This is a genomic window from Blautia sp. MSK.18.38 (assembly GCF_024460535.1).
In the GTDB taxonomy this organism is placed as follows: Bacteria; Bacillota; Clostridia; order Lachnospirales; family Lachnospiraceae; genus Blautia_A; species Blautia_A fusiformis.
Genome location: NZ_JANFYP010000014.1, coordinates 1 through 57,671 on the forward strand (window position 1 = coordinate 1; position 57,671 = coordinate 57,671).

Sequence of the window (57,671 nt, forward strand, 5' to 3'; positions counted from 1 at the left end):
GGGATATTGAGGACGGTATCGACAGCACAGGCAAGAAAATGACGCTTTGCCAACTTTATGCCAAACAGAACGCACAAAGGGCAAATGTGAAGAAAAGCACACAGAAACAACGGGAACAACTCATGCGGTTATTGAAAGAGGACAAGTTAGGTGCTAGGAGTATTGATACAATCAAGCCCTCTGACGCTAAAGAATGGGCGTTACGCATGAAAGACAAAGGCTTTTCCTACAATACCATTAACAACCATAAACGCTCGTTAAAAGCGTCATTCTATATCGCCATACAAGACGATTGCGTAAGGAAAAATCCCTTTGATTTCAAGTTAAGTGAAGTCCTAGAAAATGATACCAAAGAGAAAGTCGCATTGACAGAGGAACAGGAACAAGCCTTACTCTCATTTATCAAGACAGACAATGTGTATCACAAGCATTATGATGATGTGCTGATACTGTTAAAGACTGGACTTCGTATCTCGGAACTGTGCGGACTGACAGTAGCTGATATTGATTTCAAGAATGAAGTTGTAATTATCGACCACCAGTTACTAAAGAGCAAGGAACAGGGCTATTATATTGAAACGCCTAAGACGAAAAGCGGAATAAGACAAGTGCCATTAAGTAGAGAAACAATACAGGCATTTCAACGGGTTATGAAGAAACGCCCAAAGGCAGAACCATTTGTGATAGACGGACAGAGCAATTTCTTATTTGTCAATCATAAAGGCAAGCCCAAAGTTGCGATTGATTACAACGCCTTATTTGTCCGTATGGTAAAGAAATATAACAAGCACCACAAGGACAATCCCTTGCCACATATCACACCGCATACGCTACGCCATACATTCTGCACAAGACTGGCAAGCAAGAACATGAACCCAAAAGATTTACAGTATATCATGGGACATTCAAACATTAGTATCACAATGAACTGGTACGCTCATGCGTCCATAGATACCGCAAAATCAGAGGTTCAGCGTCTAATCGCATAGAAGTATTTACCACGATTTTAACCACGATTGACAGGGAAAATATAAGAAAATAGACCTAGATATGCAAGGTTTACCACAAAAGCAAAATGCCCGTAGAGCCGATAAAATAAGGCTTTGCGGACATTTAGGAAGATATAAAAAGATAGTCAAAAAGACATATATAATTTCTTATACATATCCGTTAAATTTTTCCTCCGCACGGATCAGGGATTTGATTCTTCCCTTGAAGGTAAACGCCAGAAACGGATATTCCCCTGCCATATATTTATAAAATTCCCGGATCTTCTGAGACTGGGCAGTGAGGAAATCATTATGCTCCAGAAGCTCCTGGATCTGGATCAAAAAATTACAGTGTACCAGATCGATCTCATTATGTTTTTTCTTCGCCTCTGTCCTAAGATCCCGAATGTATTTCTTCAGTATCCGGAGAAGAGTATCTCCGGAATACAGATAATCGTTTAATGTTATCATTTGTGTTTCTCTTTTCTATTTTAGTCTTTTCAAGATCACATATTTACAACAACTGCTGGATGATCTGTGCTCCTGTCTTTTATTTATTTCAGTTTTTCATGGAAAAACTCTGCGATCCGGTTCCATACCTCATCCTGGAAAAACTGGATATCTGCATGGTCTGCACCATCCAGTGTCAGCAAAGTAACATCACAGTCTTTTTTCTCCAGAAGTCCGTATAAAGTTTCCGACTGAACATAAGGAACGACCTGATCGCAGTTGCCATGGATGATCAGAAATGGCGGTGCATCCTTCGTAACCTTGGAAACCGGACTGCTCTGGTATGCCTTTTCTTTATTTAACATGGAATTAAATCCAAGCAGAAGGGATTCTGCGGAAGAAGCACATTTTTCTGCAGATTCACACGGAAATGCGGAAAGATCCGTAGGCGGATACCATGGGCAGGCAGCCTGTACCTTACTGGATTCTTCCAGATACTCTCCCACATCCAGAGCCGGATCATTGTCCAGCGCAGCCATACAGGTAAGATATCCTCCGGCAGACTCTCCCATAACTCCTATCTGCTCTTTGTTGATGCGGAACCGGTCTGCATGGGCTTTCAGATAACGGATAGCTGCCTTTACATCCTGCAGCGGCATGGGATACGGGCCCTGATTAGAAGTACGATACTCCACACTTGCCACTACAAAGCCACTGGATGCCAATCTGCTCAGATAAAGATTATGTGCGGATTTATCCATCATCAGCCATGCGCCTCCGCAGATCCAGAGGATGCAGGGATAGATTTTTCCATCTTTTGTTTCCGGGTAGATTATATCCAGTTTCAGATCCCGCCTGCAATGTCCGAACCAGGAATCCACCTGTGCGTAAGTAATATCATTTACTGTAATATACTGAGGCTTCTCTGCCGAAAGCTTCAGTGTCTTTTTTTCTGCTTTTATCATAATCTATCTACCTCTTTTCTTCTGATCATTTTAGTTTGTCTTTGAAATATTTTTCTTCTATTTTATCACAATACTGCTTTTTCTGCTTTTATTTTTCGGAGAAAAAGCACTCTTTTTCTGCAAAGAAATATCTGCATTCTCATTTACAGACATGCCTTACCGCAGGATCTCGTCAATGGTGGAAACGGTACTGAAAGATCCTTTATTCCTTGAAATGATCTCTTTTACTTTCTGCAGTTCAAAATAATTTACATAGCAGATCAGGGTCTTGTTCTCTCCTGCGATCACGCCGGAAGAGTTAATGATGGTACAGGTTTTATTCAGTTCCTCTTTAATATCACAGATGATCGCATCAGGATCCTTTGTGATGATCGTCACCTGTTTCAGTGCCTCAAAATGATCTGTGAAATGATCGATGATGGAAGTCGCCACAATGTATACCAGAAGACTTAAAAGTGCGGAATCTCTATCAAGAAGTACAAACACAGCTCCATATACACACGCATTAAATGCGATCAATATGTAGGAAATACTGTAGTCCTTTCCGGAATGATTGTAGATCTTTTTTACAATGATATTGGCAAAGATCTCAGAACCGTCAATACAGCCACCGTTTCGAAGGATCAGAGACAGTCCCACACCAAGGATCGCACCTCCAAAGACTACTGCAATAAAATGCTCTGTATTCAGCTCAAAAGGGATTTTTTCAAAGTAGGAAAGACCTATTGTGTAGACAACAAAGCCCACGAACGTTTTTGCAAAGAAATACTTACCGATAAGAATGACACCCCAGCTATGAGAAACGGCAGAAACACAAGCAGCACACATAACGACAGGTTATACCCTGTCAGCTTGCTTATGATAATGGCGATTCCGGCAGTTCCGTAATCGATGGCATCATTGGGAAGCAAAATACAGGCAACAGAAAAACTGGCCAGGATCGCTCCCACAATGATCATCAGATAGGAAAACAGGGTTTTGATCTTTTTGTTCATAAAGTCCTCCTCTTTGTAAGTAAAATTGTTTGTCAACAATAGCAAAAAGCTGTTATAATAGATTTTCTCTATTACAACAGCTTTGTTTTCCTACTTTTGGAATGGATTTATTATATTATAAGTTTTTTTCTCTGTCAACGCCCTCCGACAATTTCACAGCTTTTCTTTATCAGTAAACCTGTATCCTGCTTTCTCAGATCTGATACCAGCGGATCTCATTAGCTTCCAGATGAAGATCAAAGCTCTTTCCATCCCCTGTGTAAACCGTAGTGTCCTGTGGCTCATAGGTGTTGTTTACCACACAATACTTTTTATTTTTCACATAAGCATGTACTTCCACATTATAATTGGAAGAAAACCAACGGTGAAGCTCACCTTCCGCTGCCGCTGACCAGAGTACGGCTCTGTAAAGAATACGGCTGTTGCAAAAGCTGTACGGAAGTCCGCTGATGTAAACACCTCTGCCTTTTCCGAAGGTTTTTACTGCCATCTGGACTTCCTGATCTTTCTGGATAAGGATCTTCGTATCCGGAAGTGCGAAGATATTCTTTTTCCCCTCACCGAAATCTACGGTTCCGTCTGTATCCTTCAGGATAAAATGATCTTTATGCTCTTCCCAGTTGTATTTATCTGTATTAAGATTAAATCCTCTTTCTTCCTCTACACCAAGGATGTCATCCAGCTGGAAGAATTTTCCCTGCCACTGATGAGCTGCCGGTTCACCGACGCCAATAAATCCGCCGCCATTATAGACAAATTTCCGCACAGCTGTAAGAATCTTCGGATCTGCCCAGTTCTCACCACCGGACTGTGCAGTATCCGCATCACCTACATTGATGATCACATCAAAATCATTCAGCAGATCTTTATCCTGACGGATATCATCAAAGCTGATAAAGGACACATCAAAAGGCGCACCACTTAATGCCTCGATAATTCCGAAATAGGAATAATTCTGCTTGTAATAGATGGCATGATGTACCATATGGTTGCCCCAGGAGCGCATTTTTCCCCAGCAATTTAAAACTGCCACACGTTTTACGCAGTACGGTGTGGTTCCCTGGATATTGTCGTAGAGCACACGGAATTCCTGGCAGACTTCCTTGATATACTGTACAAAATCCGGAAATTCCAGAGCCAGTTTCAGATAACCGCCGTATCCAATTCTCTGGATCGGACTTCGAAGGATAGCTCTTCTTGCAGTCACCCAGTTTACTTTTGCCTCTTTTACAGGATCCCCGCCCTCATGGAAGGTGTCCGGGAAAAAGTACGGCAGAAATCTTCCCTCTGTATATTTTACATGTTTAATATCACTGAACAAACGTAAGGTCGCTCCGTTTCCGACGCTTCCCACTACCGCATCCAGCCCGATGGAAGCAAACTCATCCATAAAGGGCTCCATACCGATCCAGTGATCGCCCATGAACATCATGGCCTCTTTTCCGTATTCATGGACAATGTCTACCATTTCCTTTGCAAGCTTCGCCACTTCCCGTCTCTGGAAAGCCTGGAAATCTTTAAATTCTTTCGACGGGATCCGATAAGTGTTGTTCATATATCCCTGATCAATGATAAACTCCGGGCGGAACTTATATCCCACTTCCTGCTCAAACTGTTCCAGGATATAGGGACTCACCGAAGCAGAATATCCGAACCAGTCTACATATTTTTCCCGTGCCATCTCATCAAAGATCAGTGTGAACTGGTGAAAAAAGGTAGTAAATCGTACTACATTCACATAATCATGGGAATCCAGAAATCTGCGGAGGCGATCCATGGAATGTGCACGTGTTGCGGGCTGACGCACATCAAAAGTGATCTGAGGCTCTACATCCTTCCAGTCATTGACAACTGCATTGTACATATGTACCGGATCCCACATGATATATGCAAGAAAGCTTACCGTATACTCATGAAACTCTTTCGCCGGCCTGATCACAACATTTCCGTTTTCTTCATCGTATGACCATTCCTCTGTACTGACAGCTTCCCCTGTAGTCCGGTCAATGACTTCCCACCATCTTCTGATATCATCTCTTGTATTCACAGCCAGCATATCCGGATACAGATGATCCATCAGATGGATCTCCAGAGTATCCGACACTGCCGTGTGAAAAGATGTCATGATATACATCTGCTGGATTTCTTCCGGATGGGCCTTTGCCCAGGCATTGTCCTTTCTGGTGGTATAATAGGTTGCATAAATCTTTGCGCCGGTTTTCTTCAGTTCTGCTGGAAATTCCGTTCCGTCACAGTCACGGATGGCATCTGCACCCCACTCATCCAGCATTTTCAGTGTCTCCGGAATCACATCCAGATCTGTCGGAATAGTCACTCTTCCTTTTGTTTCGCTCATCGCTTTACCTCCATTGTAAAAATCCCTGTTTTTTTATTTCTGATATTTTTTCACGATCGTCTGCATAGTATCCCATTTCTGTTCCATATCTGCCACCAGCTTAAACTGTGTGCGGCAGCGGTCCAGATTATGTTCTTCCCGGTCGATCTTAAAATAATGATCTCCTTCCAGATAATCGGTAAGAAAGCGAATGCCGCATTCATAAGTCATCACCTTAGCTCCCATGGGAAGCATCTCGATCTCTTTTGCACTGAGCTTATCTCCACAGCTTTCCAGAAAGCCTTTTACATAGATTTCATAGAGCTCCATATCACAGGAAACTTTGCTTAAATCTTTCTCATCCTCCAATGCAGTGCTGGCCCCGAAACGAATGGAATCTCCAAAATCATTCATAGCAAGTCCCGGCATAACCGTGTCCAGGTCCACTACACAGATTCCCCTTCCTGTTTCCAGGTCGATCATAACGTTATTCAGCTTCGTATCGTTGTGTGTTACCCGAAGGGGCACCTCACCTTTTGCCAGAAGCTCACCGAATACATTTGCCAGATACTCATGCTGAAACGCAAATGCGATCTCTGCTTTTACGGATGCGGCACGATGACAGCTGTCCTTCTCTATGGCATTTTTCAAAGTCTGAAAACGTTTCTTTGTATCATGGAAATCCTTTATCGTTTCATGCAGAGTCTCTGCCGGGTAATCTGCTAGCATTTCCTGGAATTTTCCAAATGCAACTGCACTTTCATAAAAATCCTCCGGTTTTTCTGCCAGATCATAGCTTACTGCATCGGTAATAAAAATATAAGCTCTCCAGCATTCTCCGTTTTCATCTGTCAGGAATGCCTTCCCGTCCTTTGTCGGAATCAGGTTCAGAACCTCCCGTTCCGGATCTCCTCCCTTCTGAAGAACTTTCTTTTTCAGATGCCCGGTGACTCCGGCAATGTTCTCCATCAGTTCTTCCGGTTTCTGAAAGATCTCCCGATTGATCTTCTGAAGGATCACCTTAATGGACCCCATCTCTCCGATCCGATATCTAAGCATATAGGTTTCGTTGATATGCCCGCTTCCGCAGGGGCCGCAGGAAACCAGTTCTCCGGTAAATGCAAACTGATCCGCTATTCTTTTTATCTCTTCTTTTGGTGTACCTGCCATTTTACCTTCTCTTTCCCAGACAGCAGTAAAAAGCATACCGTCCGAAAACAAATATGCTTTATACTTTTTGCTGTGTTTTTTACTGTGATTATTTTTTCCGCTTTAAAATCCTGGTGGCAAGCGGAGCAATATTTTCATCTGTTGATCCGTAGAGAACTTCGTAATCCCCCGAGACAGAAACTGTTTCTGTCTTTTCTCCGAAGTTCTGGATAAACAGATATTCCGTATCCTCATTTTCTCTGGTTGTCACAGAAATACCTTCCGGTATAAATGTAAGCGGCATCTTCACGCCTGCTTCCTCTGCTGCCCTTCCCAGAAAATCCTCATAAAAGGCTGCTTCCATATCTGCCGCTACATAGTAAACATGGCCTTTTCCATATTTCTTGTGAGTCAGTACCGGATACCCCTGATAGAAATCCCTTCCATAACGCAGCAGTACTTCCGCATCGGAAACCTCTGCAAGCTCGCAGAGATTTTTACAGGTATAGCTTTCTGTAAGTCTGAGATGATTTCCTGTTTCCGGGATACCTACGTTTTCTTCCCAGTCATAAAGTGCATCGATCTCTTCCGTACGGATACCAGCTGCTTCCATCAGTCCGTGAGGGGTTCCCTCCAGATAACATTTATCTGTTTCATCTACAAGTCCGGACCAGTAGGAAATTACCAAAGTACCACCGTTTTTTGCAAAAGCGCGAAGCTTTTCGGCATATCCATGATAAAACATGTAGGCCATCGGTGCCGTTACCAAACGGTACCGGGACAGATCATGTTCCATATTGATGACATCTGTATTATAGCCTTTTCTTCGGAGAGCACGATACTGTTTCAGTACAGTTTCCTGATAATGCATATCCTCGTTTCGAGGTCCCTGCGCATCCTTCAGCGCCCAGTCATTTTCCCGGTCATAGAGAACAGCCACCGGAGACTTCGTCACGCTTCCAGCAGTTTCCCGGATCTGCTCCAACGCTTCTCCTACCTCTGTCACTTCGCGGAAAATACGGGTATCATCCCCACCGTAGTGATCGATCACCGCACCATGGAATTTCTCAGAGGCTCCCTGGCTCTGACGAAGCTGGAAATACAGAACACTGTCTGAACCATGAGCAACTGCCTGCAGAGAGGCAGCCAGATGTATTCCTGGTTTTTTCAGCTTGTTGATAGGCTTCCAGTTGGTCGCAGAGGGACAGGATTCCATCAGAAGAAACGGTGCTTTCTTGATGCTTCGCATAAGATCATGCTGCATGGCTCCGTCCAACGCTGTGGTATAATTGTCTTTTTTATGCCAGCTTGGATAATTATCCCAGGATGCAATATCCATAACATCCTTAAATTTTTTATAGTCCAGTCCGTTGTAGTCATACATCAGATTGGCGGTTGCCGGAAGCTCGGAACCACCTGCACGGATCGCAGAAATCTCATGCTTCATAAAATCCACAGTCCTGTCTGTAACAAAACGTTTCCAGTCCAAGGTAAGTGCATGAAGAGCATTTTCCCCCTTTGGCGAAGGACTTTCGATCTGATCAAAGCTGTTATAGGTATGGCTCCAGAACGTTGTGCACCAGCTGGAATTTAAATTTTCGATGGTCCCGTATTTTTCTTTCAGCCATTCCCGGAATTTTTCCCGGCACAGAGGACAGTGGCATTCTCCGCCATATTCATTGGAAATATGCCACAAAAGCACTGCGGGATGTTTTCCGAAACGTTCAGAAAGCTTCTTATTAATATTGTAGACTTTTTCCCTGTATACTGGAGAAGTATAACAGTGATTATGTCTTCCACCGAAAAATCTTCTTGTGCGATCCGGATCCATGCGAAGAACTTCTTCATATTTATCTGCCATCCATTTCGGTCTTGCTCCGGATGGTGTGGAAAGTATCGTATAAATTCCTTCTTTATACAGATTATCGATCACTTCTTCCAGCCAGTCAAAGTTATATTTCCCCTCTTCCGGCTCCAGCACTGCCCAGGAAAACATTCCCATGGAAACGGTATTGATATGGGCTTTTTTGAAATATTCGATATCTTTTTTCAGAATATCCGGTCTGTCCAGCCACTGCTCAGGGTTGTAATCGCCGCCGTGCAGATAATGGCCGTATCTGATCTGCTCTGCCATTTTTTTATCTCCTTATGATTTATTCGCATCAAGCGGACAAAGTCATCCGCTCCGCTACGAAGCTTTATACCAGGCAACTGATCCACAGTTGATCTGGTATAAAAAGAATGCTGCGTGATCCAGTTAAAGCATATTATACAATATACCTAAAGATTTCAGCAGCATCCTTTTTGTTTTAAAATTATTTTACAGCTCCAGTAATACCCTCTGCGAACTGTTTCTGTAATACGAAGAATACGATCATGGTCGGAATGGAACAGAATAATACGCCGCACATCAGCATGCCGTAATCCGTTACATATCCTGTGATCAGATTGGCGATCAACATCGGCATGGTCATCGCCTTATTATCTGTCATGATTACCTTCGGCCACAGATAGGAATTCCATGCATTCATAAATGTGATAACTGCTGCCGCCGCATAAGTAGATTTCATAGTCGGGATAAACATCTGGAAAAAGATCCTTACCTCGCTTAATCCGTCAATCCGTGCTGCCTCAATGATATCGATAGGAAATGCTCTGGCATTCTGACGGAACATCATGATCATAAATGGTGTGGAAATGATCGGAAGGATAAAACCTACCGCTGTATTTAAGAGTCCGGCTTTTGAAAACATCTTAAATAAAGGAACCATCGTTGCAACCTGCGGAACCATCATTGCAAGAAGCAGGGTGGAAAACAGTCTGTCTTTCCATCTGTCATGATATACCTCAAAGCCATAACCTGCGATAGAACAGATCAGAAGGCAGATCACTGTAGTAAGAACTGCATAAAACAGAGAGTTTCCAAGAGCTCTCCACAGCGGCTGCTGTGCAGTCAGGTTTTTAAAGTTCTGCATAAAATATGTACCCGGAAGGATACGGCCTCTGGATACATCTGTGGATGTATTGGTTGCCGCAGAGATCATCCAGTACAGTGGAAATACAGAGATAAATGATACGATGATCAGAAAAATATATGTAGGGATCAATCTTCTCTGAATTGCGGATTTATTCTTTTTCTCAGTCACGTGTATCACCTACTTTCAAATTGATAAAGGCCAGGATCGCTACCATGATAAATATGATAAATGACATTGCTGCCGCATATCCGAAGTTTGGCACGTTGATGAAGCATGTATTATAAACATAATGGGACATTGTGATGGTTGAGTTCGCCGGGCCACCTTTTGTCAGGTTGACAGACTCATCAAACAACTGCAGTGTACCATTGATCGACATAATAAATGTCATGATAATTGTCGGTTTCAGAAGTGGTACGGTAATTTTCCAGAAGGTCTTCCAGCCATTGGCACCATCGATCTTTGCTGCCTCGTATACAGAATATTCAATATTCTGAAGACCTGCCAGATAGAACACCATGTTATATCCTGTCCATCTCCAGATCAGTGCGATGATGATCACGATCTTTGCACTTGTGGAGTTACCCAGGAAGTTATAGCCAGTTGTTAAAATTCCAAGTTTGATCAGGATGCTGTTGATCAGACCGTCTGTTGCAAACATAGAACGGAAGATCAGAGAATAAGATACAAGAGATGTTGCACATGGAAGAAATACACATGTACGGAAAAAGCCTTTAAATTTCAGATCCTTGTTATTCAGAAGCTGTGCGAGCAGGATCGCAAGGATCAGCATGATCGGCACCTGGATAATAAGATACAGAAATGTATTGACAATGGACTGCTGGAATACCTTATCCATCATAATACGTTTATAGTTACTGAAGATCGGATCCGCAAACCTCATGTTTGCTCCGGCACCTGTCTGTAAAGAAATGATAAATGCGCGGATCATCGGATAAAAACTCATGACAGCGATCATAATGGTTGCCGGTGCCAGAAAGATCCAGCCGGCCGCTCTTTGTTTCGCTACCAGAGACATGCCACTTTTTTTGGAATTCACAGGAACTCCTCCTTTCAAACATCTAAACCTTTACATAAGACAAGGGACTGCATGCAGTCCCCTGCCCTGTATTTCATTAATATTTCAGCTTTACTCTGTCATCTTGAATGCCAGTGTATCCTGTGCTTCCTGAAGTGCAGATTCTTTATCTGCGCCGTTTACAATATTAACAACAGCTGTGTTGATGCACTCTCTTGCCTCATAGTGGTACGGAGTTTTTGTAAATTCCGGAATGTGTGAAGAGTACTCTACAATTGTTGAGAAGATCGGCTGGTTATTGAAGAACTCGCTTGGCTCATTGTAAACCTCAGACTCACCAGCCGGCAGGTAGCAGGAAATTGCACCTGTTTCCGGAAGGATTGCATCATAGAAGTCTGTGCTGGAACCAAATGTGCTTGCAAGGAAGTCCTCAGCAAGCTCTACATTCTTGCAGTTGGATGTAATGTACCAGGAAGATCCGCCATTGTTTGCATAGTTTGTAGCTGTATCAACGCCGTCAACTTTCGGCATTGTTGTGATCTGCCACAGACCCTTCTGATCCTCTGTTCCCATCAGTGTAGCTGTGATCCAGTTACCGTTAACGATACCGGCAGCCTCTCCGCCTGTGATCGTGGAGATGTACTCATCCCAGTTATTTACTAATTTAACAACATTGTTCTTTACAAGATCCACATAAAGATCTACGCATTTCTCTGCTACATCGTTGCCAACGATATAAGCCTCTCCGTCATCATTTACGAAGTTTGCTCCACAGGACTGGATCATCATCATCAGAGTATCGCCACCTGTTGCTTCACTTGTAAGGAGATATTTACCTGTTTTTTCGTGAACGTCTTTTCCGATCTCCATGAATTTGCTCCATGTGATATCTGTAAGATCATCAATGGTATATCCTGCTTCTTCCAGGATATCTGTACGATAGCAGGCAATTGTTGCACCGTTATCAAACGGAACTCCGTAATGTGTGTCATCTACCATGGAGTAGGACTGTTTCAGTTTTCCGAAATCATCCCAGTTGATATCCATATCCTTCAGATCTGTAAAAGCATCCGGATAACTCTTCAGATATTTCTGATAGCTGTTGTCCTGCATCAGAACGATGTCCGGAAGTGTGCTGTAATCTCCGGCGTTTGCTGCTGTTGTAAGTTTGGTCTGGCAGTCATCAGAAGATGTCTCAACTACATCAACCTTGAATCCTTCGTGATCCTTTGCATACTGCTCACCTGCAATATTCATAGCCTTGATGTTGAAGTTCTGATCCCATGCCCATACAGTCAGGGTGTTATCGTCATCACCTTTTGCATATACTGCTGTAGTAGTTGCAGCAAAAGACATTGCCATGATACCTGTCATTAATACTGCGAGTAATTTTTTCTTCATTTACTTTTCCTCCTTTATTAAGCATTTCCCGTTTGCTTATGAATAGATTATAGCATCCGCATTTCCTCTATAGTTTGCAGAATTGCTCATATAATGTGCAATTTCAACCATTTTATTAATTGTGCACTATTATCCAGCTATATTTTTACAAAAAATATGCACTTTGAGGATTTTCTCTTTTTACGTTCATCAAAATTTCAAAAAAAGCCTTCTTTTTTGACATTATGCGAACATTTTTTGTCAAAAAAGAAGGCTTTTGTTTCTATTTCATAAAATTTCATATTGTTTTTTATATATATTTCACAAACATTTCTGTATATTATGCAAAATAAACCCTTTCAGGAAACTGCGTTTTCATCGTATGCAGCATTTCCTCTGTCAGATCCAGAAGAAGTTTTATTTTACGTCCATCTTCCTGAATGATCATGGTATAGTAAGGCACATCATCTTCATAAGAGGTATAATCGTATTTTTTCAGTTTCTCCGTTCCGGCATTCTTTTTATATTTTGCCACCTTTTCATGATAGTGAGGTGCAGTCACTTCCATCTCCTCAAGATTCAGCACGTGAGCTGTTTTACGATATTTTTTGCCATAGATTACATCTATGGTCAGTTGTCCGTTTTCCATGATATATTCATAGTCTCTCTGGCTAAATATGTCATAAACAAAGTAAAGCAGCGCCAGAAGAAATCCCGGAAGCATGAATGCCTGAGAGATCGTGATACCCATCAGTACAAAAATTGCCGCAAAGATCACCATTACTTTTCTGAGAGCTCCTGACATGTGTTTCTTTTTTCTGGAGACCTGCTCCACAATCCTGTAATCGTACATTTCTTACCTCTTTCTATCTGCCTGCCCGCATACAGTCTGATATTTCTGTTCTGTCGTGTCAGATCCACAGATCTGGTTTTGTTGTTTTACCAGCCTTCCTCTGAATGGATGTCAAACTTAAGAAGCTGCTGTTCATAGTTCTCCGGACGTTTTCTCCACTCCAGCGGTGTCATTCCCGTAACCTGACGAAAATTCCGATTAAATGTGGAATTGGTGGTAAAGCCACACTTATGTGCTATATCTGCAATTGGCTGATCTGTTTTTTTCAGATAATCACAGGCCGCCTGGATACGGATCGTATTGATGTATTCCAGCGGGCTCATCTTCATGTAAGTCGTAAATATCCGGCGCAAATGAGTTTCACTGATATGACAGTATTCTGCCAGTTCGTCAATACGAAGATCCTCCATGTAATGATCCGAAATATAATCCTGGAACCTGGAGATCATATCCATGACTTTTCCTCTGCCTTCGCTGTAACGTTCTTCGCCTGAATCTCGGTTTATCCTTGCGATTTCCACAAGAAGCGATGCCAAAACTCCCTTAGCTTCTTCCAGATAAAATTCCTCTCCATCCCGCATGATATCCAGAATCTTAAGGATCTTACCTGCCATGGATCGGTTTTCTTTTTCATTCAGAAAAAGCGATCTGGAGTTGATCCGCTGAACGATTTTTTCTTTTTTTACTGAATTATTAATAAATTTATCCAGGAATCCTTCTACATCAATAAAAAGATACTCCCAGCGGCTGATAGTTCCGATATCACTGTTTGTAGTATGTGGATAATTGGATGGGATCGCCGTAAATTCCCGACCATGAAACTGTACCTTATCCTCTCCAAGGATCAAAAATCCCTGTCCTTCATAACAGAAGCCTATCTCCAGACAATTGTGAAAATGAAGGTAATCCACATCATTTCCATAATTCTGGACCCACTTCTGTCCAAGCAATGCAAGGATGGGGCTCCCCTCCGGCATCTTATAATATCGAAGCTCCATTTTGGGTTTTCGTTTTTTTGCCACAGATATTCCTCCGCATGTCTTCTCTTCCAATATTTACTGATCTTTCTGTTATATTACAGCCATACATAAAAAAAAGCAACCTGCAGGATAACAATACTTGATAACTCTTGTTTCCGCAGATTGCAATTTTTATATCAGCTATTTACTTTTTATCTGTTTATTCCTCATCCAGGTAATATCTTCCATATGCATCTGCCGCTTTGATTGCTGCAAATACAGTTTCCGGTGTAACTTCAAATGGCATGTTGTGAAGTGTATCATTCTCCGCACATGCAGTTGTGGCAACTTTCATAAGCTGCTCATCAGTTACCTTCCCAGCTCCAAGCTCTGCCAGAGTAACAGGAAGTCCTACTTCAATGCACCATAAGATGATCTCTTCCAGATCTTCCTGGGGAATATTCTCCAGTACCAGCTGTGTGATGGTTCCGAATGCAACTTTTTCTCCATGATACATATGATGGCATTCTTCCAGTACAGTAAATCCGTTATGGATCGCATGTGCACCTGCAAGTCCTGCACTTTCAAAACCAATTCCAGAAAGAAGTGTATTAGCCTCAATCACTTTCTCAACTGCCGGTGTGCATACGCCTGCTTCCAGAGCTATCTTAGCTTTTACGCCCTCATCCATCAAGGTATTAAAGCAAAGTTCAGCCAGTGCCATGGCAGCCTCTGTTGTCTTACCTCCTGCACAGGAAGTTGCTCCGCTTCTCTTGCATGCCCTTGCCTCAAAATATGTTGCCAGTGCATCTCCCATACCAGCCACAGTAAGACGAACCGGCGATTTGGTGATGATATCTGTATCCATCAGAACAAGATTCGGATTCGCCGGAAGAAACAGATATTTTTCAAAAACTCCTTCTTCTGTATAAATAACAGACAAAGCACTGCAAGGGGCATCTGTAGATGCGATCGTCGGGCAGATAAATACCGGTGTTCCCGCATAGTATGCAACTGCCTTCGCTGTATCAAAGATCTTTCCTCCACCAATACCAATGGTAAGATCACACTGCTCATCTTTTACGATCTTTACCAGACGATCAATCTCACTGTTACAGCATTCTCCGTTAAAATAATCAAAAACCACCTCACAGGTACTCTCAGCAAAGCTCTCTTCGATCGTTTTACCGATTCTTTTATATCCGCCTTTACTGATCAGAACCAACGCTTTTTTTCCACTCTTTGCAGCATAAGTTCCAAGATTCTTCATTTCTCCCGCACCCTGTAAATATTTGGACGGACTGATTAAAATTTTCGCCATTTTATACTTCCTTTCTTTGTTTTCAGAAGTCAGCCTCCGCATCCGGCTTTTGTATTTATATTATAATTGCTGTATTTTTTTATTGCAAGGAGTATTTGAGGATTTATGCAGCATCACCTGAGTTACTGTTACTGTTCACTCTGTTCCTAGTAATATACTTTGTGATCACATGAAAATCAGTTACAGCCAGCTTTCCAGAACATCATTCAGCTTATTCATATCCAGCGGTTTCGCGATATGTCCATTCATGCCTGTATTTTTGGCCAGCTGTACATCTTCTGCAAAAGCATTGGCAGTCATGGCAACAATAGGCAGTTTTCCCTTTTCACCCGGAAGGCTCCTGATTGCTGCAGTTGCCTCATAACCATTCATGACAGGCATTTGGATATCCATAAAAACAAGATCATACGAACCTTTCGGAGAAGCTTCCACTTTTTCAACTGCAATTTTCCCATTTTCTGCCGTTTCCACTTTTGCACCTGTCATCTGTAAAATTTCACCAGCAATTTCTCTGTTCAACTCATTATCCTCAACCAGCAGAATCCTTTTTCCCGTGTAGTCTGATTCTGACAGCTTCTCCAGATAATTTCTTGCTATTTTTTCTTTTCTTCCTGAAGTAAACTGCCGCAGTGTTGCCGTCAGCCGGGAACGGAACAGCGGTTTTGCAATAAAAGCATCTACACCTGCAGCCTTTGCTTCTTCTTCAATTTCGCTGAATTCATAGGATGTCAGTACAATGATGGGGATCTCTTTTCCTATCCGCTTCCGGATCTGTCTGGCTGTTTCTATGCCATCCATCTCCGGCATCTTCCAGTCTAAAATAACAGCAAAGTAATCATCTTTCAACTCATGCCGTGCATAACAGCGCTCAACCGCTTCCCTGCCAGAGAGAACCCATTCACCCATAATACCGATTTCCTTTAATGTTGCAACTGTACTTTCACAGCATGTCCTATCATCATCCACAACCAGGACCGGCAGATTCATCAGATTTCTGTCCTGTTCTTTTTCTTTTTCCTGAAGCTCCAGATAAATTGTTACTGTGATTTTAGTTCCCTTGTGCAAGGTACTGTCCACTTTAATAGTGCCATTCATCAGGTTCACAATATTTCTGCTGATTGCCATTCCCAGACCAGTTCCCTGGACTCTGGTTGTCCGGTGGTCATCCGCGCGGCTGAACGGCTCAAACATGATTTTCTGGAATTCCGGTGACATACCGATCCCATTATCCTCAATCGTAAATTCATAGCATCCAAGTTCTGAAAATCCATTTGGCTTTTCCTCTATGGAAAAAATAATATTCCCGCCATCCGGTGTATACTTGATCGCATTACTCATCAGATTCACAAATACCTGCTGAATCCTCAAGCTGTCACCACAGACAGCCTCATGTTCAATATGATTGATGTGTATATCAAAATTATGTTTATGTTCATCAAGCACCGGTTTCGTAAGTGTAATAAGATTATCTACCAGCTCTGACAGATTGAAATCTTCCTGTGCCAGTGTCATTTTTCCACTTTCAATGCGTGCCATATCCAATACTTCATTGATCAGCCCCAGCAGATGGCGGCTTGATTCTGTGATCTTGCCGAGGCATTCAATGACTCTGTCCTGGCTCTCAACATTTGCTCCTGCGATTGCTGTCAGACCCACAATCGCATTCATTGGTGTCCGGATATCATGGGACATATTGGAAAGGAATTCTGTTTTCGCACGATTTGCATTTTCTGCGGACCGGTAAGCCTCTTTCAGTGCCTGACGGGATTCAATCTCTGCTTTCTTCTCCTGTGTCACATCCATGGATGCCAGCAATACCTTTTCCAGCTTTCCATTCTTCCATTCCAAGGGAATATAAGAAGCGATTTTATAAGTCTTTTCATCCAGGCTGCAATACTCAAACTTATAAATATCATTTTCACTTTTCAGTTTTTTCCGAATATTATCCGGGGCTATCAGGATATCTATAACTTCCAATGGTTCCAGTGTCTTATATTTTTCAAGAACCTGCATCTGAAAATCATGATAAAATCCCAGAGGTTTATATATCATCTGTCCATTCAGATTGTAGAATTCATATCTGTCATTTTCCAGATCACAGACAACAAAGCGGTCAACCAGACGCACTATGCTCTGGATCAGCTGCTCCATGGAAGCATTATCTGCTGCCATCTGCAGATGCCGTGCGCTCTCTACCTTTGTCTCTGTGATATCACGTAGAAAGATCATGGCATATTCTGAATCCTCTATTTCGCCACGTATGACCACATTGCGGACCCATCGTTCTTCTCCATTCAGAGTGATACGGCACTCTAAAGCCAATTCGGTTTCCAGCCCCTTCAGCCTTTCTGCAATATAACCACGGTCGTAAAAAGAGGATACCGCCTTCTTATCTGTCTCCACAACATAGGAATCCACAAAATGCCGGATCAATTCATCCCACGTATGACTCTGTTCAAAGACGGTCATCAGGGACGGTTCAACCTTAAAGGTATCAAAAGTATTCGCTTCCAGATTCACATAATACTCGCACAAATCTGCTTTCGTAAAAGCCCGGTGGAAAGCAGCAGATTTTTGTGCCTGCATGATTTCTTTTTTCTCCCCATCAATGTTAATAAAAATCCCGGCAATCCTGCTGGCAGAACCATCCAGACGGCGTATTACTTCTGCCGATGCCCGAAACCACTGGTATTGATTATCCTTCATTCTCATACGATACTCTACCTGGTATTTTATCTGGTTCGTCTTATCCTTAATTGCCGCCTGAAGCTGCACCATTACTCTTTCTTTATCCTGTGGATGCAGAAGATCTGACCAGGATTCCAGTTTATTCGGAAAGTCCAGGGTGTCATGATAACCAAGCATTTTTCGAAATTCATGACTCCAGTTTGCATTCACAATCTCACTGTTTTCGTCACAGTCAAAATACCAGAAGCCGGAACAGATAGCCTCATTGAGCAGTGCCAAATTTATATGATCCCAGTTGACCTGTACGGACATAACCCAGATCTGTCTGCCCGCCTCATCTGTCGCATCCTCTTTACAAAGCCGTACATTATTCACTGTACCGTCTGCTGCAAGGATCTGTGCTTCCCCTGTTCCGTGAAGCTGCAAAAAACGGTCTCGCTCCAGTATATCTTCCTCGTCATAAAAGAAATTTCTCAATGAGCCTTTTGTCTGTTCCATGAAAGTATCGAATGTATATCCTGTACTATGCAACAGCAGATTATCCACAGACAAAATAGACAGGTTTTGGTCATAAGATCCTGTCATTATACCTACCCCGCCATTATTTTCCAGTGTTTTCTGTACGGCCTGTGACATGGCCTGTGTCTGCCCCGTTACAGTCTCACCTAAGGAATATATTTTGTCTTCATAATTTTTCATTTTATAAAAGTCCTCTCTCCGTCTTATGCCTTCTTCATCCTGCTTTTATCTGTATACAGAAAACCTGTCCCTGCTAGTTTCGTTACCCATTTTTGCATACAAAAAGGACATCTGCCAAAATCTGCCAGTGTCCCTACTATATTCTTTAAAATCACACATCTATATAGTATAAAAGGTATCGGAATCTCTTCTGTTCAAACATCTTTTCCATATATTATGATGATATGGAAACAGTGGCAACCGGCTGACATGGTCAAACTTTCTGACTTTAGTCCCTTCTGGCTTTGCGACCCTGCCTTTCAACAGGTTTGCCTTTAAAATAATTTTCATTTTTTCCAAAAATAAAATACCATGTGGTTTTTCTTACGTCAATAATATTTTAGTGGAAAATTTACATATATTTTAACCGAATCAAGTAACTCCCCTGTGGAGGTTGCGAAAAGCAATAAGCAGTGGGTGAGGACCTCTCGTAACTAACCTCTCATGTCTACCAGGATCACCATCCTCTGACGAGTCCTAAATTGTCGGGTAGAAACACCTATTACTAGGTATATCCCCCACAGATCCGTACGTGCCCAATTCAGGCATACGGCTCTTCACGACACTTATGCCTCAGATTATCCATATAGGCTCACGGCTGTATACCAGGTCTCTTATTTCGGCATAAATGCCTTCTGGCATGTATGGGATTGAATATCTCCCATCCACAACTAGTTTTGCGATTGTTTTTGGATCTTTTGAATCTGTTTTCTTTGGACTGTTATCATCAAGTTCCTTGATCTTCTTAACCGAGAATGGATTGACCATTACTAATCTTTTCTGATGATCATTTACATACTTCGCAAACGCAAACCAGTAATGACCTGTTGGCTCGCAGCCGATCAGAACTGCAGTCTTTTTATTCTCAGTCTTAAGTGTCTCTGCCCAAAGGTTGAAAGAATTGAACCCTTCCAGATCGTTATGAAAAGGAAAAATACGTTTTGTAAGTTCGCGTCCTCTGTTATCAAAAGCTCTTGCATAATGTATCTGGCTTCCTATATCAACTCCGACAACCATTGTTGAATCTGTTACTTGCTCAATCTTTTCATTCTGTGTATAATTCATTTGGAACCTCCAGTGCTTGATTGTTTTGTTTACATCCGCCAAGATGCAACTCAATCATACCTTGAGGTTCTTTTTTATTCAATTGGCGCTTTTAATGAATTACAGGAATGCTCCTTTCAAGCATATTCAGCACTTATATATTGCTTCCCAAATATTTTAAAGAAAAGCGTACCACTATTTTAATGATACGCTCATCATTATTAAATCACTTCAAAATGCTTCAATGCATCCTTTATTGCTTCAACCTTCTCTGGAGTTGGATGCTTCCTCGGCTGTTTCAATTTCTCTACCGCATTAGGAGCATCGTACATCGGCAAGCCTAAATCTCTCTTTACCTCTGCAATATATGCGGTATGTACTTTGAAGCCGTATTTAGCTTCTATGTACTCCTTTATCATTTTGTAGGTCACTCGTTCTTTGGGCTTATAGCTTTCCGCTCTTTTAGCAATATTATCAAGTGGAACTTTTCCCTCACCCTCGCCAAACTCAACTTTTACGTTGATATGTCCGTCTGGCTTTTTGTGGGAAAGCAGTACTACCGTCTCCACATGCGGTGTCGTTTTTTACTGCTTTAACAGTACGCAAACCCGCATAGTTACTGAGTTTTTACACCCTTTGACAGGTTGCTAATATCTGTAATCATAAGGTTAAGACATGGCGTACAGACCGTTTGATTTTGTAAACGTGTGGCGGGTACGCCGATATTTTGTAACACTTTTATAATACAAAATTATTCTAAATACTGCTACCATATTTGGTAATATATCAGTACGCCGATTTGTTTTGGGCATTTTTGCGAATGGCATTAACACCCTTTCAATGTTCACTTTTATTGAAACCGATATTTTCCTTTTCCATGTCCTGTTACAAGTACGATTACCTCACTATCAACCAACAGTTTTATTAACTTGGAAGCTCTTGATGGCTTTAATCCAGTAATTTCTTCAACTATCGTTCTTCCGAAACAATTTTCTTTTCCACATTTTGAAAATATTTCTACTGTATGATTTATTGTTTTTTCTGAAATCGTATCTGAGAAAGAAAGTAATTTATTTCGAATGTCCACTTTTGTGCTTTCAATGTCCACTTCTCCACTCTTAATGTCCACTTTTACTCTTTCAATGTCCACTTCTTCTGTATATACTTTTGCCATGGATGCCGTTCTCCTTTATCTGATGTTCCTATTGTAACGCAAAGATAAAGAAAAAGCGAATCAGGCAGACAGGGTATTCGTCATTTTTACTAATAGATGAATACTCTGAAAAACTCAAAAAACTATTAGTTTTTCGGGCTTTTCAGAGTACTTATCCACAAGCCCTGTAAAGGGGCCTGAAAGTACTCCTGAATAAATGAAGGCAGCGGAATTATGAAAAGTGGATAACTCTTTTTCGGGACTTATGATGATTGGAAGATGTTTTTTTATTTTCTCTGTTTTGCACAGGATCTTATAAGATCTTATCCGGTCTGACTTCCTGGATCGGATGGCGTGCAACAATTTCCAGTCCCTGCATGAGATATTGGTACTGCTCTGGGGTGATCTCCAATGCTTCTTCTTTTGTGCGGGGCCAGTTGAATGCACCCAACTCCAGTCTTTTGTATAGAAGCAGGAAGCCGTCGCCTTCCCAGACCAGCCCTTTGATGCGGTCAGTACGTCTTCCGCAGAACAGGAACAGAATATCTTTTTGATACGGATCCAGCTGAAAATTGAACTTGATAATGGATGCAAGCCCCTCCATACCACGTCTCAGATCTGTGTAGCCGGTAGCGAGATAGATCCTGCGGAACCCGGAAGCATCATTCAGCATGAAAGATATCTCCGATACGTGACAGGAGTTCTGCTGAAACGGAATTGGATATCTCTACAGAGACCGGTCCTTTTCGGAGGATGATATCCGGATGGAATCCATTTCTGACAGACTCCTGTTTTATTGGAATGCTGATCTCTGCGAACGAAATCTTTTGTGGGCTGGTTTCATCTGCCGGGTCTGTGATAACCGAAAGGTCCTTTGATGTCGAAGCAGCAAAAGCTTCTTTTCTGAGAATCCTTTGCCAGTAAAAGAATTGTTTGTCTGAGATCCCATTAGCCCGGCACCATTCAGTTTTATTCATACCGCTGTTCAAACATTCATTCATGATCTGGGTCCAATGTTCAATGCGGACCTGACGTGTGATCTTATCCATAAGATCCTCCTTTAAAAAACTTTTAGTTTTACAAAGGGATTATCTCATGGTTTTAGGTAAAAAGCACGGTACTAACTATTTACCGTATACAAAAATCCAGCGATTATACCAAGCGTAAAAACGAAGAAGGCCGCTAGTACTGCGCTAGTGACCTTCATTGTTTATACGCTCTTTTCTTCTTTCACAATATATTCCCTTAAATACTTAAACGGAAACGGAACAACCGTTAACATTCCATACCTTACAAACTCTACTCCCATAAGTGGCAACACTTTCTTAAAAATTAACTTACTGCCTTCTACCGCCTGTATCTCACGCACTACGCTGGCTCTCTCAATTGTGTATTTCATTCCATTACCAATTTCACCAACTGAATATTTTGCATGCGTATCATCATAATCAAAATAATTAATGTCTATATTTCCGGAAAGATACTCGCGTCTCTCTTCTTCTCCACGCAGGTAGGCATATAGCATAATACCGGTATTCTCAAAAACATAGCGCACAACTTCTTTCTTTGTTGTAATTCCTTTGAATAATCCCATTACATTGGCTTTCGTGTATTCTGCATTCACGTCGATATGCGGGATAACTATATCCAATTCTGCGTGTACTTTTATTTTATCTGTTGTATCCATTACTAGACGAAGCCAAGTTACTACGTCTTTTCCTGGAAATCTACCTTCACTAGCTACATTCTTAAGCACATCACCCATCGCAGTATAATCAGGCATAGAATACATATTAGTATCCTTTATAAGATTAATATTACCCTCTGCATCTTTTACTAAACCTATAACACCTCTATAATCATTTTTATTCTCTTCATTCAAACCGAAATAATCCATGTATTTATCATACTCTGTCATGGTAAAAAGATTTCGTTTCAATGCTTCAATTTTAAATGAACCGTCCGGATGAATGGTCATGAAGTAATATGTACCGTCTACAACTACACCAAATAACCAGTCTGCTTTATATCCGTATTGACTCCAATCCACCAATGTAATTTTACCAATAGCAATGTCCTTTTTAATTACAAGCTCTTTCAGAATATTATAAACTGCCGCTGATGATTGGTGTTTAAAATTCTCTACTGTAATATGCTGAACAACATAATCCTCCATGCTTTCTTGATGCGGGTCCACTTCCGAATCTGAATAGAAGGATTTATCATGTATATATCGTACGTTAAGCTTCTTCTTTGATAATCTTTTACCAACGCTGCATTTTGCCTCTGGAATAATTTTATTAATACCATCCGCTACATCCTGCAAATAATCTTCAGAAGTTTCAGTGTGTACAGCATCCACTATATTAATTCCAGAATTCAAAACTTCCTTTTTAACAATATCCTTATATAACTCCAACGACGCACGCTTATATTCCAAAATTTCGTCAATACTATATTGTTTAAATTTAACACGAATATACTTACCAAATTCATCATGTAAGGCATTCAAAATATCATATAAAACACCCATCTTGGTACATGAAAACGTTTCATAATCCGTAAAGTCAAAGAATGTAATGCTACCCCTTTCACCATCTACGGGTTTTATAATAAAGTTTTCTCTACGGTCTTTATTTTCATTAGATACTCGTTTTAAGGTATTATTGTTATAACTGAACTCATATTGCGGAAAATCCTGTAACTTTCTTTTTTCAAATTTCATTTGCTTTTTAAGTGCCAGTGATGTCAACCTATGTGCTACCAATTTTACACACATATCATCTCCGATTTTCACCTCAAGGCACTGCATACCCCAAATAAAATTCTCCTTATCCTTATTCAGCCATGCAGGTCGAAAACATAATAATTTCCCTGACAGATTATTAAAAGATATCATTTCATCAACCGGACTCGTTAGCGCATTCAAAAACAATTGTGTCAACAAATACTCCGGTATACTGCTACTTGTCATAGATTTTATAGACAAACTATCTCCATCCTCTTTTGCATTCAACAAACGTACAAACTCAGCTCTGGAAATAGCGTTTTTAGGAAGCATAACCCAAAAACTCTTTCCGCTTTCAAATTGCAGAGCTGATATCTTTATATCATCAATATCTAGAAAAGTAGCTCCACCTTTTATATATTTATCCGATGTTGTAACATAATAAAAATCATAATCTTTGTCAATGTTGGAATATTCAAACGAAGCCAGGAGTTCATTCGAATAAAGTTTCTTTATACTCATTGCAAATATCCCTCCCGATTTATTTTTGCTATGATTTCTGTTCCTATTTCTTTTCTATCCAACCGATATAAATATGGTATCTCAATAATTCTACCATTATCACTAGACGTAATCTGCATATTGTGATCAAGCATAATATTGATTATTACCGCTCTCTTTCCTCCACACTTATCTAGCTTTTCCAGGACGTTTTTCTTTTCTTCTTCCGCAGATATTAACATGGTTTCTTTCCATAACTTGAAATCAACATACACGCCATTACCTAGGGTATAATCAAACAATTCAAAAAACTCCGGTGGCATTTCCTGCAACGTTACTCCTGCATATTGTTCTAAAATATATTTACCAACAACTTCGCCTAAGGCACCTTTATAAATATTATTAAACATAGGTGGCGTCAATATAAACTCACTAGGAACAAAGCTCGTTGCATATCCATGCTTTTCAAACAATGCTTTCACTCCTGGGATTTGCCTAATCTCTTTCAAATGCACCTCATCCTCTGACATCTTTTGTGGAAGACTACCGTCAAACTTGATATTTATATTTTTATTATAGTCTCCTTCTTGCTCATAAGAATAAGCTGTAATTTCTCCCGGCGCACACATATATACAAGCTGATATTGCGAATTCTGTTCTACGTTTTTTCTGCTTAGTGTAGGCCTCATAAGGCATAGCTCACGCAATGCTTTCCAATAATCTATACTATCCTCAGTCCAATTGCGCTTCAGCTCATTTATAATCTGCATTGCCTTCAGTGCTAATGCTCCGGCACGATTTTCCATTACGGCAATATCCAAATTTTCATTTGCCTGACCATTATAATATGTTTTACCCACTTTAACTAGTTCCGCAAATTCAGGATTCAACATTCGTTGCTCCACAACAGACAAATCGTAATCTGTTAAAATGGTATTATCCACATAAATATATATATCCGAATTCTTAAGACCGGTTCTACATATTCTTCCTACTGCCTGTATTAATGTTCGAATCGCAAAATTATTTACAGAATCTGTTTTATATGGTTCTCCCTTTTTTCCCGAAAAAGTATATCCACCACTGAAGCATATAAATGCATCTTTAATTACTGCAATCCCATCTTTACGAGAAACTTCTCCTCTTTCCATCAAGAATTCCATCTGATATACAAAACGAATTAAATCTTCAGCTTCAATTCCCTTTTTGCTATCCACATTCACCAGAAGATTTGTCGGCTTCTCAAGATATATGCAGTCAAAGTCTTTTTTCATATCTCCTCTATCGTAATCATTAACTGCTACAATAGTAGCATTCCCCGGTGCTTTATATTGCAAATTTTGTCCCTCACCAACTGTATTATAGGAAGATATAACAAAGAGTTTTTCTCCCTTTGACAATCTCTGTATAAACTCCGCACGCTTAGCATCATAATCTTCACTATTTATACTGTATAACAAGTCTTTACCTTTTAATCCCTTGATACCATAAAGCTTAATAATAGCGTCTGCGAATTCCTCTAATAATTTAATATCAAAAAGCCCCTTATTCTCCTGCGGCAATTTATTATTAAGACACAAGAAGGATTTAACCGAATCATTTAAGATAAATGCCTTCATTACCTTTACAACACGAATAAAGTTATTCTTTGCATATTCAACGCGCTCAAATGATATTGATAATTTTTCCGCATACTTCTTTATAAGTGCTTCGTTTCCGTTAAATATCTCTGATAATTCAACTCTATCATCCGCATTATAAGAAACTGGCTCCACATGAATATTTACTTTGTCATAGTTTGCAACAAAAGTTTGAAATGACTCCTGTAATCTACACCTATCTGCTTCTGGCATCACATAATATTTATCCTGCAACATCCTTTGAAGATATTCCAAGTCATAATTGCCAACAACCGTTTCAAGTGTTGCGGTAGCTGAAATACCTATAATTTGAGCCTTTTCAGACAAGTGAAGTAAAATATGTTCTGGCGAATCCTGAAAATCAAATAATTGAATCTCCGAACGCATACTGTGATTAGGATCATCTATAAAATCATAATAGCGAAATCCCCTATTATAGACAGAGCGGTCAAAATACTTTAACGACATTTTTCCATTGCTGTCTTTTTTATCTTTCTTCGACTTTACCTGGCCTCCCATTACGATAGGCTTCAAATACCTTATCTGTTCTCTTGATAAATGAAACTCTGTCAGCACTGACTCAATTGCATTTTCAAACGTATAATCATCGTCACCCGGCCTTTTATCCTCATCCTTATGATGCTTATAATTAAACGAAAGATTTCTAGCTCCGTTCTGAAAATAAGTCAAGCAGCCTTTAACACTGGCAAGCAAACTTAATACGCCACCTTCTTTCTCTGTTGGTCTTCTTTTTGTAAAACGCAACCAGTTCTGTTTTGCCTTCATATCGGTATCTATATCAATAAAAGCATTTTCTCCCTCAAATACCGAATGAAACTGTAAGTCATTAAAAATAAAATTACGACTTCTATCGCCCTTACCATCTTCTTCTGTTTTGAAGCTATATTGCATCGCAAAACGGTCATATGTTTCATCAAACACACCACCAAATCCTTCAATAATTTCCGTAGGATTTTTCGCGTTTTTGTGTTCATCAAGATATGTTTGTTGTAACTTCGATGCAGTAGTAAGCTCTGCCGGAAAATCTCTCGTCTTCAAAGATGCATATACACGATGAAACAGACCTAAATAATCAATATGATTTTCTAAGCCTCTTGTTATGATCTGATTAAGTAACCTGTCTCTTGTTGCATCAAACTCATCTATAAAAATAATTGCATTTTTTGTAATATCATTATTGTAAAAGCTGTATGTAGGTTCAATAATCGTAGTATTCCCCAAGAAAAACTTGTCCATAGACATAAAAAATATCCGTTTTTCTCTCGTATATACTGCTGGATACAATTCTCCTATCCAATGATAATCAGGATTATTAGCAATATTCTTTAACTTTTCCTTTGGTGTCCTGAACTGCTTCAGCTCACTTTCTATCACCTTACGAAAAGCACCTTCCTGTTGCTTGCGAATAGCATCTTCTGCACTCTTGCACAAAACATTAATAATTTCTCTACTGGTTCCTTTTAATTCACGCTTTTTATCTCTGTATTCGATTAATAATTTTACCGAACCATGTAAATCCTTAAATTCTTGTTTCATAGTGATTGCTGTTGGAATTTTTCTGGCACGATATAACTCGTCCAATTTTTCTACAACCATATCTGCATTAGCTTCTATTCGCAAACAATATTTATCATAATCATCTGCTTTACCACGCCTTGCAAAATGTTCACGCAACTCTTTATCCGGCAAATTTTTCTTAAGAGTTGTAACAAAAAAAATCTTCTTATCCTTGAATTCCGGCGAATCATAATAGTCGACCATAAACTCAAGTACACTATATGTTTTTCCGAAGCCGGTCGGCATATCTAGCAAGAACAATCCCGTATCCGTTGACTTGCAAAAATTTACAATCGCCTGTTTCATAGTATCCTCCAAGTTTTTCTTAGTATGGGGTGAAGATTAAAGTCCTTCAAAAGCTTTTCTCTTACCTGTGCTGTTGCACCAGTATCTGTAAGTACACTATCCGGAAGAACTACACCAACACGTCCACCTGTTTTTACAATAGACATGATATGCTGTAAGAAGTTAACCTGATTATCGGATGTTTTTACAAACTCAGGTCTATTAGCTGCAACCTCCACACTTCCTTGAGGTCTTGTTCCAAATGGTGGATTCGCTAGTATCACCTTGTACATCTTATCTGATGTATCAATAAGAGAATCCTGATATGCAATAGGGCTCTTGTTTACACCGATATCATGTAAGTAAAGATTCATTGATGCAAGTGTTACTACAAGTGCAGTATTATCTGCTCCAAATAAAGCATGATTCTTAAGGAACTTCTGCTTTTCAATATCCTTGCTCTGTCTCTTCATATGCTCATAAGCTGCAAGCAAGAAACCACCCATACCACACGCAGGATCGGTTGCCCTTACAAAATTGATACAATCACACGATTTCCCCTTTTGTACTCGTGAACGATGAACACTATGTGCATTATGAACGATACGCACAGTGTGCAAGATGTGTGCATAATCGAACGATAGCTTTTGTGCGCACATCGGCAGGTCTCCTTTTCTAGGATTTAGGTATTGCAAACTAGAATTTGTCAGCCTAATTGCTTTTTGATTTCAGCTTTCACTTTATCCAAATCACTGCAAGTCAGGATTGGAATCAGCCGGTTGATTTCGTCAATGCTCCTATCCCACCACTTGAATCTCAGCAGCAATTCAATCAGTTCATCGTCAAAGCGTTTTTGAATTGCTCTTGCAGGATTCCCAACGACCTTCGTATATGGTGGAACATCACTTCCCACAACGCTGTTTGCACCAATGATTGCACCATCTCCAATGTGAACGCCGGGAAGGATTACCGAATTTTGCCCGATCCAAACATCATTTTCGATAACGGTATCTCCTTTTAATGGCAGATCCGTCTTTGCAGGCGGCGACATTTCCCATCCCTCCAAGGTATAGAACGGGAATGTAGAGACGGCGTTCATCTGATGGTTTGCACCGTTCATCACAAACTCAACTCCGGCGGCGATTTGACAGAACTTTCCGATGATGAGTTTGTCATCATTCCACTCGTATAAGTGTGAAACATGACTTTCAAAATCCGAATCGGCAATATAAGTAAAGTCCCCGACAATAATATTCGGATTTGTAATCGTCGGCTTCACATATATTTCTTTATCATACCCTGCAATTGGATGGATTGTATTGGGGTTTGGGTGTTTTCCGTCTTTCATCTTAACTACCTCTTCAAATTCCGATTGAGATTTCACCTGTTTTAAGAGATTTAATAACTGTTATATTTTGTTATTAAATTCTCCGCAAACTCTTGAAAACACTGGATTTGTCGCAGGTGAGCTTTCCCTTATTTTTTCCCTTGTGTTATATCGTCCCATCAGTGTTTATGAACTCTGATAAGGGCAAATACAAGGGCAAAAAAATTATATAAAACAGTATAACATAAAATAAAAGTGACATGGTGGACTGATTGAAATGCTTCTTAATTTTTGCTACTAATGATTGATTAAATGATAAGGAGATGGGATACGATGAGAACAATATTTGCAGAATACAATCCACAACGAAACAGCATTGACATTTATACAAATGTTGGCTATATGCTTCGCATTGACTGCTGGGAAGCCGAAAAGGATTTAAAAACCACACCCGGATCAGACTGTGCATTGACTTCACTTGCAGTCGATGAACCACTTGAATATGCGAGATTATATCTTGAGGGCAATTTACAGATGTGGGTAGATGCTATCCCTGATACCTTATTCTTTCTACCAGCGTTTCCTTTTTCAGATTACTGCTTAAAACACAGGAAAGTACAATCTGCAACAGACCGACCAAAAAAATCATAATAAAAATTGGTACGATTGGAACATGATAGATATTCATTCCAAATATTCCATTATGTTTTGCATAGGAAAAAAGTGCATAGCCGAGCGGCAGACCAATGATCAAAGCTACACATATGGTACCAACCGTAAACATCATTCCCTGTAACTGCAGACATAAATTTAATTGTTTATTTGTCATACCCACAGCCTGTAATACACCATATTCCTGCTTTTTTGTCGTAATATTCATGATTATGGTGTTTGCCATATTCATAAAACCGATGAGTCCTACAACCGCCATAAACAGATAACAGCCAAGCTTCATCATGCGAGCTGTGAATTCTGCAGATTGTAACTGTGCATGATAGGTATCCATTTTTATATGCGAAGTATTAGAAATCAAAGTATTCAGACTCTGTTCCACAGATGCAACATCTTTTTTATCACAGTCCACCCACAGATAGCCATAGGCTGTTCCCCTCGGATTCATGGAACGGTATACACCTTCCGGAATGACAAGATAAGTGTCCGCGCTTACAAAGGATCCTGCAATCTTTCCCTGATAGGTATAGGTTTCACTTCCATTCTCAAAGTCAAATGCAATGGATTCACCCGGAGCATATCCATCTTGTTCCATCCACATCAACCAACCAAAGAAAATTTCACCATTCTTTACCGCCTGATCATAGTCCATAGAGCCAATATCCCCGTCTTGGCGCATAAAATCAAAATCATTTTTACTCACAATATCAACCGGAAATCTTGTTCCGTTCAGATTTACAGAGACAATCTCTCTCGTCATGACATCTGTCACTCCTGGAATGCTTTTGATTTCTTCAATCATTGAATCATTCAATGGATTATCCGTCAGAATCGTATCCAGATTATTCTCCGGATATCTTTCATCGTACTCAGCAGAATAGTCAAGCTGCAGTTCAAATTGTCCATGATTAACGGAAAGACGTGCTTCATGCTCCGTATCAATATTTCCTACATAATTAGAGATAATCACAAACAATGCGCAGGAAAGCCCCAGTGTGAGGATGGTACCAATGGTTCTTTTTGGATTACCCGTTATATTTACCATTGCCATAGAAAACACGGTGACATTTTTTCTGCCATTTCGTTTTCCTTTTTTGTGTGTTTCTGCATTTTCTAAATACCGTGTTGCTTCGATAGGTGAAATCCGTGAAACAATTTTCATTGGTTTACGCAGCGCCAAAGCAACGGTAAAAAATGACACGAAAATACATAGAAGCATAACAGGCAGGGAAAACAGTGGCATCTGCTGATTTTGGACTCCCATAGAGCCAGTTCCGGTTGATACAAGTTTTCCCTGTTCTAACAGCCAGTTAAAACCGCATTTTGCAATCAGAAAACCAAGAAGCAATCCAACTGGTATTGAAGAAATTGTCAAAAACATACCCTCTCTGAAGATCAGTTGTTTCATCTGCTTTTTTGTCGCTCCCAGAGCCTTGATTTTTCCATACTCCTGTATCTTGTTGGCAATACCGACCTGAAAAATATTATAAATGACCACAACAGAGAAAAGTACAATTGCAAGAATCAAAACCCCGCATACCGCAATCGTTTCATAACTCGGCTGCAAGACCCATTGCAAATAGAGATCATTGACTATAACGTTTTTTTCTTCGATCCCACAAGCTGCTGCAATCTGCTTTATAACCGAATCAATATTATTCATAGATACATTTGCAGAATCATTTAAAGTAAAATAAATATTATACTGTCTGTCATTCTCTGCGACGTGCTCATCATAAAACTCCTGTGACCCGAAAGCAACATAAGATGCCTCGATGGTATACTCATCCCGATCATATAGGATTCCGCTGACAACAAATTCTTCCGGCTTATATTCTGACTGCATCCCTGCGCGGTAATCCAGTGTAACCGTATCTCCGATCTTTACATCACCATACCCCATTGCACGAAAAAATGCTCTTCCTGCGGCAATTTCCTGCATTTTTTCCGGATACTTTCCTTCCTTCAACTCATATTCTTTATTATAAGGAAGCATTTTTCTTGCAGTCTCATCCATGCAGACAAACCCGCCTTTTTCATTGCCTTTTATGATACCTTCGGTGCACATAGTGCCTGTAGCATCTATTTCCGCACGGCGGTTTACTTCTTTTAACTGCGATCCGTCTGCGGAAACAAACAGACCATAATTGCTTCCATATGATCCTGCCGCCTGACTTTTCTGTAAATGAATTACCCCATTTCCCACAGTACTGATGATAACAAGCAGCATCGTGGTCAGACAGATTGCCATCATGATCAGTATACTTCTTGTCCTGTTCCTTTTGTCATTGCTATATGCAATCCTGCTTATTGTCTTCATCTGAAATCCACCACCTGTCCGTCCTCAATCACCAGAATACGGTCAGCGACCTGTGCAATTTCGTCATCATGGGTAATCATTACAATTGTCTGTCCATATTTTTTTGCTGTCATCTTAAGCAGAGCGATTACCTCATCACTGGTCTTAGAATCAAGATTTCCTGTCGGCTCATCTGCAAATATAATTTCCGGACGATTCACCAGTGCTCTTGCAATTGCTACTCTCTGCTGCTGTCCTCCGGATAACTGATTTGGCAGATTATAAATCCGGTTTTCAATCCCCAGAGTTGCAATAATATCATTTACATACGCTTCATCCACTTTTCTTCCATCCAGCCCCAGTGGCAGTACAATATTTTCCCAGACATTAACAGATGAAACCAGATTAAATGCCTGAAAAACAAATCCGATTTTTCTTCTGCGGAAAACAGCAAGGGCATCTTCCTTCATCCTGTATAAATCTTTCCCTGCTAAAGTAACACTGCCTTTTGTCGGGGTATCAAGCCCTCCAAGCATATGAAGTAATGTACTTTTACCGGAACCTGACTTTCCAACAATTGCGACAAATTCTCCCTGCTCAATCTGAATGTCCACCTGATTGACCGCTTTGACCTGATTCTCACCTGCGCCATAAAACTTACAAAGCTGCTTGGTTTCTAATATCACACTCATGTGTTGCCTCCTTTTCAATTCTGTAAAGCGTACCTTTTCAGCACGCTTTCTTTGCCTGTTTATATATTTGGTCATTTTTCAACCTACATCCAAATTGTATCAGGACAATCTTTCATTTCACTTTCAAAAAACGAGCAGAAATCTTACAGAATTGTAAGATTTCTGCTCACTTAAAATTTAACCAACATATGGTAATTGAATCACAAACATGCTTCCTTTTTTCTTTTTGCCGGAGGTTACCGTAATCGTACCTGCGTGTTTTTCGATAATTTCTCTCGATAGAAAAAGTCCGATTCCTGTACCACTCTTTTCCATGACCTCCTTGGAACTTCCTCTGTAAAATCGTTGAAAAATTTTGTGATACTCATTCTGCGGAATACCAATTCCCTGATCCTCAATTTCCATTCTTACAAGATCGTTTCTTTTTTGTAACCGGATAAATATTTTTGAACCACACGGACTGTACTTGACCGCATTATCCAGAACGTTGATCACAGCTTCACCAAGCCACCTTTTATCCTGCATAATCGTGCATGTTTCCAGCTCTTTTTCATAGTCAAAAACGAATTCAATTTCTTTCTCATCCGCTTTAGGATAAGTGCGGTTCACAGCAGATATGACAGTATCCATAAGCGGAAGTTTTTTCTTATTAATCTGAATCAGTCCAGTTTCCATCTTGGATATTTCAAGAAGCGACTGCAATAATGTCTCCAGTCCATCCAGAGCACTCCGACAACGGATACGAAACTCCTCCTGTTCTGTGGCACTTAAGTCATTCTGCATCAGCACACTAAAACATGTATCCAAAGCTGCAACCGGTGTCTTTAACTGGTGAGAAATATCAGAAACCATTTCTTTCGTGTTCTCCTTTTCTGCCCTTGCTTCTTCCTTTATCAACTGAATATGATGTCCGATTGCTTCAAGCTGGTCATTCAATTTTTCCAGTTCTGCATGATTTTCCGTTTTCAGTAAATCATCAAATTTATTTTCACGGAATCTGATCAGAATTTCTTCCAACTGGTCTAAAATTTTCTGATGACACGCATCTTCTTTTTTCTTCCAATAAAGTAAAAAAGTCAAAAGAAGCACGCATATCACAGTGCTTACAGCACCGGTCACCATAACCTGATGCCGGAATTGCGAATAAAATGCATTCCCTTTATTCCCCCAGTATCCATATTGCTCCAATAATCGCCTTCCCTGTTCGTTAGTTTCAATATCCTTATCCTTAAGCAATTCCGAAACAGCATCCAGCCCGGAAAATTCTTCCTTTGCAGCAATCTCTGTCATAAGATTCATTTTATATTTATAATCTTCATAAAACACATACGTGGTAAAGCAATTTAATATTGCAAACACTAATATGACCGGCAATACCAAAGACAAGGCTGATGTGAGTTTCCTGTGATATCTCTTTGTCACTGCCTTACCTCCTGATTCCATATATACCCAAGACCTCTGATATTCTTTATATAGACCGGTGCAGCCGGATTGTCTTCGATTTTCTCACGGAGTCTTCTGATATTGACAGCGATTGTATTTTCATCCACAAAATCCCCTTCCAGATCAAACACATTTTCCAATATTTGTGTTTTTGAAAGAATCTTTTTCGGATTCTGAAGAAAAAAAGTCAGCATTTTCAACTCCGTTTTTGTCAGACTGATTTCACGACTCTTTATCAGGACTTTCATTTCTCCTGCGATAAATACGATATCTCCCGAAATCATCTTTCCAGCTTCCGTTTTCTCCTGTCTGCGACGGAAATATGCTTCTATTTTCAAAAGAAGTACCGAAAGACTAAACGGCTTGGTAATATAATCATCCGCCCCTGCTTCATATCCCATAACCTGATCCATCTCCTGATCTAGTGCTGTAAGACAAATAATGTATGTATTATAATTGCATCTCATCCACCTTACAAATTCCAGTCCATTCCCATCCGGAAGATTCACATCACAAATGGTAACATCCACATTATTATCACTTGCAATTCTTTTCGCTTTTTTCACTGATTCTGCTGAAAAAACCTCATATCCGGATTTTTTCAGTGAAAATGTAATTCCACGATTTAAATTTTCATCATCTTCAACCACGAGTATACCTGGCATAGCATCTGACCTCTCTTTATTAACTATTCATCTTAAAATGCTTCAATGCCTCCACAATTGCACTCTCTTTATCTTCTGGACACTGCGGTTGCCTGCTATCTTCATTTTTAGGTAAATTATATTTCTTTCCAACCTCAATTCCGCATTTTCGCTTTACCTGTGAGATATACAGATTGGAAACCTTCATGCCGGCTTTTGTTTCAGTTGGGACAAAAGAACCACAGTCTCCACATGGACTCCCTGCGGAAACATATCAGTAGTAGAAACCCGCACCAGTTCATAATCCTCCGCACACAGCACCTTCAGATCCCTCGCCAGTGTCGCACTGTCACAGCTCACATACACAACCCTCTCCGGCTTCATTTTAAGGATCGTATTCAGAAGTACCTCATCACAGCCCTTCCGTGGCGGGTCTACCACGATAACGTCTGCATAAACGCCATTCTTCTCATACTCTCTCGGCAGCACTTCCTCTGCTTTTCCGACAAAAAACTCTACGTTCTCAATGCCATTGAGCTTCGCATTCTCTCTTGCATTGTCAATGGCCTGTGGTACGATCTCCACGCCGCGGACGAATTTTGCTTTCTGGGCCAGGAACAGGGAGATAGTTCCGATTCCGCAGTACAGATCCCAGACAGTTTCATTTCCCGTAAGGCCGGCGTACTCCAGAGCCTTTCCATACAGTTTTTCAGTCTGGATGGGATTGACCTGGAAAAAGGACAGGGGAGAGATCTGATAGGAAATATCTCCGATGCTGTCCGTTATATAGGACTGTCCCCAAAGGAGGCGAAGCTGATCACCCAGGATCACGTTGTTCCGTTTTTTATTAATATTGATGGTAATGCTGGTCATTTCCGGAATTTCACAGAGTGATTCCACAAGAGCCTTTTCTGCAGGGATCTTATCTCCGTTTAAGATCAGACAGACCATCATCTCATCTGTATGGAAACCATAACGAATCATAATATGACGTACAAGACCTTTTCCCGTGGCCTCATCGTAGGGCTGTACATGATATTTTTCCATGTGTCCGATCACACGGTCCAAAACCTCTTTATTCTGTTTCACTCCCAGAATACATTCTCGGTTATCAATGATGGAGTGGGTTCTTCCTGCATAAAAGCCTGTGATGATCTTTCCGTCTTTATTTTTTCCTACTGGAAACTGTGCCTTGTTTCGATAATGATAGGGGGCTTCCATCCCCATGATCGGTTCCATATCAAGATTCTGAAAACCTCCGATTCTTTCCAGATGTCCACGAACCTTTTTCTCTTTAAATTTCAGCTGCTGCTCGTAGGATAACGCCTGAAGCTGGCATCCTCCGCACTGGCGGGCAATAGAGCAGGCAGGTTTCACACGGTATGGAGACGGTGTGATCACCTCCATCAGGCGGCCATAGCCATAGTTCTTTTTTGCCTTGATGATCTTGGCTTTGATCCGGTCTCCGATCACGGCGTCTTTCACAAAAACGGTGAAGCCATCGGCTTTCCCGATACCTTCACCGTCAACTCCGCAATCCTCTATATCTAAAGTGAGTATATCGTTTTTACGGAATTCCATGTATTAAATATCTCCTGTTCTTCTTAAATTGGACTCAAAAAGCCGGTTGAAACCAAGCCATTCTTTTTTGCCTTTGTCTGCGTGGAAAATTTCTGTCAGTGTCTCCATCCTTGCATCTGTATTGTCTGCCAGATTCAGGGCAACTGCCTCTGCAAGTGCCGGCTTCTTGGGAGAACCGTACTCCAGCTCACCATGATGTGCAAGAATACAATGGATCACCTGATTTTCAAGCTTCTCCGGAAAATCCGGGATCTCTTTTGCAAGATCATGTACCATCTGTGCCCCGATCACAATGTGTCCCAGAAGCTGGCCCTCATCTGTATAATCATTCATAGGAAAAGTAGAAAGCTCCTTGGTCTTGCCCACATCATGAAGAAGAGCAGTTGTGATCAGAAGATCACGGTTCAACAGCGGATACGCATTTGCCATGTAATCACAGAGACGTGTCACTCCAAGGGTGTGCTCCATCAGTCCGCCGATAAATCCATGATGTACGGTCTTGGCTGCGGAATGTCCTTCAAACACTTTCATAAATTCCTGATCTTCCACAAAAAGCTTCTTCAGGAGCTGAGAAAGATAAGGATTTTTCACACTGTTGATCAGGTCGCGCAGCTGGCTCTGCATATCATCCACACTGTTCTCACTGGTAGGAAGATAATCTGCCGGATCATACTCCCCTTCTCCTGCCTTGCGTGCTCTCTTGATATTCAGCTGCATGGCGCCTGCAAAGCTTGTCACATCTCCCATGATCTCAATATAATCCAGCGCATCAAACTCATCAATTCCCAGAGAATTGGGATCCCAGATCTTACCATCGATCACACCTGTTTTATCCTGAAGGATCAGATTCTCATAGGGCTTGCCATTTTTCGTTGTAGCTGCCTGTTTCTGTTTGCAGAGATAGATCCCGTTTACTCTGTCTCCCTCATGTAATTCATTTAAAAAACGCATAAAATTATTGCCTTTCTGTTCTTTTTACTTTCAAAGCAGACATACTCACAAACACATCTGCTTCACACTTTGCATTTATAGCCAGACTTTCTTTATGATCTTTGGCCGCATCCCGGTCCGGGCTTTCTGGCATTTCTGCACAGTTTCCACTTACTTCCGGGCTTTATTCAGTATCATAACACATTTTACTTTCCTTTGCTATGGAAATCATGTAAAATAGGAAACGAAGTGTTTTTTTGCATATCCTGTGTTACGCAGAAAAGCACAGAATCAACAGAAGTAACAAAAAGGAGTAACTATAGCAACAATGAACAAAAAAGCATACAAAGCACTTGAATACTATAAAATCATAGATCTGCTCACAGACAAGGCATCCTCCCCCATGGGAAAAGATCTCTGTCGAAAGCTTACCCCTTCCACAGACATTGAAGAGATCCGGTCCATGCAGTTGCAGACACACGATGCCCTTGCACGCCTGTTCAAAAAAGGCGGCATTTCCTTCGGCAGCGTCAAGGACATCCGCGGCACATTAAAACGTCTTACTGTTGGCAGCGCCCTAAATGCACCGGAGCTGCTTTCTGTCTGCAGTCTTCTTGAGAATACCGGTCGTGTAAAGGCCTATTCCAGAAGTGACCGTGATGACGGAATGACCGATTCCCTTGACGGAATGTTTGCAGCACTGGAACCTCTGACACCCCTCAGCACAGAGATCCGCCGCTGTATCCTTTCTGAGGATGAGATCAGTGACGATGCCAGCAGCACGCTTCGTCAGATCCGCCGCAGCATCAAAGCCACCAACGACCGGATACACACCCAGCTTTCTTCTCTGGTTGCAGGAAGTGCCAGGAATTATCTTCAGGATTCCGTTATCACCATGCGCGACGGTCGCTACTGTATCCCGGTAAAAGCTGAATATAAAGGCCAGGTTCCCGGTATGATCCACGACCAGTCTGCCACAGGTTCCACTCTTTTCATTGAGCCTATGGCTGTTGTCAAGCTGAACAACGATATCCGCGAGCTGGAGCTGAAAGAGCAGAAAGAGATCGAAGTGATCCTTGCATCCTTAAGCCAGCAGGTAGCTGCTGAGCTGGAAGCTATTCACGCAGATCTTTCCATCATGGTACAGCTGGACTTTATTTTTGCCCGTGCCGCACTTGCCATGGACATGAACGCCAGTGAACCTGTTTTCAACACAGAAGGCCGGATCCGGCTTCGCCAGGCCCGTCATCCACTGATCGATAAGAAAAAAGCCGTTCCTATTGACATCCGTCTCGGGGATGATTTTGACCTCCTGGTTGTCACCGGACCAAACACCGGTGGTAAAACTGTTTCCCTGAAAACCGTAGGTCTTCTTACCATGATGGGACAGTCGGGTCTCCATATCCCGGCGCTGGATCGTTCCGAACTTGCACTTTTCCGCGAGGTTTATGCTGATATCGGAGATGAGCAGAGCATTGAACAGTCCTTAAGTACCTTCTCCTCTCATATGACAAACGTGGTTTCCTTCCTGAAATCCGCAGATCAGGATTCCCTGGTCCTCTTCGATGAGCTTGGTGCAGGTACGGACCCTACAGAGGGTGCCGCTCTTGCCATTGCGATCCTGTCACATCTTCACGAGCAGGGTATCCGTACCATGGCAACCACCCATTACAGCGAACTGAAGATCTATGCCCTCTCCACTCCAGGTGTGGAAAATGCCTGCTGTGAATTCGATGTGGAAACCTTACGTCCGACCTACTGCCTTCTGATCGGTGTTCCGGGAAAAAGTAACGCATTTGCCATTTCTTCCAAGCTGGGGCTTCCGGATTTCATCATCGCCAAAGCAAAGGAACAGATCAGCGAGCAGGATGAATCTTTTGAAGATGTTCTGACATCCCTGGAGCAGAGCCGTGTCACCATCGAAAACGAGCGTGCTGAAATTGCCCGTTACAAAGAACAGGTAGAAGAGCTGAAAAAATCTCTTCAGGAAAAAGAAGAAAAGCTGGATGAACGTAAAGAGCGGATTCTCAGAGAAGCCAATGAACAGGCACATGCAATCCTCCGCGATACCAAGGAATACGCAGATCAGACCATGAAGCTTTTCCATAAATTCCAGAAGGATCACGTAGATACCGCTTCCGTGGAAAAAGAGCGCCAGAACCTGAAAAAACGTATGTCAAAAGCCGAAAATGGAATGTCTTCCAGGCAGCAGAAGCAAAAGCCAAAGAAACAGCTGAAGCCATCCGATCTTTCTCTTGGCGATACTGTAAAGGTGCTCAGCCTGAATCTGAAAGGAACAGTTTCCAGTTATCCGGATTCCAAAGGATATCTCTTTGTGCAGATGGGTATCATACGTTCCAAGGTTCATATCTCCGATCTGGAGCTTGTGGACGAGCCGGTGATCACCACTCCGTCCATGCAGCGTACCGGCGCCGGAAAGATCCGTATGTCCAAGGCAGCCAGCATTTCCACAGAGATCAATCTTCTCGGAAAAACCGTAGATGAGGCAGTTGCAGAGCTGGATAAATATCTGGATGACGCCTATATCGCACACATGAAATCCGTCCGTATCGTTCACGGAAAAGGTACCGGTGCCCTCCGCAAAGGTGTCCACAATTACCTGAAGCGCCAAAAGCACGTAGCTTCCTTCCGTCTCGGCGAATTCGGAGAAGGCGATGCCGGCGTGACCATTGTAGAATTCAAGAAATAAAAAGGAGCTGAAGCCATGGCTACAAAACAGAAAATCCTCATTGTTGACGATGACAACAACATTGCAGAGCTGGTTGCTCTCTATCTCACAAAAGAATGCTTTGAGACTAAGATCGTAAATGACGGCGAGGAAGCCCTGAAGCAGTTCCATATTTTTCACCCGGATCTGATCCTTCTGGATCTCATGCTTCCGGGCATTGACGGATACCAGGTATGCCGTGAGATCCGTCACACCTCCGATGTACCGATCATTATGCTTTCCGCCAAGGGAGAAACCTTTGACAAAGTCCTGGGACTGGAACTTGGAGCGGATGATTACATCATCAAGCCTTTTGACTCCAAAGAGCTGGTGGCACGTGTCCGTGCGGTACTGCGCAGATTTCATGTAAAATCTCCGTCTGCCGCGCCAAAGGAAAAATGTGTTTCCTATCCGGATCTGGTGATCAACCTGACCAACTATTCTGTAACTTATATGGGACACCAGATCGATATGCCGCCAAAGGAGCTGGAGCTTCTCTATTTCCTGGCAGCTTCTCCCAATCAGGTTTTCACAAGAGAACAGCTTCTGGATCACATCTGGGGCTATGAATACATTGGCGATACCAGAACCGTAGACGTTCACATCAAACGTCTCCGTGAAAAGATCAAGGATAATCCAAACTGGGCTCTTTCCACAGTCTGGGGGATCGGTTACAAATTTGAGGTAAAGGATTCATGAAACAGCATCTTTATACTAAACTGCTGATCCTGTACTTTATGCTGGGCGGAATCTGCTTTCTGCTGCTTTCCTCCGGTGGCTCCTACCTGGTAGAAAAAAGGCTGGAGCGCTCTACCGGAGAGTCCCTTTACCGCACTGCCAGCCAGCTGGTTTCCAAAAATGAACTTCGTCAGGCTGTAAAAAGCCCCAAAAACGAATCCCTCACCCTGGCTCTTTCCTCTGCAGCAGCCTTTCAAAATGCAGATTTCTGGGTTATGGATACAGATGGGAACGTTCTGATAAACACAAACCAGCAGTCCTCTGATTCCGGTGATATCACCGTCAGGAACTTCCGACCGGAAGATTACGAAGATACCTGCTATTCCTCCGGTACGTTTTACGGGACATTAAAAACCACACAGCTAAGCACAGTCGTTCCCATAAAAGATACGGATCTGGTGACTGGTTATCTGGTGATCCACTACCCTATGAAAAACCTCTACGAAAGCCGCAGCAATATCGTAGAGGTTATGATCCTGATCTTTATTGTGATCTATGCACTGTTTTTCAGTTTTCTTCTGATCTATTTTTACAGGGTCCACAAACCTCTGAAAGAAATCTTAAAGGGTGCCCTGGAATTTGCCAACGGAAATCTTACCTACACGATCCCCGTAGATTCTGAAGATGAGATGGGATATCTTTCCCACTCCCTGAATTACATGGCAGACAAGCTGAACAAAAACGGAGAGTATCAACGACAATTCATTTCCAATGTGTCCCATGATTTCCGCTCGCCTCTGACCTCCATCAAAGGCTATGTGGAAGCCATGCTGGACGGTACCATCCCACCGGAAATGCAGGAACGTTATCTGAAAGTCATTGCTTTTGAATCCACCCGTCTGGAAAAGCTTACCCGAAGTCTCCTTACCTTAAACGAACTGGATGTCAAAAAGCGTATGATGCATATGCGGCGTTTTGATATCAATGAAACGATCCGTACCACAGCCGCCACCTTTGAGGGAACCTGTTCGGAACGAAACATCCGTCTGGAGCTCCTCCTTGCGGGAAAAGAGCTTTTTGTCCGTGCAGATATGGAACAGATCCAGCAGGTACTATACAATTTATTGGACAATGCGGTAAAATTCAGCAGCGACAATTCTTCTATCACACTGGAAACCACAGTCAATCATGGAAAGGTTTTTGTCTCAGTCAAAGACCATGGAAGCGGAATTCCAAAGGAAAGTCTTTCCAGAATCTGGGATCGTTTCTATAAGATCGATGTCTCCCGTGGAAAAGACCGCAAGGGTACCGGGCTTGGCCTTGCCATTGTAAAAGAGATCATCAACGCTCATAAGCAGAATATCAATGTGATCAGCACCGTAGGTGTTGGAACAGAATTTATCTTTACACTGGAAAAAGCAAAATAAAACATCAAAAACCTCTGATCCGGAAGGCTGTAAAAGAAATATCTCTCAATATCTCCTACAGTATTTCCAGATCAGAGGTTTTTATTTACTCTTTGCAGGCTTATTTCCAATCGTAATTTCTCAGATGGCCTTCCAGATTCATATGCGTAAAATTATGCTGTCGCAGCGCCTCATAAAGCACAATGGCAACTGAATTGCTTAAATTCAGGGAACGGATATCTCCGATCATCGGGATCCGCACGCAGGTTTCCTGATTGTTTACCAGGATATCCTCCGGGATTCCCGCACTCTCCTTGCCAAACATAATGAAACAGTCATCCTCATACTGCACATCTGTATAAGTCTGAGGTGCCTTGGTGGTTGCGTAATAAATCTTTGCTCCCGGATTCTTTTTGAGAAAATCCTCATAGTCCAGATATCTGGTCACATCCAGATGTTCCCAATAATCCATACCTGCACGCTTGATGGCCTTTTCATTCAGGCGAAAACCAAGCGGTTCGATCAGATGCAGCCTGGTTCCTGTTGCCACACAGGTTCTGCCGATATTTCCTGTATTTGCCGGAATTTCCGGCTCATGGAGCACAATATTCAAAACTCCCATTTATTTTTCCTCTTTTCTACATAGCATTAAATATACAAAATATGCATTCGCAATCCGCTTCGCTGCTTGCTCATGAGATCAAAAAGCCAAGCTTTTTGGTCTCATCTTCTGCCGGGCGTTCCAGATATCTGGCATTTCCGCCGCTGTAAAGAAGCCTGTTATTTCCGGAATCGGTCTGCCCGATCACTGCTGCCATGATCCCCTCTCGCCGCAACTGCTGCACAAACGCATCACCGCCATGGATTCCCATAAGAATACTTCCGCCGGAAAGCAGCTTGTACGGATTCACATCAAAGATCTCACAGATCTCTATGGTTTCCTGTCGGATGGGCACACTTCGAAGATCTGCACTAAGACCTACTCCGGATGCCTCCGCCATTTTCCAGAGGGCAGCAAGAAAGCCGCCTTCTCCCATCCGATATCGGGCACTGGCTCCGGATTCTTCCGCCATTTTCCAAATTTTATCATTCTCTGTTCCTGTTCCGTAAACCTCAGGAAGCTTTACAGCATCCTCGAGAAACCGTTCTGCAAAAAACTCCCGCAGCCTGTCATAATAATTCTTTGTGATCCATGCAGTTCCTTCTGCTGCCACAGGGCCTGCCACGATCAGCTCGTCTCCCGGCATAAGCCGTCCGTCTATCTCTGCCTGAAGCGCCTCCAGTGCTTTTTTTCCAAGTTTCATAACTGCCGCCTTAATAAAGGATAAGCGAAAGCACTGTCGGAACTACCATTGCCAGTACCAGAATAACTGCGATGATCGCTGTGATCACTTTTCTTTTTTTCGGATCAAACATTCCCATAATTATCATTCACCTCATCTGTAATATCCGTTAATTGCGCATTGTTGGTCAAAGGATCCCTGTCTGTATAATCAAAAAGAAGCTTCTTTCCATCCCGGAACACCTCGATATGGGCGGTTTTCGGGATTTTTTTCGCTTTCCGGTAATCCCAGATCAGCCGCTCATACGGCTTCTGGTCTGAAGCAAAGGATGGCCTGCTCTTTAAATTCTCTCGAAGATAAAGATCCAGGAGCATTACATCGGAAAGTGCTTCCGACGGGATCTCTTTCTGTTCTCCGGCAAACTCCATAAGGATCTCATAGCGCCTCATCCTGGAATGAGAGATCTCCGAGTATCCTTTTTTCTCATAAAATCTGCCAAGTGCCTCATACATCCGGAAAGGATCGTCAAAATACTTCTCCAGAAATACAAGGGTATTTTTGAACTGCCCACTATTATAATACACTTCCACCATACTTTCCACCATTTTCAGCCTTAAAATCTCCCCGTAGGTCATCCAGGCTGTGGAAAGTACCTCATAGGGTTCCCGATCCTTGTAAAGAATCTGATATTCCCCTGTCATTTCCATCATGTGTGAACCCTTCAGCACCTTCAGGAAACCAAGCTGAAACTGTTCCGGACGCAGTGCGTAAACATCACAGAAGGACTTATGGAAGCTGTCATATCCCTCATAGGGAAGTCCTGCGATCAGATCCAGATGCTGGTGGATATTTCCAAAGCTGTGGATCTGCTCTACAATCCCTTTCAGCTTTTCAAAATCCATGGTTCTCCGAATGGCTTTGATAGTCTGAGGATTGGTAGACTGTACACCAATCTCCAGCTGGATCAGGCCCGGACGCATGGTTTTCATCAGCGCCAGCTCCTCCGAACGGAGAAGATCTGCTGAAATCTCAAAATGAAAATTGGTGATCCCGTTATCATTCTCCGTAATATACCTCCAGATCTCCATGGCATGGTCATGCTTGCAGTTGAAGGTACGATCCACAAATTTGACCTGAGGAACTTTATTATCAATAAAAAACTGCAATTCCTTTTTTACAAGCTCAATATCACGGAACCGAAGCTTCTTATCTATGGAAGAAAGGCAGTAACTGCAGGAAAAGGGGCATCCCCTGCTGCTCTCATAATAAATAATGCGGTTTTTAAACTCTGTAAGATTGCTGTATGCAAACGGAACTTTACTTAAATCCATCAATTCCCGCCAGCCCGTGTGTACAATATCCCTGCCTTTGTTTTCATCACGAAAAGCCACTCCGCGGATCCCGCTCAAAGTTTCCGGTTTTCTTTCTATATAATAACCTGCCAGTTCATGGAAGGTTTCCTCTCCTTCTCCCACCATCACTCCAAAAAACGCAGGATTCTTTTTCAGAAATTCCACCGCATCGTAGGATACCTCCGGGCCTCCTGCCCAAAACTCCACCTGTGGAAGGATTTTCTTAAGATCCGGCACCAGCTCCCTGACAAAAGAAATATTCCAGATATAGCAGGAAAAGCAGACCACATCCGGTTGCTCCAGATAAATATCTTTTAAAATGTCATCCCTGATCTGATTGATCGTATACTCTTTGACCACAACCCTGGAGCTGTATTCTCCGGAACAGGATTTCAGGTTATATACCGCAAGATTGGAATGGATATATTTTGCATTGCATGCTGCAAGTAAGATTTTCAAATTTTATATTCTCCTAACTTCTGTCGGATAATTTCTTTCCCCGGCAGTTTTCATTATTTCTCTGTTGATCCTTTTCGCTTTATGATTATAACGTTCCCGCCACCGGATGTAAATAGAAAAACAGGGGTTACTGTTCACTGGTAATATTCCGCGAGGTGTTTTTTGTGAGCGAAGGTCACAGAAAACCCGAGACATACCGCGCGAATTTATGCGATCAGCATAAATTCTGTGCATCGCGAAGCGTGTTGCTGAGAACGGAGTGAACAGTAACAAACAGGGATTTCCCTCCTGCCGCAAAAATGCCGTTTTTGTTGTATTTCCATCCAAACAGCGTTAAAATGAGTACTATATATTTTTATAAAGGAGTAATCTTTTTATGGATCGAAACAGCTGTCTGAATTATTTTCAGGCGTTTCCCTTCTGGGAACATATGACGGAAGAAGATCGGAATTTTCTTCTTGATAACATTCGCGAGCTTCATTACCCGGCAGGTGCTGCCGTACAGTCTGAAGAGCGCCAGTGCCTGGGAACTCTTTTTCTTCTGAAGGGAGTTATCCGTGTTTATCTACTGTCCGCTCAGGGAAAAGAGGCAACCCTGTACCGTTTAAGGGACAGTGACATCTGCACTCTTTCCGCCTCCTGCATGCTTTCTGCCATTACATTTGATGTACAGATCGATGCAGAAACAGACTGTGATCTGCTTCTGCTTCCGGCAGTTCCTTTTTCCCGGCTGATGAAAAACAATATCTATCTGGAAAATTTCATCTACAAACGGACAACTGAACATTTCTCAGATGTGATCGCAGGAATCGAACGGACATTTTTTATGACTCTGACTCAGAGAATCGCAGCCTTTCTTCTGGATGAAGCTGCAGATACCGGTTCCGATGAGCTCGCTCTCACACAGGAAGCCATCGCCCGCTCCATCGGAAGTGCCAGAGAAGCTGTCAGCCGCAGCCTTAAAAAAATGAATAAAGACGGCTCTATCCAGATCTCACGGGGATCGATCCGCATTCTGGATAAAAGACGTCTTTATGAAATGATGAATACTTTTTAATTTGAAGATGTTTTAGGTGCCGGCTGCAGGATCCACCAGAACAGCATCGGCATAATAGTCATTACCGGCCACATATAACGGATCATCCCATTTACAGGAGACACAAGACATATCAGTATATTCAGCACCGGTATGGCAAAGATCAGGAGTTTTTTCCATTGCTTCTTCACCAGAAGATACCCCATCAGCAACAGAGTAAGCCAGGTATACGTTCCTGCACTTAAGATAAGTCCCAGCCCAGGTGCACGCATCCATAATTCATCATAAAGCCTGAATAGATACTGGATCTTTTTTGGGCCCACATAGCTGACATCGATCCCGGATTTTTTCTGATACAGTTTATCTATGTAAAACCGGTACACGCCCTGCTGTCCTCTTCCCATATGGAACGGATCATTATAGCTGTAGGTGTTATTCAATGTCGCCTGGACATATACTCCCGGATGACGACGGAACATGGCAAACCAGGCTTTAAAATAATCTTTCATGTATCCATCCAATTTAGGATCATTATCATCATCTCTGAACCTGAATGTGATTTTCACGGGATCCGACAGTTCCGGATTATACTTCTCGGCAAGAACATCATAATCCAGGATCCTGTTTATCGCTTTCTTCTCACTTGCGGTTACATCATCCGGATATTCTCTCAGATATCGGGCAGTCTGCTGAAACGGTACCGAAAGCATTTCACATCGGGATCCAGGTGCCACGCCAAGGGCAGGTGCTGCCCCCTTTTCTACGCCCAGATAGCAGGCAAAAACACAGACAGCCACAATAAATGCATATTTCCTCGCGCCCTTTACCAGGAAGAAAAACAAAAGGATCAAAGAAGGCAGGACTAGATGAATGCCATTATTTCGGGTAAGACAAACACTGATTCCCAGAAGAAATAAATATACTGCCTTTCTCTTGGAAAAGGAATGACAAATATCTATATACACTGCAAAATACAAAGTAATGACTGCCGTATACAATCCGTCTTTGATCACTGCCTGGGCATAGCTTCCAAATATGGGAACAAATGCAAACAGCAGAACAGTACCAAAAAGTATCCATTTTGGAGCCTTCCATCTGTACAGATAGCGGACTACCGCACTGTAACACCAGATTTCCACAGAAGTAAACACAATGACGATCAAAAATACTCCAAAATTATAACACCAGATAGTTTTTCCAAGTGTCAGCAGTCCACCCATGATCATCGACAGGACCCATGGATGATGATTGTCCAGCGGCATAGCTCCCAAAAATACATCCAGCTGCCGAAATCCATCTGCCGGGATCGAACCTGGGAGAAATGCCAGGATAAACGGTGTCCATCCAATGATCATAGATATCTTTGCCAGGCGGAACCACATTACTTCTTCCTCTCTGGCCGGGATACGCCCGCAGGCCTTTCGGAAAAACTCCATCTCAGGAATCCTCCAGAAATAAGTGATTCCCATATCACAGATAATATAAAATCCTATAAAGCATCCGGCTGAGATCAGGATCTGTTTCTTTGCGCCAAACAGAAAATCCCAGCTTCCATTTGTAAAATAAGAAGTTCCAAGAAGCATTCCCGCCGAAAAGATCACTGCCAAAACATGTGCCTGCCAGTTTCTGTATTTCCGATAGCCCTCCCATCCTTTCACGTATAAAATAAGAAGCAGGATCCATGCAAGCAAGCTCATGCATCCCAATCCATTATAAACATCGCTCATTTTTTTTGCAGAAGTATTTCCATCCATTGGAAGGCCCGTAAAAGAAAAGGCCAGCGCTGTGATCATTGCCGCGATCACAGGCACTGCATTCTTTTTTATTATTTTCTCATCCATATTTTTATTAACCCTTGTCTAAAATTTTCAGTAAACCAACAATGCTCCGGAAACCGTTTCGGTTCCCAGAGCTGTATCTGTTTTTTCTGTTTTCTGTTTTGGTTACTGAAGCGCTGCCTCAAGCTCTGTCTTTGATGTCAGTCCCACAAAACGTGCGGTCTCTTTTCCTTCTTTGAATACCAGCAGTGTGGGGATACTCATGATCTTGTACTGCTGTGCCAGTGATGGCTCTTTGTCTACGTCAACCTTGCCAACCTCATATCCGGCTTCTGCAAGCTCTTCCACGACCGGAGCCTGACGTCTGCATGGTCCGCACCAGGTTGCCCAAAAATCTACCAGTACCGGCTTTTCTGCCTTTAATACCTCAGTTTCAAAATTGTCTGTTGTAAAAACTTTTGCCATGATAAAATTCCTCCTTGATCCTGTATTTATTTTTAGTATCAGCTTATGCTTACGCCTTCAGAAGCTTCCGCACATACTGACAGGCGGAAAGTCCTGCCTGGGCACCGTCATGAACAGCTTTTGCCACCTGGAGAAGTCCACCGGTGCAATCACCTGCTGCATACAGTCCCGGAACTGTAGTCTCCATCTCTTCATTGACCCGGATATTTCCTTTTTCATTCAGTTCCGCTCCGATCTGGCGGGCCATCTCCGAGCTTCCGGCTGTACCAAGTGCTACAAAGACTCCCTCTGCCGGCACAAAAGAATCTGCTCCGGTACCTGCTTCCTGCATGGACACATCACTTTTCAGGCGGATGCCGGAAACACGCTCATCTCCTTCGATCGCCTGGATCTTCATGGTGTTAACCGGAAGCGGATTTTCTCTTGAAAATTCCGGTTTCTTTCCATCTGTAAAGATCGTCACACGGGAAGCGGTATGAGAAAGTTCTTCTGCTTCATGAAGAGCAAAATCACTGTTTCCAAGCACTGCCACTTCTTTTCCTCTGTAAAAAAATGCGTCACATACTGCGCAGTAGCTGACACCTTTTCCCTCAAATTCCTTTACTCCCGGAATCCTGGCAGAAGCTCTCCTGCTTCCGGTTGCCAGGATCACGCTGCGTGCCTCAAAATCTCCTGCGGTAGTTTTCACCTCAAAAGTATCAAAACCACCCATTCCCACAACCTGGGCATCCAGGATCCGTACTCCAAGTGCTCTTGCCTGGGCAAGACCTCTTTCGAAAAGCTCTCTGCCGGACAGCGGCTGCTCCAGTCCGTAATAGTTCTCGATCTTCTCCGCTTTTTCCAGTGAACCGATCCCTGTATTTATGATCAGCGGATCCATATTTCCTCTTGCCGCATAAAGTGCTGCCGAGATCCCGGCCGGACCTGCTCCTATGATAATGATATTCTCCATTTCAGGCACCTGCTTTCTTCTTCGTTTGGATCTGTTCTATAATATACGCTTCGCATTGGTCTGTTTCTGTGATCAGGTCACTTTTCCCTCACAGAAGTCATTATATCACATTCCCCCAAAATTACACCTTTTTTTCAATAGCTTTTATTTGCGTCTGTTTCTCTTCTATGCTATTATTATAACGACTTTAACCAATTAAATGAATCAAGATGATACCCCTGCGGGATCATAAATATCTGCTTGACCTGTAAGGAAACAGATTCCTTATATTTATCAATAGATCATGAATCATAAAAAGGAGCCTAATCTCTATGAGAAATTTTGAATATTTTACCCCTACCCGGGTTATTTTCGGAAAAGATACACACCTTAAGATCGGCACTGTTCTAAAAGAGCAGAACTGCAGCAAAGTACTGATCCATTATGGCAGCCACAGTGCAGTAAGCTCCGGTCTGATTGATGAGATCCGATCTTCTCTGGATGAAGCTGGAATTTCCTATGTCACTCTTGGCGGTGTGGTTCCCAATCCCCGTCTCTCCAAGGTACGTGAGGGTATTGAGCTTTGCCGCAAAGAACAGGTTGATTTTCTTTTGGCTGTTGGCGGTGGCAGCGTTATTGATTCCTGCAAGGCCATCGGCTATGGACTTGCCAATCCGGATACAGATGTATGGAACTTTTTTCTCCGCACCGAAACCCCAAAAGCCTGTCTTCCTGTAGGCGTTATCCTGACGATCGCAGCTTCCGGAAGTGAAATGAGCGGATCCTGTGTGATCACCAATGAAGAGGGCTGGCTGAAACGGAGTAGTGCCCGCAACGATCTGTGCCGCCCACGTTTTGCTATTTTAAATCCCCGCCTCACCTATACCCTGCCGCAATATCAGACCGAAAGCGGCTGTGTGGATATCCTGATGCATACTATGGAACGGTACTTTGTAAATATCGAAACCATGGAGATCACCGACAGTATCAGCGAATCTCTGATGCAGACCGTGATCTATAACTCCCGGATCCTGATGAAGGAGACGGATAATTATACTGCACGGGCAGAGATCATGTGGGCCGGCAGTCTTTCCCACAATGGACTTACCGGCTGCGGAACCGGCGGTGGTGACTGGGCCTGTCACCAGCTGGAGCATGAACTGGGCGGCACCTACGATGTGGCTCACGGAGCCGGTCTTGCCGCTTTGTGGGGAAGCTGGGCACGTTACGTTTATGATGCAAATCCGGAACGCTTTGCCCAGTTTGCAGTCAATATCTTTGACATTCCCTGCAGTACCGACTTCAACAAAACTGCTCTTGCCGGCATAGAAGCCATGGAAGATTATTTCCGTTCCATCCAGATGCCTACCAGCCTTCATGAGCTTGGTCTTGATCTTACAGAAAAGGAGATCCATGATCTGGCGTTTAAATGCAGCTTTGAAGACACCCGTACCATCGGTGTGTTCAAACAGCTTAACATGAAAGATATGGAAAAAATCTATCTTGCTGCCAGATAAATCTGTAGCCATAATATTGCAGATGTTTTTTTGAAAATCAGATTTTTCAGAAAAACATCTGCTTTTTTTATTTTTTCCTTGCATTCTCTACATAAATGTGTTAAAGTAACAAAGTACTCAAAAGAGACATGCCCAGATAGCTCAGTTGGTAGAGCAGAGGACTGAAAATCCTCGTGTCGCTGGTTCGATTCCGGCTCTGGGCATTATTTTTTTACTCTGATCGCAGAATAGCCTCTGCTGGTCAGAGTTTTTTTATACAAAAAACTGCTGCAAATCCCTTGTGGAATCTACAGCAGTCTTTTTCTGATCACTGAAGCAAATATACTTCTGTATAAAACACGCCCTTCTGCTCTGCTTCGGAGTGTGTTGCCACATATACATCAATGCAATTGGTCCGGATCGCTCCTCCACAGTCCTCTGCAACATAAACCTGTCCATTGATCACTACTTTGGAACCGTATGGGATCTGACTCGGATCCACTGCGATCGTACGGTTGGTAGTGGCCGTTACTCCTGTGGAAGTAATTCCATTCGCCCATGGTCCGCAGCAGATGCTGCACGGACAATAATGCGTGATCCGGAATGTTCCCAGTGGTTTCAGTGTCGCGTCCGAAGATACTGATACCGGCGTTCCGATCTGTACGCCAGCTGCGGTACTTCCGGAACCACCTGTGGAAGTTACACCATCCACCGCATCCGCAAAAACGCCCTCCCCGGAACTCTTAGTAAGGGATCCTGCTTTTGTATTCTTTTCCTGCTCTGCCTTGGCCACTTCCGTAGCCTGATAACCTTCCAGACAGCTGGTCGGAATATAGCCGACGTGATCTGAACCACTGTCATCTGTGTAAACGATCCTGCTCCAGATAGCATCTACCGTACCTGTTCTTTTCAGCTCATCATCCTGAAGGACCTCTCCTACAACCTCTCCGTCCTTCTTGCCGGGATAATCCAGGATATCACTGTCCTGTGCCGCTGTAACTGTATCTGTAAATTTATTTACGATCTCCGTATCACTGAGCACGCTGTCCGAAACATAACCGATGATCTTGTCCTCACCTTTCTTTTGGAAGGTCACCTTGCTCCAGCCATTGTCACAGACTGCAACTCTTTCAAGCTTCGTTCCCAGGATCACAGAACGCAGCTCTGTACCACTGTCTCCCGGATTGGACCGGATTTCCGTATTTTTCGCTGTAACATAAAGCGTATCACTCTTCGCCAAAACATTTACTGTATTTCCCGCCCCATCATCGATCTGAAACTGCTGAGGTGTTTTTTTCTCCTTTGTATATGTATCCAGTGTTGCTTCATATCCCAGTACCTCTGCTGATACTGATGCAGGGAAAAGCATAGAAGCACATAAAATAACTGCCAGAAGCTTTTTTCGCATGAAATCTTGCCTCCTTTCTTCCGGCATTCTACGGTTTGTCCCGACTATCATAGCATATCAGATCATATTTTGCAATTTCACAGGACAGTCTTCAGAAATTTTTAACAAAAAGATCATATTTTTTAACTGGTCAAATCTATCCGTAACGGATACAATACTTATATGAATATAAAACACAAGAAACCAACCCTTACTAAAAAACAGCGCCACAGACTCCGTGTACAGCAGGTGCGAAGGCAGAAGATCTTTCTGACATGTCTTTTTCTGCTGATCGTGGGCTGTATCCTTCTGCGTTTTTCCAAATTTTCCGGCAGGCAGGAGGAAGCCCATCAGATCAATGCAGCCTGTGAAGCTTATCGCGATGAGGTTTCCAGCGAAGCCGCACAATATGATATGTCCGACTATGTAGACCTGATTCTGGCTGTGATGATGCAGGAAAGCTCCGGGCAGGGTACTGATCCCATGCAGTCTTCAGAAGGAGCCTACAACACCAGATATCCGCAGCAGCCCAATGGTATCACAGATCCTTCTTACTCTATTTCCTGTGGCATCCAGGAGCTGAAATATGCTCTGGATAAAGCCGGCTGTACCGGTCCGACTGATCTTTCCAAGATCCGTCTGGCTCTGCAGGCATACAATTTCGGAGCCGATTCCTATTTTGCTTATCTGGAAGAAAACGGTCAGACTGTGTGGACGGCCCAAAGTGCTCAGGCCTTTGCTCAGATGGCAAGCGGCAACACACAACGTGATGAAGATGATCCCCTTCATGATCCTGCCGGTCCATGGGACTATGGTGACCAATACTATCCGGATCATGTTTTGCGCTATTACCACTTAGACAATAACTCATAAACCACCGAAATATTGTCATATACAAGTTCTATTTCAGATGTCTGGAATAAACTTTATATGTTGTATATAATTTCAAAAAAATTCCAAAAAACATTTGACAGAATATAAAATCTATGCTAATATATGTCTTGTCGCTGAGGGAAATACGTGAAGCGATAATGCATATGCGATAGTGGCGTAGTTGGTAACGCGCGACCTTGCCAAGGTCGAGACCGCGGGTTCGAGCCCCGTCTATCGCTCTTCAGAACTCTGAGTTTTTCAGAGTTCTTTTTTTATTTTTAAAACTATCCTTTTTCGATCAAAAAGTCCCGGGTCTGATCTCTTTTTTCCAGAAATCCAGATTCGGGACTTTATATTTTTTATCTTTTATTTCAACTGCATATCATGGCCAAGGCATGCATCTTTTAGTGGTGGAAAAGGCGGATTCCTGTAAATGCCATCACCATTCCATACTTATTACATGTATCGATAACTGCGTCATCACGTACAGATCCACCCGGCTCTGCAATATATTTTACACCGCTCTTATATGCGCGCTCGATATTATCACTGAACGGGAAGAATGCATCGGATCCCAGTGTCACGCCGGTAAGACCATCCAGCCATGCTCTCTTCTCTTCTTTTGTGAACACTTCAGGCTTCTCTGTGAATGTCTTTTCCCATGCACCATCTGCAAGGACATCCATATATTCCTCACCAATGTAAACATCAATGGCATTATCTCTCTCCGCACGTGTGATCGTGTCTTTAAACGGAAGCTCCAGTACCTTCGGGCACTGACGGAGGTACCAGTTATCTGCCTTCTGGCCTGCAAGGCGTGTACAATGTACACGGGACTGCTGTCCTGCACCAACGCCGATAGCCTGTCCGTCCTTAACAAAGCATACGGAATTGGACTGTGTATATTTCAGGATGATCAGAGAAACCTTCATATCTCTCTTGGCTTCTTCCGTAAGCTCTTTATTCTCTGTTACAATATTGGAGATCAGCGCATCATCAATTGCCAGCTCCTGGCGGCCCTGCTCAAAAGTGACTCCAAATACCTGTTTGTGCTCCAAAGGTTCCGGAACATAGTTTTCATCGATCTGGATCACATTGTAATTGCCTTTTTTCTTCTGCTTCAGAATTTCAAGAGCCTCCTCTGTATATCCAGGTGCGATCACACCATCAGAAACCTCTCTCTTGATCAGCATCGCGGTATCTTTGTCGCAGACATCAGAAAGAGAAATGAAATCACCAAATGATGACATACGATCTGCACCTCTTGCTCTTGCATACGCACATGCAAGCGGGGAAAAATTCTTCCAGTCCATATCATCTACCCAGTAGATCTTTGCCAGTGTCTCATTCAGCGGAAGTCCGATGGAAGCACCTGCCGGAGATACATGCTTAAATGAAGTTGCTGCCGGAAGTCCGGTTGCTTTCTTAAGGTCACGTACCAGCTGCCAGCCATTAAAGGCATCCAGGAAGTTGATGTATCCTGGTCTTCCGGAGAGTACCTGGATCGGAAGCTCACTTCCATCTGCCATATAGATCTTTGATGGTTTCTGATTTGGGTTACATCCGTATTTTAACTGTAATTCTTTCATGAAAAAGCTCCTCCGTTCTCTGTGATATCCCTATTTTCTTATTTATTCTTGTTTACGATCCTGGATTCATAATTTCCTGTCTCAATGTCAATAAAGCGAACAAAGAGAGAAACTTTATTATCCTGGTTCAGGCTCTTCCAGAGGAGATCCGCAAACTCATCAATATCGTTTGGGATCTCTACCAGCTTCGGCTCTCCCTCGAAACTTGGAAGTGGATTTCCATCGCATTTATAAGTATGGATAAAACGTCCCTGCCCTGCTGCCGCATTCTCATAGGCGAATGTATAACGAAGACAGGAATCCGGATTTCCGTTATTGCTCTTTAAAATAGACATCGCATAATTGAATTTACCGTTTTCAACATGAAGAACGCCTGAAATACGAGGTGTATAGTTCGGCGCATCCGGCTCAAACTCTCTGCTGCGGAGAGACTGTTCAAAGGTGAGCTGTCTGTCCATTCCCTCATAGATCGTATCTGTCTGATCACCGTTTGTTACGATGGTCTTATTTCCAAGGACACGTACCGGTGCATAAATGATCAGGCTCGGGTCTGTAAGCTTGGATGGATCAAAAGCCTGTGTACGGATTCCTTCCCCATCCTCAACAAAAATACGGTTTCTGCTGTTCTCGCTTCTTCCCATAATAAAATATGCAGTAACTGCATGTTTCCCGTCAGCGGAACGTCCGATCACAATTCCTCTTCCCGGATAGGAATTTTCTTTCAGTTCTTTTTCAAGTGAAAATGTCGTCATTTTTCACAGTCCTCCTTGTCTAATGTAAGGCCCGGGGCTTATCCCAGGATATGAACGGTAACAAAAAACCGCCTGGACACCCCCTTATCAGGCTGCCCAGGCGGTCGGCTTCTCACTTCACTGCACTCCCTGTAGGTAATCCTACTTTCCGCCAGTCATGCAGCTTCTGCTGTTATACTACAATACTTCTTCTTAATTTTCAAGCCCCTATTTTCAGAAATTATTTTTCCAGACTTCTTGTTGCTCACAAAATAAACAATAACACTTTATTTCCCCTGTAATGCATAATCTGTCTGGATCTGTGCTGCAATGTCTGATTTCATCTGGATCCATGCATCGGGATTTTCCACGTAATACTTCGGACAGTCTTTACCTGTGACATCATAATGACGGATCACCTGATCCGAAGTCAGTCCAAAGCGTGTACAAAGCCACGCTGTCAGCTTTACCGCCGAATCATAGGTTGCTGTATTAAACTGCCCTGTTTCATCCGGATGGCAGCATTCAATGGATATGGTATCTACATTTCTGGAATTTGTGGCATAGGATATTTCCGAAGTGGGAATACATTGTACCACTTCTCCCTCCAACCCTATCACAAAATGACTGCTGACTTTGTTGTCCTGCGTTGTCGCAAGATTTTCAAAATAATTCCGATTGGATACGGCAGTAGATCCCGGATTGGCCGTATAATGAATGGCTATATAATTTACCTGTTCGATAGAAATCTGTGGTCTAGAATAGGAATTCGGTGTCAGAAGCTCCACATCAATAAAAGGTGCTCCTTCTGCCTGCCATTGTTCCGGTCCGCCATTTCCGCTGGCATTCCCGGATATTTCTTCCTGTCCGGACTGAATTTTACTCTGTTCCATGCGCATCTCAAAAAATGCGTATCCTAACGCACACGCAGCAAAAGCAACGATCACAATGATACATATCAGCACAATCCTCTGCAGGATCTTGATCGGGTTCTTTTTTCTCAAAGACTTCTTTTTTCTTCTGGAAGACCCGGAGGAAGTTTTCTTTACGGAAACAGGCCGCCCGCTATGGGACGGCCTGGGTGACTTTTTACCGGTCTTACCTTTTTTTCCTTTATTATTCATCTACACTGTAGTTTGGAGCCTCTTTTGTGATGTGGATGTCATGTGGATGTGACTCTTTAAGAGATGCAGCTGAAATCTTGATGAATCTGCCTGTTGTCTTCAGCTTCTCAATGTTCTCTGCTCCACAGTAACCCATACCGGATCTTAAACCACCGATCAGCTGGAATACGGTATCCTCAACATGTCCTTTATACGCAACACGACCCTCAACACCCTCCGGCACAAGCTTCTTTGCATTCTCCTGGAAATAACGATCCTTGCTGCCATTCTCCATAGCTGCGATAGATCCCATTCCACGATATACTTTATATTTTCTTCCCTGATAAAGTTCGAATGTTCCCGGGCTCTCATCGCATCCTGCGAACATGCTTCCCATCATGCAGACATTGGCACCTGCTGCGATGGCCTTGGTGATATCTCCGGAATATTTGATACCGCCGTCTGCAATGATCGGGATTCCGTAGCTGTTAGCCACTTCATAACAATCCATAACTGCAGTAACCTGCGGAACACCAATACCTGCAACAACACGTGTTGTACAGATAGATCCCGGTCCGATACCAACTTTGACTGCATCTACTCCAGCCTCGATCAGAGCCTTGGTAGCTTCGCCTGTTGCAACATTACCTGCGATTACCTGAAGCTCCGGATATGTTGCCTTGATCTCGCGGACTGCTTTTAAAATGTTTTCTGAATGACCATGTGCAGAATCAATTACGATCACATCTACATTAGCCTTCACAAGCGCATCAACACGTGCAAGCACATTTGCTGTGATGCCAACCGCAGCACCACAGAGAAGTCTTCCCTGTGCATCCTTGGCTGCAAGCGGATACTTGATCTGTTTCTCGATATCCTTGATGGTAATGAGTCCTTTTAAATTAAAGTCATCATCTACAATGGGTAATTTCTCCTTACGGGATTTCGCAAGGATCTTCTTGGCATCCTCAAGTGTGATTCCTTCCTTAGCTGTGATCAGTCCTTCTGAAGTCATGCACT

46 protein-coding genes, 2 tRNA genes, 2 pseudogenes and 2 riboswitches (1 of these 52 running past the window's edge) are annotated in these 57,671 nt (G+C 42.4%); of the genes and pseudogenes, 10 read left to right on the forward strand and 40 right to left on the reverse strand.

Annotation, left to right across the window (positions count from 1 at the left end; translation table 11 throughout):
- Positions 1 to 989, forward strand: a 989-nt coding sequence (locus NE638_RS09945) for a tyrosine-type recombinase/integrase (protein ID WP_244094828.1), incomplete at its 5' end; no start/stop codon positions are given.
- Between the two features lie 171 nt (positions 990 to 1,160).
- On the opposite strand, the pseudogene NE638_RS09950 reads toward NE638_RS09945, so the two are convergent.
- From NE638_RS09950 to NE638_RS10060, 23 genes and pseudogenes are all read right to left on the reverse strand, one after another.
- Positions 1,161 to 1,460: pseudogene (locus NE638_RS09950) on the reverse strand (guanosine polyphosphate pyrophosphohydrolase); the annotation flags it as partial.
- Positions 1,461 to 1,543: 83 nt separating this feature from the next.
- On the reverse strand, positions 1,544 to 2,404 hold the full coding sequence (locus NE638_RS09955; protein ID WP_144093255.1) for an alpha/beta hydrolase: 861 nt from the start codon (positions 2,402 to 2,404) through the stop codon (positions 1,544 to 1,546).
- Positions 2,405 to 2,560: 156 nt separating this feature from the next.
- Positions 2,561 to 3,151, reverse strand: coding sequence for a YitT family protein (locus NE638_RS09960; RefSeq protein WP_420313935.1), 591 nt, complete (start codon positions 3,149 to 3,151; stop codon positions 2,561 to 2,563).
- Positions 3,127 to 3,399 (reverse strand): YitT family protein, encoded by a 273-nt coding sequence (locus NE638_RS09965; RefSeq protein WP_243148839.1) that lies wholly within the window; start codon positions 3,397 to 3,399, stop codon positions 3,127 to 3,129. Before NE638_RS09965 ends, NE638_RS09960 begins: the two co-directional genes overlap by 25 nt.
- A 193-nt stretch (positions 3,400 to 3,592) precedes the next feature.
- Positions 3,593 to 5,755 (reverse strand): 1,3-beta-galactosyl-N-acetylhexosamine phosphorylase, encoded by a 2,163-nt coding sequence (gnpA, locus tag NE638_RS09970; protein ID WP_161208591.1) that lies wholly within the window; start codon positions 5,753 to 5,755, stop codon positions 3,593 to 3,595.
- Between the two features lie 33 nt (positions 5,756 to 5,788).
- On the reverse strand, positions 5,789 to 6,904 hold the full coding sequence (locus NE638_RS09975; protein ID WP_022426327.1) for a phosphotransferase enzyme family protein: 1,116 nt from the start codon (positions 6,902 to 6,904) through the stop codon (positions 5,789 to 5,791).
- A gap of 88 nt (positions 6,905 to 6,992) precedes the next feature.
- On the reverse strand, positions 6,993 to 9,017 hold the full coding sequence (locus NE638_RS09980) for a beta-galactosidase (RefSeq protein ID WP_161208589.1): 2,025 nt from the start codon (positions 9,015 to 9,017) through the stop codon (positions 6,993 to 6,995).
- A gap of 181 nt (positions 9,018 to 9,198) precedes the next feature.
- On the reverse strand, positions 9,199 to 10,029 hold the full coding sequence (locus NE638_RS09985) for a carbohydrate ABC transporter permease (protein ID WP_021651760.1): 831 nt from the start codon (positions 10,027 to 10,029) through the stop codon (positions 9,199 to 9,201).
- On the reverse strand, positions 10,022 to 10,921 hold the full coding sequence (locus NE638_RS09990; protein ID WP_173739121.1) for a carbohydrate ABC transporter permease: 900 nt from the start codon (positions 10,919 to 10,921) through the stop codon (positions 10,022 to 10,024). Before NE638_RS09990 ends, NE638_RS09985 begins: the two co-directional genes overlap by 8 nt.
- Before the next feature lie 90 nt (positions 10,922 to 11,011).
- Positions 11,012 to 12,301, reverse strand: coding sequence for an ABC transporter substrate-binding protein (locus NE638_RS09995; RefSeq protein WP_015524390.1), 1,290 nt, complete (start codon positions 12,299 to 12,301; stop codon positions 11,012 to 11,014).
- 319 nt (positions 12,302 to 12,620) lie between these two features.
- Positions 12,621 to 13,133 (reverse strand): hypothetical protein, encoded by a 513-nt coding sequence (locus tag NE638_RS10000; RefSeq protein WP_173739546.1) that lies wholly within the window; start codon positions 13,131 to 13,133, stop codon positions 12,621 to 12,623.
- An 86-nt stretch (positions 13,134 to 13,219) separates the two neighbouring features.
- Positions 13,220 to 14,155 (reverse strand): helix-turn-helix domain-containing protein, encoded by a 936-nt coding sequence (locus tag NE638_RS10005; RefSeq protein WP_227588943.1) that lies wholly within the window; start codon positions 14,153 to 14,155, stop codon positions 13,220 to 13,222.
- Between the two features lie 157 nt (positions 14,156 to 14,312).
- Entirely contained in the window at positions 14,313 to 15,413 is a 1,101-nt protein-coding gene (locus NE638_RS10010) for a glycerol dehydrogenase (protein WP_022426332.1), read from the reverse strand.
- A gap of 180 nt (positions 15,414 to 15,593) precedes the next feature.
- Positions 15,594 to 18,800: a hybrid sensor histidine kinase/response regulator gene (locus NE638_RS10015; RefSeq protein ID WP_110103024.1), complete on the reverse strand. Its 3,207-nt coding sequence runs from the start codon at positions 18,798 to 18,800 to the stop codon at positions 15,594 to 15,596.
- Positions 18,801 to 19,032: 232 nt separating this feature from the next.
- A riboswitch (cyclic di-GMP riboswitch) is annotated at positions 19,033 to 19,123 on the reverse strand.
- Positions 19,124 to 19,412: 289 nt separating this feature from the next.
- Entirely contained in the window at positions 19,413 to 19,904 is a 492-nt protein-coding gene (locus NE638_RS10020) for an IS110 family transposase (RefSeq protein ID WP_173746126.1), read from the reverse strand.
- A gap of 200 nt (positions 19,905 to 20,104) precedes the next feature.
- Positions 20,105 to 20,461, reverse strand: a pseudogene (locus NE638_RS10025) (23S rRNA (uracil-5-)-methyltransferase RumA); the annotation flags it as partial.
- A gap of 272 nt (positions 20,462 to 20,733) precedes the next feature.
- Positions 20,734 to 21,057, reverse strand: coding sequence for a hypothetical protein (locus tag NE638_RS10030; RefSeq protein WP_173746127.1), 324 nt, complete (start codon positions 21,055 to 21,057; stop codon positions 20,734 to 20,736).
- A 292-nt stretch (positions 21,058 to 21,349) separates the two neighbouring features.
- Positions 21,350 to 21,709 (reverse strand): IS66 family insertion sequence element accessory protein TnpB, encoded by a 360-nt coding sequence (gene tnpB / locus NE638_RS10035; protein ID WP_015524382.1) that lies wholly within the window; start codon positions 21,707 to 21,709, stop codon positions 21,350 to 21,352.
- Positions 21,699 to 22,085 (reverse strand): IS66 family insertion sequence element accessory protein TnpA, encoded by a 387-nt coding sequence (tnpA, locus tag NE638_RS10040; protein ID WP_059085448.1) that lies wholly within the window; start codon positions 22,083 to 22,085, stop codon positions 21,699 to 21,701. The genes tnpB and tnpA overlap by 11 nt, the downstream gene beginning before the upstream one ends.
- Before the next feature lie 161 nt (positions 22,086 to 22,246).
- Positions 22,247 to 24,286, reverse strand: a complete 2,040-nt coding sequence (locus NE638_RS10045) for a hypothetical protein (RefSeq protein ID WP_173746128.1) — start codon at positions 24,284 to 24,286, stop codon at positions 22,247 to 22,249.
- A complete protein-coding gene (locus NE638_RS10050; protein ID WP_173746129.1) occupies positions 24,283 to 27,789 on the reverse strand; it encodes a hypothetical protein in 3,507 nt (1,168 codons plus the stop codon). The genes NE638_RS10045 and NE638_RS10050 overlap by 4 nt, the downstream gene beginning before the upstream one ends.
- Positions 27,786 to 28,427 carry an HsdM family class I SAM-dependent methyltransferase gene (locus NE638_RS10055; RefSeq protein ID WP_256137156.1) on the reverse strand — a complete coding sequence of 214 codons (642 nt, stop codon included), beginning with the start codon at positions 28,425 to 28,427 and terminating at the stop codon, positions 27,786 to 27,788. Before NE638_RS10055 ends, NE638_RS10050 begins: the two co-directional genes overlap by 4 nt.
- 47 nt (positions 28,428 to 28,474) lie before the next feature.
- On the reverse strand, positions 28,475 to 29,116 hold the full coding sequence (locus NE638_RS10060) for a CatB-related O-acetyltransferase (RefSeq protein WP_055166451.1): 642 nt from the start codon (positions 29,114 to 29,116) through the stop codon (positions 28,475 to 28,477).
- Between the two features lie 312 nt (positions 29,117 to 29,428).
- Between NE638_RS10060 and NE638_RS10065 the strand changes: the two genes are divergently transcribed.
- Positions 29,429 to 29,746 (forward strand): DUF6061 family protein, encoded by a 318-nt coding sequence (locus NE638_RS10065; RefSeq protein WP_244094830.1) that lies wholly within the window; start codon positions 29,429 to 29,431, stop codon positions 29,744 to 29,746.
- Here the strand turns inward: NE638_RS10065 and NE638_RS10070 are convergent.
- The 6 genes from NE638_RS10070 to NE638_RS10095 all read right to left on the reverse strand — a co-directional run bounded on the left by NE638_RS10070 (position 29,643) and on the right by NE638_RS10095 (position 37,377).
- Complete coding sequence (locus NE638_RS10070) at positions 29,643 to 32,087, reverse strand: ABC transporter permease (RefSeq protein ID WP_173746130.1); 2,445 nt, start codon at positions 32,085 to 32,087, stop codon at positions 29,643 to 29,645. The two genes, NE638_RS10065 and NE638_RS10070, sit on opposite strands and share 104 nt — an antisense overlap.
- Positions 32,084 to 32,758 (reverse strand): ABC transporter ATP-binding protein, encoded by a 675-nt coding sequence (locus NE638_RS10075; protein WP_006426335.1) that lies wholly within the window; start codon positions 32,756 to 32,758, stop codon positions 32,084 to 32,086. Before NE638_RS10075 ends, NE638_RS10070 begins: the two co-directional genes overlap by 4 nt.
- A gap of 177 nt (positions 32,759 to 32,935) precedes the next feature.
- Complete coding sequence (locus NE638_RS10080; RefSeq protein ID WP_173746131.1) at positions 32,936 to 34,201, reverse strand: sensor histidine kinase; 1,266 nt, start codon at positions 34,199 to 34,201, stop codon at positions 32,936 to 32,938.
- Complete coding sequence (locus NE638_RS10085; RefSeq protein WP_173746132.1) at positions 34,177 to 34,866, reverse strand: response regulator transcription factor; 690 nt, start codon at positions 34,864 to 34,866, stop codon at positions 34,177 to 34,179. The genes NE638_RS10080 and NE638_RS10085 overlap by 25 nt, the downstream gene beginning before the upstream one ends.
- Before the next feature lie 183 nt (positions 34,867 to 35,049).
- Entirely contained in the window at positions 35,050 to 36,426 is a 1,377-nt protein-coding gene (gene rlmD / locus NE638_RS10090; protein ID WP_173746133.1) for a 23S rRNA (uracil(1939)-C(5))-methyltransferase RlmD, read from the reverse strand.
- A 3-nt stretch (positions 36,427 to 36,429) separates the two neighbouring features.
- Positions 36,430 to 37,377, reverse strand: a complete 948-nt coding sequence (locus tag NE638_RS10095; RefSeq protein ID WP_173746134.1) for a 3'-5' exoribonuclease YhaM family protein — start codon at positions 37,375 to 37,377, stop codon at positions 36,430 to 36,432.
- Between the two features lie 307 nt (positions 37,378 to 37,684).
- On the opposite strand from NE638_RS10095, the gene NE638_RS10100 reads away from it, so the two are divergent.
- The 3 genes from NE638_RS10100 to NE638_RS10110 are packed head-to-tail and all read left to right on the forward strand — an operon-like array spanning position 37,685 to position 42,189.
- Entirely contained in the window at positions 37,685 to 40,066 is a 2,382-nt protein-coding gene (locus NE638_RS10100) for an endonuclease MutS2 (protein ID WP_173746135.1), read from the forward strand.
- A gap of 15 nt (positions 40,067 to 40,081) precedes the next feature.
- Complete coding sequence (locus NE638_RS10105) at positions 40,082 to 40,783, forward strand: response regulator transcription factor (protein WP_015524367.1); 702 nt, start codon at positions 40,082 to 40,084, stop codon at positions 40,781 to 40,783.
- Positions 40,780 to 42,189 (forward strand): sensor histidine kinase, encoded by a 1,410-nt coding sequence (locus tag NE638_RS10110; protein ID WP_147603469.1) that lies wholly within the window; start codon positions 40,780 to 40,782, stop codon positions 42,187 to 42,189. Before NE638_RS10105 ends, NE638_RS10110 begins: the two co-directional genes overlap by 4 nt.
- 100 nt (positions 42,190 to 42,289) lie before the next feature.
- On the opposite strand, the gene trmL is transcribed toward NE638_RS10110, so the two are convergent.
- From trmL to NE638_RS10125, 3 genes are all read right to left on the reverse strand, one after another.
- Positions 42,290 to 42,790 carry a tRNA (uridine(34)/cytosine(34)/5-carboxymethylaminomethyluridine(34)-2'-O)-methyltransferase TrmL gene (trmL, locus tag NE638_RS10115; RefSeq protein WP_015524365.1) on the reverse strand — a complete coding sequence of 167 codons (501 nt, stop codon included), beginning with the start codon at positions 42,788 to 42,790 and terminating at the stop codon, positions 42,290 to 42,292.
- 70 nt (positions 42,791 to 42,860) lie between these two features.
- Positions 42,861 to 43,472: an AIR synthase-related protein gene (locus NE638_RS10120; RefSeq protein WP_022426652.1), complete on the reverse strand. Its 612-nt coding sequence runs from the start codon at positions 43,470 to 43,472 to the stop codon at positions 42,861 to 42,863.
- A 104-nt stretch (positions 43,473 to 43,576) separates the two neighbouring features.
- Positions 43,577 to 45,262: a B12-binding domain-containing radical SAM protein gene (locus NE638_RS10125; protein WP_173746136.1), complete on the reverse strand. Its 1,686-nt coding sequence runs from the start codon at positions 45,260 to 45,262 to the stop codon at positions 43,577 to 43,579.
- 376 nt (positions 45,263 to 45,638) lie between these two features.
- Here NE638_RS10125 and NE638_RS10130 point away from each other — a divergent pair, with 376 nt between their 5' ends.
- Entirely contained in the window at positions 45,639 to 46,319 is a 681-nt protein-coding gene (locus tag NE638_RS10130) for a Crp/Fnr family transcriptional regulator (protein WP_173746137.1), read from the forward strand.
- On the opposite strand, the gene NE638_RS10135 is transcribed toward NE638_RS10130, so the two are convergent.
- The 3 genes from NE638_RS10135 to NE638_RS10145 all read right to left on the reverse strand — a co-directional run bounded on the left by NE638_RS10135 (position 46,316) and on the right by NE638_RS10145 (position 49,493).
- The gene (locus NE638_RS10135; protein WP_173746138.1) at positions 46,316 to 48,139 is read right to left on the reverse strand and encodes a DUF6020 family protein; all 1,824 of its coding nucleotides are present in this window, start codon (positions 48,137 to 48,139) and stop codon (positions 46,316 to 46,318) included. The two genes, NE638_RS10130 and NE638_RS10135, sit on opposite strands and share 4 nt — an antisense overlap.
- A 102-nt stretch (positions 48,140 to 48,241) precedes the next feature.
- Entirely contained in the window at positions 48,242 to 48,541 is a 300-nt protein-coding gene (trxA, locus tag NE638_RS10140; RefSeq protein ID WP_021651804.1) for a thioredoxin, read from the reverse strand.
- A 49-nt stretch (positions 48,542 to 48,590) separates the two neighbouring features.
- Positions 48,591 to 49,493 (reverse strand): NAD(P)/FAD-dependent oxidoreductase, encoded by a 903-nt coding sequence (locus tag NE638_RS10145; RefSeq protein ID WP_021651805.1) that lies wholly within the window; start codon positions 49,491 to 49,493, stop codon positions 48,591 to 48,593.
- A gap of 311 nt (positions 49,494 to 49,804) precedes the next feature.
- Between NE638_RS10145 and NE638_RS10150 the strand changes: the two genes are divergently transcribed.
- Both NE638_RS10150 and NE638_RS10155 read left to right on the forward strand, forming a co-directional pair.
- Positions 49,805 to 50,989, forward strand: a complete 1,185-nt coding sequence (locus NE638_RS10150) for an iron-containing alcohol dehydrogenase (protein ID WP_015524359.1) — start codon at positions 49,805 to 49,807, stop codon at positions 50,987 to 50,989.
- Positions 50,990 to 51,119: 130 nt separating this feature from the next.
- Positions 51,120 to 51,192, forward strand: a tRNA-Phe gene (locus NE638_RS10155).
- Positions 51,193 to 51,296: 104 nt separating this feature from the next.
- Here NE638_RS10155 and NE638_RS10160 read toward each other — a convergent pair.
- A complete protein-coding gene (locus tag NE638_RS10160) occupies positions 51,297 to 52,376 on the reverse strand; it encodes a 3D domain-containing protein (RefSeq protein ID WP_092071426.1) in 1,080 nt (359 codons plus the stop codon).
- Positions 52,377 to 52,538: 162 nt separating this feature from the next.
- Here NE638_RS10160 and NE638_RS10165 point away from each other — a divergent pair, with 162 nt between their 5' ends.
- Positions 52,539 to 53,228 (forward strand): lysozyme family protein, encoded by a 690-nt coding sequence (locus tag NE638_RS10165; protein ID WP_144093867.1) that lies wholly within the window; start codon positions 52,539 to 52,541, stop codon positions 53,226 to 53,228.
- 166 nt (positions 53,229 to 53,394) lie between these two features.
- Positions 53,395 to 53,467, forward strand: a tRNA-Gly gene (locus tag NE638_RS10170).
- A gap of 165 nt (positions 53,468 to 53,632) precedes the next feature.
- Here the strand turns inward: NE638_RS10170 and NE638_RS10175 are convergent.
- The 4 genes from NE638_RS10175 to guaB all read right to left on the reverse strand — a co-directional run.
- Positions 53,633 to 54,817, reverse strand: a complete 1,185-nt coding sequence (locus NE638_RS10175; protein WP_015524356.1) for a phosphoribosylaminoimidazolecarboxamide formyltransferase — start codon at positions 54,815 to 54,817, stop codon at positions 53,633 to 53,635.
- A gap of 38 nt (positions 54,818 to 54,855) precedes the next feature.
- Positions 54,856 to 55,569 carry an IMP cyclohydrolase gene (locus NE638_RS10180; protein ID WP_118609036.1) on the reverse strand — a complete coding sequence of 238 codons (714 nt, stop codon included), beginning with the start codon at positions 55,567 to 55,569 and terminating at the stop codon, positions 54,856 to 54,858.
- Positions 55,570 to 55,656: 87 nt separating this feature from the next.
- Positions 55,657 to 55,738, reverse strand: a riboswitch (ZMP/ZTP riboswitch).
- A 97-nt stretch (positions 55,739 to 55,835) separates the two neighbouring features.
- Entirely contained in the window at positions 55,836 to 56,552 is a 717-nt protein-coding gene (locus tag NE638_RS10185; RefSeq protein WP_244094831.1) for a peptidoglycan recognition protein family protein, read from the reverse strand.
- 112 nt (positions 56,553 to 56,664) lie between these two features.
- Positions 56,665 to 57,671, reverse strand: the 3' portion of a protein-coding gene (guaB, locus tag NE638_RS10190; protein WP_015524354.1) for an IMP dehydrogenase. The gene runs 448 nt beyond the window's last position; only the last 1,007 of its 1,455 coding nucleotides appear in the window; its start codon lies beyond the right edge, outside the window; it ends in the stop codon at positions 56,665 to 56,667.

What these genes read in the sequence shown, in the direction of transcription:
- NE638_RS09955 (WP_144093255.1), bottom strand. Translation starts at nt 2,404, where the DNA reads ATGATAAAAGCAGAAAAAAAGACACTGAAGCTTTCGGCAGAGAAGCCT.
- NE638_RS09965 (WP_243148839.1), bottom strand. Translation starts at nt 3,399, where the DNA reads ATGAACAAAAAGATCAAAACCCTGTTTTCCTATCTGATGATCATTGTG.
- gnpA (WP_161208591.1), bottom strand. Translation starts at nt 5,755, where the DNA reads ATGAGCGAAACAAAAGGAAGAGTGACTATTCCGACAGATCTGGATGTG.
- NE638_RS09975 (WP_022426327.1), bottom strand. Translation starts at nt 6,904, where the DNA reads ATGGCAGGTACACCAAAAGAAGAGATAAAAAGAATAGCGGATCAGTTT.
- NE638_RS09980 (WP_161208589.1), bottom strand. Translation starts at nt 9,017, where the DNA reads ATGGCAGAGCAGATCAGATACGGCCATTATCTGCACGGCGGCGATTAC.
- NE638_RS09995 (WP_015524390.1), bottom strand. Translation starts at nt 12,301, where the DNA reads ATGAAGAAAAAATTACTCGCAGTATTAATGACAGGTATCATGGCAATG.
- NE638_RS10000 (WP_173739546.1), bottom strand. Translation starts at nt 13,133, where the DNA reads ATGTACGATTACAGGATTGTGGAGCAGGTCTCCAGAAAAAAGAAACAC.
- NE638_RS10010 (WP_022426332.1), bottom strand. Translation starts at nt 15,413, where the DNA reads ATGGCGAAAATTTTAATCAGTCCGTCCAAATATTTACAGGGTGCGGGA.
- NE638_RS10015 (WP_110103024.1), bottom strand. Translation starts at nt 18,800, where the DNA reads ATGAAAAATTATGAAGACAAAATATATTCCTTAGGTGAGACTGTAACG.
- NE638_RS10020 (WP_173746126.1), bottom strand. Translation starts at nt 19,904, where the DNA reads ATGAATTATACACAGAATGAAAAGATTGAGCAAGTAACAGATTCAACA.
- NE638_RS10030 (WP_173746127.1), bottom strand. Translation starts at nt 21,057, where the DNA reads ATGGCAAAAGTATATACAGAAGAAGTGGACATTGAAAGAGTAAAAGTG.
- tnpB (WP_015524382.1), bottom strand. Translation starts at nt 21,709, where the DNA reads ATGCTGAATGATGCTTCCGGGTTCCGCAGGATCTATCTCGCTACCGGC.
- tnpA (WP_059085448.1), bottom strand. Translation starts at nt 22,085, where the DNA reads ATGGATAAGATCACACGTCAGGTCCGCATTGAACATTGGACCCAGATC.
- NE638_RS10045 (WP_173746128.1), bottom strand. Translation starts at nt 24,286, where the DNA reads ATGAGTATAAAGAAACTTTATTCGAATGAACTCCTGGCTTCGTTTGAA.
- NE638_RS10050 (WP_173746129.1), bottom strand. Translation starts at nt 27,789, where the DNA reads ATGAAACAGGCGATTGTAAATTTTTGCAAGTCAACGGATACGGGATTG.
- NE638_RS10055 (WP_256137156.1), bottom strand. Translation starts at nt 28,427, where the DNA reads ATGTGCGCACAAAAGCTATCGTTCGATTATGCACACATCTTGCACACT.
- NE638_RS10060 (WP_055166451.1), bottom strand. Translation starts at nt 29,116, where the DNA reads ATGAAAGACGGAAAACACCCAAACCCCAATACAATCCATCCAATTGCA.
- NE638_RS10065 (WP_244094830.1), top strand. Translation starts at nt 29,429, where the DNA reads ATGAGAACAATATTTGCAGAATACAATCCACAACGAAACAGCATTGAC.
- NE638_RS10070 (WP_173746130.1), bottom strand. Translation starts at nt 32,087, where the DNA reads ATGAAGACAATAAGCAGGATTGCATATAGCAATGACAAAAGGAACAGG.
- NE638_RS10075 (WP_006426335.1), bottom strand. Translation starts at nt 32,758, where the DNA reads ATGAGTGTGATATTAGAAACCAAGCAGCTTTGTAAGTTTTATGGCGCA.
- NE638_RS10080 (WP_173746131.1), bottom strand. Translation starts at nt 34,201, where the DNA reads ATGGAATCAGGAGGTAAGGCAGTGACAAAGAGATATCACAGGAAACTC.
- NE638_RS10085 (WP_173746132.1), bottom strand. Translation starts at nt 34,866, where the DNA reads ATGCCAGGTATACTCGTGGTTGAAGATGATGAAAATTTAAATCGTGGA.
- rlmD (WP_173746133.1), bottom strand. Translation starts at nt 36,426, where the DNA reads ATGGAATTCCGTAAAAACGATATACTCACTTTAGATATAGAGGATTGC.
- NE638_RS10095 (WP_173746134.1), bottom strand. Translation starts at nt 37,377, where the DNA reads ATGCGTTTTTTAAATGAATTACATGAGGGAGACAGAGTAAACGGGATC.
- NE638_RS10100 (WP_173746135.1), top strand. Translation starts at nt 37,685, where the DNA reads ATGAACAAAAAAGCATACAAAGCACTTGAATACTATAAAATCATAGAT.
- NE638_RS10105 (WP_015524367.1), top strand. Translation starts at nt 40,082, where the DNA reads ATGGCTACAAAACAGAAAATCCTCATTGTTGACGATGACAACAACATT.
- NE638_RS10110 (WP_147603469.1), top strand. Translation starts at nt 40,780, where the DNA reads ATGAAACAGCATCTTTATACTAAACTGCTGATCCTGTACTTTATGCTG.
- trmL (WP_015524365.1), bottom strand. Translation starts at nt 42,790, where the DNA reads ATGGGAGTTTTGAATATTGTGCTCCATGAGCCGGAAATTCCGGCAAAT.
- NE638_RS10120 (WP_022426652.1), bottom strand. Translation starts at nt 43,472, where the DNA reads ATGAAACTTGGAAAAAAAGCACTGGAGGCGCTTCAGGCAGAGATAGAC.
- NE638_RS10130 (WP_173746137.1), top strand. Translation starts at nt 45,639, where the DNA reads ATGGATCGAAACAGCTGTCTGAATTATTTTCAGGCGTTTCCCTTCTGG.
- NE638_RS10135 (WP_173746138.1), bottom strand. Translation starts at nt 48,139, where the DNA reads ATGGATGAGAAAATAATAAAAAAGAATGCAGTGCCTGTGATCGCGGCA.
- trxA (WP_021651804.1), bottom strand. Translation starts at nt 48,541, where the DNA reads ATGGCAAAAGTTTTTACAACAGACAATTTTGAAACTGAGGTATTAAAG.
- NE638_RS10145 (WP_021651805.1), bottom strand. Translation starts at nt 49,493, where the DNA reads ATGGAGAATATCATTATCATAGGAGCAGGTCCGGCCGGGATCTCGGCA.
- NE638_RS10150 (WP_015524359.1), top strand. Translation starts at nt 49,805, where the DNA reads ATGAGAAATTTTGAATATTTTACCCCTACCCGGGTTATTTTCGGAAAA.
- NE638_RS10160 (WP_092071426.1), bottom strand. Translation starts at nt 52,376, where the DNA reads ATGCGAAAAAAGCTTCTGGCAGTTATTTTATGTGCTTCTATGCTTTTC.
- NE638_RS10165 (WP_144093867.1), top strand. Translation starts at nt 52,539, where the DNA reads ATGAATATAAAACACAAGAAACCAACCCTTACTAAAAAACAGCGCCAC.
- NE638_RS10175 (WP_015524356.1), bottom strand. Translation starts at nt 54,817, where the DNA reads ATGAAAGAATTACAGTTAAAATACGGATGTAACCCAAATCAGAAACCA.
- NE638_RS10180 (WP_118609036.1), bottom strand. Translation starts at nt 55,569, where the DNA reads ATGACGACATTTTCACTTGAAAAAGAACTGAAAGAAAATTCCTATCCG.